This is a genomic window from Halomonas sp. C10-5 (assembly GCF_057169305.1).
This window is the reverse complement of sequence record NZ_CP175665.1, coordinates 1,406,677-1,462,837: the sequence shown is the minus strand read 5'-3', so window position 1 is coordinate 1,462,837 and position 56,161 is coordinate 1,406,677. Positions and strand designations below refer to the sequence as shown.

At 67.9% G+C, this 56,161-nt stretch carries 48 protein-coding genes, 4 tRNA genes and 1 riboswitch (2 of these 53 running past the window's edge); of the genes, 31 read left to right on the top strand and 21 right to left on the bottom strand.

The features are described 5' to 3' along the window. The 5 genes from ACJ7IV_RS06840 to ACJ7IV_RS06820 all read right to left on the bottom strand — a co-directional run. Positions 1 to 5,999, bottom strand: partial view of a retention module-containing protein gene (locus ACJ7IV_RS06840; RefSeq protein WP_483866338.1) — the 5' portion only. Its footprint begins 3,217 nt before the window's first position; the window shows 5,999 of its 9,216 coding nt (coding positions 1-5,999); its start codon is at positions 5,997 to 5,999; the stop codon falls past the left edge of the window. 198 nt (positions 6,000 to 6,197) lie between these two features. After that, complete coding sequence (locus tag ACJ7IV_RS06835) at positions 6,198 to 6,821, bottom strand: LuxR C-terminal-related transcriptional regulator (protein ID WP_483866337.1); 624 nt, start codon at positions 6,819 to 6,821, stop codon at positions 6,198 to 6,200. Further along, complete coding sequence (locus ACJ7IV_RS06830) at positions 6,822 to 8,252, bottom strand: HlyD family type I secretion periplasmic adaptor subunit (protein WP_483866336.1); 1,431 nt, start codon at positions 8,250 to 8,252, stop codon at positions 6,822 to 6,824. Next, a complete protein-coding gene (locus ACJ7IV_RS06825; RefSeq protein ID WP_483866335.1) occupies positions 8,252 to 10,423 on the bottom strand; it encodes a type I secretion system permease/ATPase in 2,172 nt (723 codons plus the stop codon). Before ACJ7IV_RS06825 ends, ACJ7IV_RS06830 begins: the two co-directional genes overlap by 1 nt. 101 nt (positions 10,424 to 10,524) lie before the next feature. Then, on the bottom strand, positions 10,525 to 12,591 hold the full coding sequence (locus ACJ7IV_RS06820) for a TolC family outer membrane protein (protein ID WP_483866334.1): 2,067 nt from the start codon (positions 12,589 to 12,591) through the stop codon (positions 10,525 to 10,527). A gap of 409 nt (positions 12,592 to 13,000) precedes the next feature. Between ACJ7IV_RS06820 and ACJ7IV_RS06815 the strand changes: the two genes are divergently transcribed. The 7 genes from ACJ7IV_RS06815 (at position 13,001) to ACJ7IV_RS06785 (ending at position 22,860) form a co-directional block, all read left to right on the top strand. Continuing rightward, positions 13,001 to 13,282: a hypothetical protein gene (locus tag ACJ7IV_RS06815; RefSeq protein ID WP_483866333.1), complete on the top strand. Its 282-nt coding sequence runs from the start codon at positions 13,001 to 13,003 to the stop codon at positions 13,280 to 13,282. 127 nt (positions 13,283 to 13,409) lie between these two features. After that, positions 13,410 to 14,891: a tRNA uracil 4-sulfurtransferase ThiI gene (thiI, locus tag ACJ7IV_RS06810; protein ID WP_483866332.1), complete on the top strand. Its 1,482-nt coding sequence runs from the start codon at positions 13,410 to 13,412 to the stop codon at positions 14,889 to 14,891. An 87-nt stretch (positions 14,892 to 14,978) separates the two neighbouring features. Continuing rightward, on the top strand, positions 14,979 to 18,131 hold the full coding sequence (locus ACJ7IV_RS06805; protein ID WP_483866331.1) for a transglycosylase domain-containing protein: 3,153 nt from the start codon (positions 14,979 to 14,981) through the stop codon (positions 18,129 to 18,131). Positions 18,132 to 18,393: 262 nt separating this feature from the next. Next, complete coding sequence (gene metG, locus ACJ7IV_RS06800) at positions 18,394 to 20,430, top strand: methionine--tRNA ligase (protein ID WP_483866330.1); 2,037 nt, start codon at positions 18,394 to 18,396, stop codon at positions 20,428 to 20,430. Between the two features lie 6 nt (positions 20,431 to 20,436). Next, on the top strand, positions 20,437 to 21,231 hold the full coding sequence (locus tag ACJ7IV_RS06795) for an RnfABCDGE type electron transport complex subunit B (protein ID WP_483866329.1): 795 nt from the start codon (positions 20,437 to 20,439) through the stop codon (positions 21,229 to 21,231). Between the two features lie 161 nt (positions 21,232 to 21,392). After that, positions 21,393 to 22,028 (top strand): endonuclease III, encoded by a 636-nt coding sequence (nth, locus tag ACJ7IV_RS06790; RefSeq protein ID WP_483866328.1) that lies wholly within the window; start codon positions 21,393 to 21,395, stop codon positions 22,026 to 22,028. 82 nt (positions 22,029 to 22,110) lie between these two features. Beyond that, positions 22,111 to 22,860, top strand: a complete 750-nt coding sequence (locus ACJ7IV_RS06785; protein WP_483866327.1) for a YdcF family protein — start codon at positions 22,111 to 22,113, stop codon at positions 22,858 to 22,860. Here ACJ7IV_RS06785 and ACJ7IV_RS06780 read toward each other — a convergent pair. The 4 genes from ACJ7IV_RS06780 to ACJ7IV_RS06765 form a co-directional block, all read right to left on the bottom strand. Beyond that, positions 22,857 to 23,864, bottom strand: a complete 1,008-nt coding sequence (locus ACJ7IV_RS06780; RefSeq protein WP_483866326.1) for an ArsA family ATPase — start codon at positions 23,862 to 23,864, stop codon at positions 22,857 to 22,859. The genes ACJ7IV_RS06785 and ACJ7IV_RS06780 overlap by 4 nt on opposite strands. 181 nt (positions 23,865 to 24,045) lie before the next feature. After that, entirely contained in the window at positions 24,046 to 24,348 is a 303-nt protein-coding gene (locus ACJ7IV_RS06775; protein ID WP_023004431.1) for a cory-CC-star protein, read from the bottom strand. Between the two features lie 16 nt (positions 24,349 to 24,364). Further along, on the bottom strand, positions 24,365 to 26,041 hold the full coding sequence (locus ACJ7IV_RS06770) for a carbon starvation CstA family protein (RefSeq protein WP_483866325.1): 1,677 nt from the start codon (positions 26,039 to 26,041) through the stop codon (positions 24,365 to 24,367). A 161-nt stretch (positions 26,042 to 26,202) separates the two neighbouring features. Continuing rightward, positions 26,203 to 26,886, bottom strand: a complete 684-nt coding sequence (locus tag ACJ7IV_RS06765; RefSeq protein WP_483866324.1) for a glutathione S-transferase — start codon at positions 26,884 to 26,886, stop codon at positions 26,203 to 26,205. A gap of 134 nt (positions 26,887 to 27,020) precedes the next feature. Between ACJ7IV_RS06765 and ACJ7IV_RS06760 the strand changes: the two genes are divergently transcribed. From ACJ7IV_RS06760 to ACJ7IV_RS06745, 4 genes are read left to right on the top strand one after another with little or no spacing between them, the layout of a single operon-like run. After that, positions 27,021 to 27,392, top strand: coding sequence for a response regulator transcription factor (locus ACJ7IV_RS06760; RefSeq protein WP_161432925.1), 372 nt, complete (start codon positions 27,021 to 27,023; stop codon positions 27,390 to 27,392). After that, positions 27,392 to 29,452, top strand: a complete 2,061-nt coding sequence (locus tag ACJ7IV_RS06755; RefSeq protein ID WP_483866323.1) for a 3'-5' exonuclease — start codon at positions 27,392 to 27,394, stop codon at positions 29,450 to 29,452. The genes ACJ7IV_RS06760 and ACJ7IV_RS06755 overlap by 1 nt, the downstream gene beginning before the upstream one ends. Positions 29,453 to 29,480: 28 nt before the next feature. Beyond that, complete coding sequence (locus ACJ7IV_RS06750) at positions 29,481 to 29,699, top strand: hypothetical protein (protein ID WP_483866322.1); 219 nt, start codon at positions 29,481 to 29,483, stop codon at positions 29,697 to 29,699. Between the two features lie 3 nt (positions 29,700 to 29,702). Next, a complete protein-coding gene (locus ACJ7IV_RS06745; protein ID WP_483866321.1) occupies positions 29,703 to 32,468 on the top strand; it encodes an ATP-binding protein in 2,766 nt (921 codons plus the stop codon). Here ACJ7IV_RS06745 and ACJ7IV_RS06740 read toward each other — a convergent pair. The 3 genes from ACJ7IV_RS06740 to ACJ7IV_RS06730 are packed head-to-tail and all read right to left on the bottom strand — an operon-like array spanning position 32,434 to position 35,169. Then, the gene (locus ACJ7IV_RS06740) at positions 32,434 to 33,561 is read right to left on the bottom strand and encodes a DUF294 nucleotidyltransferase-like domain-containing protein (protein WP_483866320.1); all 1,128 of its coding nucleotides are present in this window, start codon (positions 33,559 to 33,561) and stop codon (positions 32,434 to 32,436) included. The two genes, ACJ7IV_RS06745 and ACJ7IV_RS06740, sit on opposite strands and share 35 nt — an antisense overlap. A 15-nt stretch (positions 33,562 to 33,576) precedes the next feature. Continuing rightward, a complete protein-coding gene (locus ACJ7IV_RS06735) occupies positions 33,577 to 33,897 on the bottom strand; it encodes an HlyU family transcriptional regulator (protein WP_483866319.1) in 321 nt (106 codons plus the stop codon). A 51-nt stretch (positions 33,898 to 33,948) separates the two neighbouring features. Continuing rightward, on the bottom strand, positions 33,949 to 35,169 hold the full coding sequence (locus tag ACJ7IV_RS06730) for an argininosuccinate synthase (RefSeq protein ID WP_483866318.1): 1,221 nt from the start codon (positions 35,167 to 35,169) through the stop codon (positions 33,949 to 33,951). A gap of 172 nt (positions 35,170 to 35,341) precedes the next feature. Between ACJ7IV_RS06730 and rnt the strand changes: the two genes are divergently transcribed. Next, positions 35,342 to 36,010: a ribonuclease T gene (gene rnt / locus ACJ7IV_RS06725; protein WP_483866317.1), complete on the top strand. Its 669-nt coding sequence runs from the start codon at positions 35,342 to 35,344 to the stop codon at positions 36,008 to 36,010. Positions 36,011 to 36,193: 183 nt separating this feature from the next. Here rnt and ACJ7IV_RS06720 read toward each other — a convergent pair whose 3' ends face one another. After that, positions 36,194 to 36,529: a Grx4 family monothiol glutaredoxin gene (locus tag ACJ7IV_RS06720; RefSeq protein WP_161432917.1), complete on the bottom strand. Its 336-nt coding sequence runs from the start codon at positions 36,527 to 36,529 to the stop codon at positions 36,194 to 36,196. Positions 36,530 to 36,693: 164 nt separating this feature from the next. Between ACJ7IV_RS06720 and argF the strand changes: the two genes are divergently transcribed. From argF to ACJ7IV_RS06695, 5 genes are all read left to right on the top strand, one after another. Continuing rightward, positions 36,694 to 37,614 carry an ornithine carbamoyltransferase gene (argF, locus tag ACJ7IV_RS06715; RefSeq protein WP_213311079.1) on the top strand — a complete coding sequence of 307 codons (921 nt, stop codon included), beginning with the start codon at positions 36,694 to 36,696 and terminating at the stop codon, positions 37,612 to 37,614. Positions 37,615 to 37,698: 84 nt separating this feature from the next. Beyond that, a complete protein-coding gene (locus tag ACJ7IV_RS06710) occupies positions 37,699 to 38,004 on the top strand; it encodes a hypothetical protein (protein ID WP_213311080.1) in 306 nt (101 codons plus the stop codon). Positions 38,005 to 38,076: 72 nt separating this feature from the next. Beyond that, a riboswitch (TPP riboswitch) is annotated at positions 38,077 to 38,199 on the top strand. Positions 38,200 to 38,259: 60 nt separating this feature from the next. Next, a complete protein-coding gene (gene thiO / locus ACJ7IV_RS06705; RefSeq protein ID WP_483866316.1) occupies positions 38,260 to 39,357 on the top strand; it encodes a glycine oxidase ThiO in 1,098 nt (365 codons plus the stop codon). Between the two features lie 33 nt (positions 39,358 to 39,390). Beyond that, on the top strand, positions 39,391 to 39,600 hold the full coding sequence (gene thiS / locus ACJ7IV_RS06700) for a sulfur carrier protein ThiS (RefSeq protein ID WP_213313265.1): 210 nt from the start codon (positions 39,391 to 39,393) through the stop codon (positions 39,598 to 39,600). Next, on the top strand, positions 39,600 to 40,409 hold the full coding sequence (locus tag ACJ7IV_RS06695; RefSeq protein ID WP_483866315.1) for a thiazole synthase: 810 nt from the start codon (positions 39,600 to 39,602) through the stop codon (positions 40,407 to 40,409). Before thiS ends, ACJ7IV_RS06695 begins: the two co-directional genes overlap by 1 nt. Positions 40,410 to 40,416: 7 nt before the next feature. On the opposite strand, the gene ACJ7IV_RS06690 is transcribed toward ACJ7IV_RS06695, so the two are convergent. From ACJ7IV_RS06690 to ACJ7IV_RS06675, 4 genes are all read right to left on the bottom strand, one after another. Continuing rightward, complete coding sequence (locus tag ACJ7IV_RS06690) at positions 40,417 to 41,625, bottom strand: ABC transporter permease (RefSeq protein ID WP_213313264.1); 1,209 nt, start codon at positions 41,623 to 41,625, stop codon at positions 40,417 to 40,419. Further along, positions 41,622 to 42,356: an ABC transporter ATP-binding protein gene (locus ACJ7IV_RS06685; protein ID WP_483866314.1), complete on the bottom strand. Its 735-nt coding sequence runs from the start codon at positions 42,354 to 42,356 to the stop codon at positions 41,622 to 41,624. The genes ACJ7IV_RS06690 and ACJ7IV_RS06685 overlap by 4 nt, the downstream gene beginning before the upstream one ends. Continuing rightward, entirely contained in the window at positions 42,346 to 43,590 is a 1,245-nt protein-coding gene (locus ACJ7IV_RS06680) for an efflux RND transporter periplasmic adaptor subunit (RefSeq protein WP_483866313.1), read from the bottom strand. The genes ACJ7IV_RS06685 and ACJ7IV_RS06680 overlap by 11 nt, the downstream gene beginning before the upstream one ends. A gap of 231 nt (positions 43,591 to 43,821) precedes the next feature. Further along, positions 43,822 to 43,897, bottom strand: a tRNA-Ala gene (locus ACJ7IV_RS06675). Positions 43,898 to 44,092: 195 nt separating this feature from the next. Between ACJ7IV_RS06675 and ACJ7IV_RS06670 the strand changes: the two genes are divergently transcribed. The 8 genes from ACJ7IV_RS06670 (at position 44,093) to nadB (ending at position 50,285) form a co-directional block, all read left to right on the top strand. Next, complete coding sequence (locus ACJ7IV_RS06670; RefSeq protein WP_483866312.1) at positions 44,093 to 44,740, top strand: response regulator; 648 nt, start codon at positions 44,093 to 44,095, stop codon at positions 44,738 to 44,740. 10 nt (positions 44,741 to 44,750) lie between these two features. Further along, positions 44,751 to 46,565, top strand: a complete 1,815-nt coding sequence (gene uvrC, locus ACJ7IV_RS06665; protein WP_483866311.1) for an excinuclease ABC subunit UvrC — start codon at positions 44,751 to 44,753, stop codon at positions 46,563 to 46,565. 70 nt (positions 46,566 to 46,635) lie between these two features. Further along, complete coding sequence (gene pgsA, locus ACJ7IV_RS06660; protein WP_483866310.1) at positions 46,636 to 47,184, top strand: CDP-diacylglycerol--glycerol-3-phosphate 3-phosphatidyltransferase; 549 nt, start codon at positions 46,636 to 46,638, stop codon at positions 47,182 to 47,184. Positions 47,185 to 47,244: 60 nt separating this feature from the next. Further along, positions 47,245 to 47,319 (top strand) — tRNA-Gly (locus ACJ7IV_RS06655). A gap of 26 nt (positions 47,320 to 47,345) precedes the next feature. Then, positions 47,346 to 47,419 (top strand) — tRNA-Cys (locus ACJ7IV_RS06650). A 34-nt stretch (positions 47,420 to 47,453) separates the two neighbouring features. Next, a tRNA-Leu gene (locus tag ACJ7IV_RS06645) sits at positions 47,454 to 47,540 on the top strand. A gap of 47 nt (positions 47,541 to 47,587) precedes the next feature. Beyond that, complete coding sequence (locus ACJ7IV_RS06640; protein WP_483866309.1) at positions 47,588 to 48,733, top strand: FUSC family protein; 1,146 nt, start codon at positions 47,588 to 47,590, stop codon at positions 48,731 to 48,733. Further along, positions 48,714 to 50,285 (top strand): L-aspartate oxidase, encoded by a 1,572-nt coding sequence (gene nadB, locus ACJ7IV_RS06635; RefSeq protein ID WP_483866308.1) that lies wholly within the window; start codon positions 48,714 to 48,716, stop codon positions 50,283 to 50,285. Before ACJ7IV_RS06640 ends, nadB begins: the two co-directional genes overlap by 20 nt. A gap of 46 nt (positions 50,286 to 50,331) precedes the next feature. On the opposite strand, the gene ACJ7IV_RS06630 is transcribed toward nadB, so the two are convergent. Together ACJ7IV_RS06630 and ACJ7IV_RS06625 are read right to left on the bottom strand one after the other, a co-directional pair. Continuing rightward, the gene (locus ACJ7IV_RS06630; protein WP_483866307.1) at positions 50,332 to 50,727 is read right to left on the bottom strand and encodes a protein YgfX; all 396 of its coding nucleotides are present in this window, start codon (positions 50,725 to 50,727) and stop codon (positions 50,332 to 50,334) included. Then, positions 50,687 to 50,980 carry an FAD assembly factor SdhE gene (locus tag ACJ7IV_RS06625; protein WP_483866306.1) on the bottom strand — a complete coding sequence of 98 codons (294 nt, stop codon included), beginning with the start codon at positions 50,978 to 50,980 and terminating at the stop codon, positions 50,687 to 50,689. Before ACJ7IV_RS06625 ends, ACJ7IV_RS06630 begins: the two co-directional genes overlap by 41 nt. A gap of 133 nt (positions 50,981 to 51,113) precedes the next feature. Between ACJ7IV_RS06625 and ACJ7IV_RS06620 the strand changes: the two genes are divergently transcribed. Genes ACJ7IV_RS06620 through lapB form a run of 3 tightly spaced genes read left to right on the top strand, consistent with a single transcriptional unit; the run spans position 51,114 to position 52,998 of the window. Then, positions 51,114 to 51,455: an integration host factor subunit beta gene (locus tag ACJ7IV_RS06620; RefSeq protein ID WP_483866305.1), complete on the top strand. Its 342-nt coding sequence runs from the start codon at positions 51,114 to 51,116 to the stop codon at positions 51,453 to 51,455. Between the two features lie 54 nt (positions 51,456 to 51,509). Beyond that, positions 51,510 to 51,815, top strand: a complete 306-nt coding sequence (locus ACJ7IV_RS06615; protein ID WP_483866304.1) for a LapA family protein — start codon at positions 51,510 to 51,512, stop codon at positions 51,813 to 51,815. Position 51,816: 1 nt separating this feature from the next. Next, positions 51,817 to 52,998, top strand: a complete 1,182-nt coding sequence (gene lapB, locus ACJ7IV_RS06610; protein ID WP_483866303.1) for a lipopolysaccharide assembly protein LapB — start codon at positions 51,817 to 51,819, stop codon at positions 52,996 to 52,998. A gap of 3 nt (positions 52,999 to 53,001) precedes the next feature. On the opposite strand, the gene pyrF is transcribed toward lapB, so the two are convergent. Then, positions 53,002 to 53,697, bottom strand: a complete 696-nt coding sequence (gene pyrF, locus ACJ7IV_RS06605; RefSeq protein WP_483866302.1) for an orotidine-5'-phosphate decarboxylase — start codon at positions 53,695 to 53,697, stop codon at positions 53,002 to 53,004. Between the two features lie 240 nt (positions 53,698 to 53,937). Here pyrF and ACJ7IV_RS06600 point away from each other — a divergent pair, with 240 nt between their 5' ends. Further along, the gene (locus tag ACJ7IV_RS06600; RefSeq protein ID WP_483866301.1) at positions 53,938 to 54,219 is read left to right on the top strand and encodes a ComEA family DNA-binding protein; all 282 of its coding nucleotides are present in this window, start codon (positions 53,938 to 53,940) and stop codon (positions 54,217 to 54,219) included. Positions 54,220 to 54,281: 62 nt separating this feature from the next. Here the strand turns inward: ACJ7IV_RS06600 and ACJ7IV_RS06595 are convergent, their stop codons facing one another. Then, positions 54,282 to 55,043, bottom strand: a complete 762-nt coding sequence (locus ACJ7IV_RS06595) for an SDR family oxidoreductase (protein ID WP_483866300.1) — start codon at positions 55,041 to 55,043, stop codon at positions 54,282 to 54,284. A gap of 193 nt (positions 55,044 to 55,236) precedes the next feature. On the opposite strand from ACJ7IV_RS06595, the gene ACJ7IV_RS06590 reads away from it, so the two are divergent. Further along, complete coding sequence (locus ACJ7IV_RS06590) at positions 55,237 to 55,776, top strand: FxsA family protein (RefSeq protein WP_161432895.1); 540 nt, start codon at positions 55,237 to 55,239, stop codon at positions 55,774 to 55,776. A 205-nt stretch (positions 55,777 to 55,981) separates the two neighbouring features. Then, positions 55,982 to 56,161 carry the 5' portion of a co-chaperone GroES gene (locus ACJ7IV_RS06585; protein ID WP_161432894.1) on the top strand. It continues 114 nt past the right edge of the window, so 180 of the gene's 294 nt are visible here — the first part of the coding sequence; its start codon is at positions 55,982 to 55,984; its stop codon lies beyond the right edge, outside the window.

Genomic DNA, 56,161 nt, shown 5'->3' with positions numbered 1-56,161 from the left:
ATCGTCTCGGCGGTGCTGGTCGGGTCGCTGCCTTCCACCGTACCCGCCGCCAGGTCGGCGCCGTCCTGAACGAGATCCAGCGCCGCTTCGTTGACGATCACATCGGCCGTCGGGGCCGTCGGCGAGCCGTCGGTCACGCTGAGGGTCAGCGTGGCGGTCGCTGTGTCGCCGTCACCATCGGTGATGGTGTAGGTGAACACGTCGCTGTAGGTGGCGTTGGGCAGCGCCGTGTAGGTGTAGCTGCCGTCGGAATTCCAGGTCAACGTGCCTTGGGCGGTACTGTCGTCCACGGCGGTGACCGTGGCACCGTCGGCACCCAGGGTGTCGTTGGCCAGCAGGCCAGCGGCGGCCGCGACCGTCAGGGTGCCGCCGGACTGCACGCTGCCGGTGTCGGCCACGGCTGTCGGCACATCGTCGATGATGTCGACGGTCAGCGTGCCGGTGCTGCTGTTGCCGTTGGCGTCGGTCACCGTGTAGCTGAAGCTCTCGGCGTTATCGATGGTATCGGTGCTGTTGTCGGCCGTCGGACCCTCGACCGGTGCGGTCAGCGTGTAGGTGTAGTTGCCCGCGGTATCAATCGTCAGCGTGCCGTAGCTGCCAGTGAAGGTACCGGCGGTATAGGTCAGCGCATCCCCGTTGGGATCGCTGGCCGCCAGCGTGCCGCTGATCGTCTCGGCGGTGCTGGTCGGGTCGCTGCCTTCCACCGTACCCGCCGCCAGGTCGGCGCCGTCCTGAACGAGATCCAGCGCCGCTTCGTTGACGATCACATCGGCCGTCGGGGCCGTCGGCGAGCCGTCGGTCACGCTGAGGGTCAGCGTGGCGGTCGCTGTGTCGCCGTCACCATCGGTGATGGTGTAGGTGAACACGTCGCTGTAGGTGGCGTTGGGCAGCGCCGTGTAGGTGTAGCTGCCGTCGGAATTCCAGGTCAACGTGCCTTGGGCGGTACTGTCGTCCACGGCGGTGACCGTGGCACCGTCGGCACCCAGGGTGTCGTTGGCCAGCAGGCCAGCGGCGGCCGCGACCGTCAGGGTGCCGCCGGACTGCACGCTGCCGGTGTCGGCCACGGCTGTCGGCACATCGTCGATGATGTCGACGGTCAGCGTGCCGGTGCTGCTGTTGCCGTTGGCGTCGGTCACCGTGTAGCTGAAGCTCTCGGCGTTATCGATGGTATCGGTGCTGTTGTCGGCCGTCGGACCCTCGACCGGTGCGGTCAGCGTGTAGGTGTAGTTGCCCGCGGTATCAATCGTCAGCGTGCCGTAGCTGCCAGTGAAGGTACCGGCGGTATAGGTCAGCGCATCCCCGTTGGGATCGCTGGCCGCCAGCGTGCCGCTGATCGTCTCGGCGGTGCTGGTCGGGTCGCTGCCTTCCACCGTACCCGCCGCCAGGTCGGCGCCGTCCTGAACGAGATCCAGCGCCGCTTCGTTGACGATCACATCGGCCGTCGGGGCCGTCGGCGAGCCGTCGGTCACGCTGAGGGTCAGCGTGGCGGTCGCTGTGTCGCCGTCACCATCGGTGATGGTGTAGGTGAACACGTCGCTGTAGGTGGCGTTGGGCAGCGCCGTGTAGGTGTAGCTGCCGTCGGAATTCCAGGTCAACGTGCCTTGGGCGGTACTGTCGTCCACGGCGGTGACCGTGGCACCGTCGGCACCCAGGGTGTCGTTGGCCAGCAGGCCAGCGGCGGCCGCGACCGTCAGGGTGCCGCCGGACTGCACGCTGCCGGTGTCGGCCACGGCTGTCGGCACATCGTCGATGATGTCGACGGTCAGCGTGCCGGTGCTGCTGTTGCCGTTGGCGTCGGTCACCGTGTAGCTGAAGCTCTCGGCGTTATCGATGGTATCGGTGCTGTTGTCGGCCGTCGGACCCTCGACCGGTGCGGTCAGCGTGTAGGTGTAGTTGCCCGCGGTATCAATCGTCAGCGTGCCGTAGCTGCCAGTGAAGGTACCGGCGGTATAGGTCAGCGCATCCCCGTTGGGATCGCTGGCCGCCAGCGTGCCGCTGATCGTCTCGGCGGTGCTGGTCGGGTCGCTGCCTTCCACCGTACCCGCCGCCAGGTCGGCGCCGTCCTGAACGAGATCCAGCGCCGCTTCGTTGACGATCACATCGGCCGTCGGGGCCGTCGGCGAGCCGTCGGTCACGCTGAGGGTCAGCGTGGCGGTCGCTGTGTCGCCGTCACCATCGGTGATGGTGTAGGTGAACACGTCGCTGTAGGTGGCGTTGGGCAGCGCCGTGTAGGTGTAGCTGCCGTCGGAATTCCAGGTCAACGTGCCTTGGGCGGTACTGTCGTCCACGGCGGTGACCGTGGCACCGTCGGCACCCAGGGTGTCGTTGGCCAGCAGGCCAGCGGCGGCCGCGACCGTCAGGGTGCCGCCGGACTGCACGCTGCCGGTGTCGGCCACGGCTGTCGGCACATCGTCGATGATGTCGACGGTCAGCGTGCCGGTGCTGCTGTTGCCGTTGGCGTCGGTCACCGTGTAGCTGAAGCTCTCGGCGTTATCGATGGTATCGGTGCTGTTGTCGGCCGTCGGACCCTCGACCGGTGCGGTCAGCGTGTAGGTGTAGTTGCCCGCGGTATCAATCGTCAGCGTGCCGTAGCTGCCAGTGAAGGTACCGGCGGTATAGGTCAGCGCATCCCCGTTGGGATCGCTGGCCGCCAGCGTGCCGCTGATCGTCTCGGCGGTGCTGGTCGGGTCGCTGCCTTCCACCGTACCCGCCGCCAGGTCGGCGCCGTCCTGAACGAGATCCAGCGCCGCTTCGTTGACGATCACATCGGCCGTCGGGGCCGTCGGCGAGCCGTCGGTCACGCTGAGGGTCAGCGTGGCGGTCGCTGTGTCGCCGTCACCATCGGTGATGGTGTAGGTGAACACGTCGCTGTAGGTGGCGTTGGGCAGCGCCGTGTAGGTGTAGCTGCCGTCGGAATTCCAGGTCAACGTGCCTTGGGCGGTACTGTCGTCCACGGCGGTGACCGTGGCACCGTCGGCACCCAGGGTGTCGTTGGCCAGCAGGCCAGCGGCGGCCGCGACCGTCAGGGTGCCGCCGGACTGCACGCTGCCGGTGTCGGCCACGGCTGTCGGCACATCGTCGATGATGTCGACGGTCAGCGTGCCGGTGCTGCTGTTGCCGTTGGCGTCGGTCACCGTGTAGCTGAAGCTCTCGGCGTTATCGATGGTATCGGTGCTGTTGTCGGCCGTCGGACCCTCGACCGGTGCGGTCAGCGTGTAGGTGTAGTTGCCCGCGGTATCAATCGTCAGCGTGCCGTAGCTGCCAGTGAAGGTACCGGCGGTATAGGTCAGCGCATCCCCGTTGGGATCGCTGGCCGCCAGCGTGCCGCTGATCGTCTCGGCGGTGCTGGTCGGGTCGCTGCCTTCCACCGTACCCGCCGCCAGGTCGGCGCCGTCCTGAACGAGATCCAGCGCCGCTTCGTTGACGATCACATCGGCCGTCGGGGCCGTCGGCGAGCCGTCGGTCACGCTGAGGGTCAGCGTGGCGGTCGCTGTGTCGCCGTCACCATCGGTGATGGTGTAGGTGAACACGTCGCTGTAGGTGGCGTTGGGCAGCGCCGTGTAGGTGTAGCTGCCGTCGGAATTCCAGGTCAACGTGCCTTGGGCGGTACTGTCGTCCACGGCGGTGACCGTGGCACCGTCGGCACCCAGGGTGTCGTTGGCCAGCAGGCCAGCGGCGGCCGCGACCGTCAGGGTGCCGCCGGACTGCACGCTGCCGGTGTCGGCCACGGCTGTCGGCACATCGTCGATGATGTCGACGGTCAGCGTGCCGGTGCTGCTGTTGCCGTTGGCGTCGGTCACCGTGTAGCTGAAGCTCTCGGCGTTATCGATGGTATCGGTGCTGTTGTCGGCCGTCGGACCCTCGACCGGTGCGGTCAGCGTGTAGGTGTAGTTGCCCGCGGTATCAATCGTCAGCGTGCCGTAGCTGCCAGTGAAGGTACCGGCGGTATAGGTCAGCGCATCCCCGTTGGGATCGCTGGCCGCCAGCGTGCCGCTGATCGTCTCGGCGGTGCTGGTCGGGTCGCTGCCTTCCACCGTACCCGCCGCCAGGTCGGCGCCGTCCTGAACGAGATCCAGCGCCGCTTCGTTGACGATCACATCGGCCGTCGGGGCCGTCGGCGAGCCGTCGGTCACGCTGAGGGTCAGCGTGGCGGTCGCTGTGTCGCCGTCACCATCGGTGATGGTGTAGGTGAACACGTCGCTGTAGGTGGCGTTGGGCAGCGCCGTGTAGGTGTAGCTGCCGTCGGAATTCCAGGTCAACGTGCCTTGGGCGGTACTGTCGTCCACGGCGGTGACCGTGGCACCGTCGGCACCCAGGGTGTCGTTGGCCAGCAGGCCAGCGGCGGCCGCGACCGTCAGGGTGCCGCCGGACTGCACGCTGCCGGTGTCAGATACGGCCAAAGCTCCATCATCATTTATGTCGATTGTCAGCGTCGCCGGGTCGGAGACGTCACCGTCACTGTCGGTGACGCGCACATCGAACAGGTCCTGCACCTGGTCGGCACCCAGAATGGCGTCGGCGGTGTCGTGATCCAGGGTGTTATCGCTGAGCGTGTAGCTCCAGCTGCCGTCGGTGTCGACGGTCAGGGTGCCGTAGTCACCGTTGACCACGGTGCCGTCCGCGGCAATCACGACCCAGCTGCCAGACGCGTCCTGTACCTCGATCTGGTCGAGGGTGTCGGCGCCGGTGGTGATCTGGAAGGTGCCGGTCACGGTGGTGGTGATCGCTGCCCCGCCCTGGCCACTGCCGTCGGTCAGCGCGGACTCCCATACGGTATCGCCGTCCTCGTTGAGATCCGGGGTGGTGACCGTGGGGGTGGAGTCCTCGGCGATGCTCAGCGTCACTGTGGCGGTACTGGTGTCGCCATCGGCGTCGGTGATGGTGTAGGTGAAGCTGTCGTCACCTTCGGCACCGGGATTGGCGGTGTAGGTGAAGGTGCCATCGTTGTTGTAGACCACGCTGCCCTTGGTGGGCGCGGTGGCCACGGCAACGCCCGTGGTCAGGTCAACACCATCGGCACCGGCGGTGTCGTTGGCGAACACGTCGATGTTGACGCTGCTGTCTTCGGCAATCTCGCCCACGGCGTCGGCGACAGCCGCAGGCCCATCATCAGTGATGGTGATAGCGAGCGTTGCCGGGTCGGAGACGTCACCATCGTCATCGGTAACACGCACCGCAAAGGCGTCACCGGGTACCTGATCGCTGGCTCCGGTCTCGCCGGCCAGCGGATGATCCAGGGGCTCGGTCAGGGTGTAGGTCCAGCTGCCATCCGGGTTGACGCTCAGCACACCGTAGGTGCCCTGCACATCGGCACCGCTGGCGGAGATCGCCACCCAGTTGCCAGCGGCATCCTGGACCTCGATCAGGGCCAGCTCGTCGCTGCCGGTATCGATCTGGAAGGCCCCGGAAGTGGTAGCTACGCCACCGCCGCTGCCCTGCTCGAGAGCAGACTCCCACACGGTATCGCCATCACCATTGAGATCCAGCGTGGTGACGGTCGGGATGGAATCCTCTTCGGCCTGATCCAGGAAGGTATCTTCCGGGAACTCGACCTGGTCGAACTGACCGAGGCCATACTCGTAGCTGAGCGGAGTGAGCGGCTCGGTGATGCGGGCCAGCATCACGAAGCTGTGGCCACCTTCCGCGCCGCCACCGGGGCCGGCCCCCGCGGCGGTGGGATCCAGCTCGGCGAGCAGGTCGCCCTCGCCTTCGTCGATGGCGGTGAGCAGCGCCTCGAGATCCTCATCCAGGGCGCTTGCTTCCTCCTCGGCCACCGCTTCCTCACCGCTGAGCTGCGGGGTCATGGCCACTTCCTGGCCGCCCTGGATCACGGTGGGGTCGAGGTTGTCGCCGAAGTCGAGCTCGACACGGGCGCCATCCGCGGTGACGAGAACCTCTCCTTCCTGCAGTGTGTCACCGATGCTGAGTTCGCGAAGGTTGCCGTCGGCGTCGCGCGCCCAGGCCTGACCGGTGATGGCGGTAACGGTAGCGATGGTCATGGTGTGACTCCTGCAGGGTGTTCTGGCGAGAGAGCGCGCACCTACGCACGCCCGGTCAATAGCTTGAAGCTAGGCAAGAATGGTGAGGCGGGATATTGGACCGAAGGACAGTAAGCGGCGACAGTTGATCTACGTCACAAAATCGGGTCAACCGGCAGGAGACAAGCGAGAGGGTGAACACCTATGTAAGCGTACTGTTCAATGGCTGGAATCCGCTACCACTTCGCGGGTAGGCGACAGCCGCAGCACCAGCTGCATGCGGTCGCGCACACCCAGCTTGCGGAACACCGACCCCAGATGCGCCTTGACGGTGCGCTCGGTGATATCGAGGCGGCGGGCGACCTCCTTGTTGCTGTAGCCCTCCACCACCGCCAGCGCCACGGCACGCTCGCGTTCGGTCAGCCCTGCCAGGGCATCGCTACGCATCCGCCCGGCACCGCCCAACGCCTGGAAGGCGCCGCCTACGACCCGCGCCATCAGCTCCGGCGGCACCCAGATCCCCTGGTTCATGATCACCAGCCGCGCCTGACGCAGCAGCTCCGGCGGCGACAGGGCATGCACATAGCCCCGGGCACCGCTCTTCAGCGCCTGGAACGCCTCGGCGGCGCTCGGCGAGTAGGTCATCACTCCCACCTGGGCCCCACGCCGATGGAGTTCGGCGACCTGCTCCGGCCAGCTCTCGCTGTCCACCATCACCCACACACAGTCGCCACGCACCAGCCTGGCCTTGATGTCATCGGCGTGAATCAAGCGTGCATCACTGAAGGCCTCGCGCCAGCGCGGTATCTCGTCGCTCCCCTGACTGACGAAGTAGGTCGCCATCTATCGCTCTCCCATCGAATTGCTCCACGCCCGCAACACGGGCTTGAGCATGAACTGCATCACGGTGCGCTTGCCGGTCATGATATCGATCTGGGCGGTCATGCCGGGGATCACCTCCATCTCGGGATTGGCATTGGCATCTTCGGTCGAACGTACGCGCACCAGGTAGAAGGTGTTGTCGTTGTCGTCGGTGATGGTGTCGGCGCTGATGCGCTCCAGCTCTGCCTCGAGGCCGCCATAGATGGCGAAGTCGTAGGCGGTGAGCTTGATGGTGGCGGGCTGCCCGGGGCGCAGGAAGGCGATGTCCTGAGGGGCGATGCGCGCCTCCACCACCAGCTGGTCATCCGAGGGCACGATCTCGACCACCTCCTGGCCGGGCTGAGCCACACCGCCCAGGGTATTGATGGTGAGCCGCTGCACCACGCCGTCGACCGGCGAGCGAATCTCAGCCAGGCGTACGCGATCCTGCAGCCCGGTGCCGGACTCCTCCAGGGCGCTGAGGTCGCCGATGGTCTGGGTCAGGTCATTGCGCCAGTCGTTACGACGCTCGGCCCCCAGCTCGCGAAGCTGGGTCTCGGCCTCTTCCACGGCGGCCTGCAGGCGTGACACCGCCGCCGCCGCCTGGTCGCGCTCGCCGGTGGCGCGAGACACCTCGCGACGCAGCCTGAGCACCTCTACCTCGGAGACCGCCCCGGACTGGAGCAGCGGCCGGGTCAGGTTGAGCTCCTGGCTGGCCATGTTGGCCTCGCGCTGCGCGGTGTCACGCCGCGCCCGGGCCTCCCGGAGCTCCTCCTCGCGCTGGCGGATACGGTCACCCAGCACATTCTCCTGCTCGCGTAGCTCCTCGCGGGCGCTCTCGTAGGCCTCGCGCTCCTGGGCGACGATATCCGGCGCCTGGGCACGCAGTTCCTCGGAGGGCGCGAAGGGAGTATCGGTGACCAGCGCCCGCAGCCGCTCGGCCCGGGCCTGCAGTGACTGGATCTGGGAGCGATTCTCGCGGAAGTTGGCCAGGTAGCGGGTCGGGTCGATGCGCATCAGTACCTGCCCCTGCTCCACCCGTTCCCCCTCGCGCACCAGGATCTCCTGCACCACCCCGCCGTCGTAGGTCTGGACGCGCTGCAGCTGACTGGTGGGAATCACCCGGCCGGCCCCGCGAGTCACCTCGTCGATGGGCGCAAAATAGGCCCACACCAGCAGGGCGATGATGGCCAGCAGCACCACATAGAGGAACCAGCGGGCGCGGATCGGATCCTGCTGCAGACGGGCCCAGTCGGCATCGCTGGCCCAGTCGCGGTTGAGGTGCGCGGCAGTGACCCGCTTGGCGAACAGGCGATCCATGAAGGGGCGAAACGGCCTGCCGCCCACCTCGGAGAAGCGCCCGATCGCCTCGAAGCCACGCTGCTCGGCAGTGGGACCCTGCTTCCTGGCCATCAGCGTGCCCTCCCGATCTGTCCCTTGCGAAGCGCCTCGACCACCTTGTCGCGGGGACCGTCGGCCATGACCCGGCCGGCGTCGATGACGATGATGCGGTCTACCAGCGAGAGCAGCGAGGTGCGGTGGGTCACCACGATCATGGTCTTGGCCCGCGCGTAGCTCTTGAGGTTGGCCTTGAAGGCCTCTTCACTGGTGTGGTCCATGGAGCTCGTTGGCTCGTCGAGCAACAGGATCTGCGGGTCATTGACCAGCGCCCGGGCCACCGCCACCGACTGGCGCTGGCCGCCGGAGAGGGCCTGGCCGCGCTCGCCCACCGGCAGGTCGACACCCTGGGGGTGGCCGTTGACCAGGCCCTCCAGCCCGCTGAGCTTGATCGCCCGCAGCAGCGCCTCGTCATCCACCCCCTCGCTACCGCCGCCGGCAACGATGTTGTCGCGCAGGGTGCCGTAGAACAGGCTCACGTCCTGAGGCACATAGCCGATCTGGCGGCGCAGCTGGATGGGATCGAACTGGCGCAGGTCCACGCCATCGATCATCACCGCCCCAGCAGTAGGTTCATAGAGACCCAGCACCAGCTTGTTGAGGGTGGTCTTGCCACAGCCGATACGGCCCAGCAGCGCCACCTTCTCGCCGGCCTGGATGGTCAGCGAGACATCACGCAGCGCCTCGTTCTCCTGCTCGGGATAACGCAGCGAGACCTTGTCGAAGCGAATCTCGCCGCGGATCACCGGGCGGCTGACGAAGGCCTTGCCCTCGGGGCGCTCCACCGGGCGCTCCATCACGCCGTTGAGCGACTGCAGCGCGGTGGCGGACTGGTGATACTGGGCCAGCAGCGCCGCGGCCTGGCTGACCGGCGCCATGGCCCGGGAGGAGAGCAGGTAGGCGGCGATCAGGCCGCCCTGGGTGAGGTTGCCCTCGATGATCTGGTAGACACCGATGATGATCACGCACACCGCCACGCTGTGCTGGGCCCACAGCGCCACGCTGGAGACCGAGGAGCTGACCAGGCGTAGCTGAGCCGCGGTGCGTGACAGGTAGGCCGAGGCCTTCTCCCAGGTGTTCTGGATGCGGCTCTCGGCGCGCAGCGTCTTGACGGTCTCCAGCTGGGAGACCGACTCCACCAGGGTGGCGTTACGCTGGGCGCTGACCCGCCAGGTGGTCTCGGAGAGCTCGTGCAGCTTTCCCTGGGCGGCCATGGCATAGAGCAAGACGAAGGCGATGCCCACCAGCACCGGGATCACCAGCGGTGGCCCGATCAGGGCGATGATGGCGGCGAACATCAGCACGAAGGGCAGGTCCACCAGCGCCACCACCGTGGCCGAGCCGATGAAGGCGCGCACCGACTCGAAGGACTGCAGGGTGGCCGCGAAGGAGCCGGTGGAAGCGGGTCTCGCCTCCATGCGCAACCCCAGTACCCGGGCCATGATCGACGATGACAGCTTGACGTCGGCCCGGCTCGCCGCCAGGTCGACGAAGGCATTGCGCATCAGGCGCAGCGCCAGGTCGAAGCAGAGCACCACGAAGATACCCACCGCCAGCACCCACAGCGTCTCGGTGGCGTGGTTGGGCACCACCCGGTCGTAGACGTTGAGCACGAACAGCGGCATGGCCACCGCGAACAGGTTGATCATCACCGAGCCGGCGATGACATCGCGGTAGAGCTTGCGATTCTCGCGGATCACGCCCCAGAACCAGTGCCGGGAATGCTGGCGGTTCACCTCGGGGCCGCGGGCATCGAAATGGAAGCGCGGGCGCACGTAGATGGCCTGCCCGCTGTAGCTGGACTCCAGGCCATCCAGCGCCACCTCGCTCTCGGCATCGCCCAGCTCGGGAAAGATGACCCTGGCCTTGCGCGCCTTGAGATCCAGCCCCAGCAGCACACAGGCGCGGCCCGGCTCGAGCAGCAGCACCACCGGGAAGAGCGCCGGATTGAGCTGCACCAGGCGGCTCTTGACCAGGCGCGCAGAGAGGCCGGCACGGCTGGCGGCGCGCGGGAAGACGCCGGGGGTGAGACGCCCCTGTTCGAGGGGCAGTCCGGCGGTCAGGGATTCGGCGGTGGTCGACCTGTCGTGACAGGTAGCCACCGTCTGCAGGCATTCGAGCAGTTCATCCTGAACCGCGGAACGCGATGAACCTTCGGATGACTCCAGCGGCTCTCTCTGCGTCACACACACCTCTTTCATCGAATGGCCCCACCGGCACTAGGGCGATGGGGCCAGAGTAGCACCGGGGAAGAGTCCGTCTCCCCCGGCAAAAGGCCGCAGGCAGATCAGCCGCGGGAAGCGACTTCCGGGGCCAGTTGCGCGTAGCTCGCCGGCTCCGCCGCCACCAGCGCATCGATCTCGGCGTAGAGGCCGCCGGCCACGGGGGCGAAGTCGGCCGCCACTGGCGCCGGCTCGGCCCGGGACTGGCCAGCGGCGGAACGCGATGCCAGGGAGTCGATGGCCGCCGGGCGGAAGTCGGTCATGTCGAGGTTCTCGCCGACCCGCTCCAGGGTCACCTCGACGCGACGGTTCTGGCGCCGCCCCTCCACGGTGGCATTGGTGGCCACCGGCTCGCGGGAGCCGTAGCCGCGGGTCTGGAGTAGGTCGCGATCCACTCCCTGGCTTGCCAGGTAGCTGGCCACGCTGTCGGCACGCCGCTGGGAGAGCGGATCATTGATGGCATCGTTGCCGGTGGTATCGGCATGGCCGGCGATGAAGATCCGCGCCAGGTCGGTGCGACCGCGGATCTGCTCGGCCAGGTCAGAGAGCTCGCTGCGCGCCTCGGCGGAGAGTTCCGCGCTGTTGATCTGGAACAGGGCGTCCGCCGAAAGGGTGATGTCCGGTGCCCGGGTGGGTGCCTCGATGCCACCGGTGAAGTCCGCCAGGGTGAAGCCCATGGGTCCATCCGCCGGACAGATGGTCTCGGGGTCCAGGGCCACGCCGTCGCTGCCCATCTCGGCCAGGGTCGGCATGTCGTCGCGCACCACGCCCAGGGTCTGCATCAGCTGCCCCATGGCCGCCAGGGTGCGGGCATCCGCCAGGGCCACGTCGTACTGGGCATTGACGAAGGCGCGGCTGGCCTCGAAGTACTCGTTCTCGCTGTCCAGCACGTCGAGCAGGGTGCGCTGGCCGATATCGAACTGCTGCTGATAGGCACCGCGCACGCGGTCGATGGAGAGCCGGTGCTGGTTGAGGTACTGCAGCTGCTCGCGCAGGCGCTGGGTATCGTTGTAGGCGATTTGGGTGGTCTGGCGTACGTCCACACAGGCCTTCTCGCGCAGGTTGATCGACTGCTCGACCCGGTCGCTTGCCGCGCGGAACGAGGCCAGGTCGCTGCCGCCGCGGTAGAGGTTCATGCTCGCCACCAGCTCGATGCTCTGGCGCTCGCGGTCTTCGGAACCGTAGATGTCATAGCCGCTGTCGTTGCGGTAGGTGCCAGCCCGCCCGCGCAGGTCGAGGCGCGGATGGAAGGCGGCCTTGGTGCCCTCACGCTCGGCACGGCTCGCCTCGATGTTCTCGATGGCGGCATGGAACTCCGGGTTACCCTGGAAGGCCATGTCCAGCGCCGCGGCCACGTTGGGCGGCAGGCGGTCGTCGAGTTCCGGTGCCGGTGCCAGCTGGGCGGCGGGCAGCTCGCCGACGATGCGCTGGAAGCGCGCGGTGACGTCATGCAGGTTGGAGGCCTCGGTCATCAGATTGGACTCGGCCAGGGCCAGGCGGCCACTGATCTGCTCCAGGTCCACCCCGCGGCCGGCGCCCGACTGCACACGCTCCTCGATCTGGCTGAACACCCGCAGGTGGTCGGCGTAGTTCTCCTGGGCCAGGCTCACCAGCTCGCGGTAGCGACGCACGTCCAGGTAGGCACGGGTGGCCTCCAGGGTGACGTTCTCGCTGGCCCCGATCAGCTCGTAGTAGCGCACCAGCTTGGCGCGGTCGAGGCGCTCCACCTCACTGGCGGTGGCGAAGCCGTCGTAGATCATCTGGGTCAGGGTGATCTCGGCGAAACGGGTCTCGTAGCTACCGCTGCGATCGAAGATCGGAGACTGCGGTTCGCCTTCACGATACTCGCGGCCGATACCGGCATTGGCATCGACGCTGGGCAGGTAGTTGCCGAAGGCAACATCCACGTCGCTTTCGGCGGCGCGCAGGCCGTTCCAGGCGGCATGCACCTCGGGATTGGTAGTCAGCGCCTGGCGCACCACGCTGGTCAGGTCCGCCGAGCCCGGTGCGGCGAGCCCCGGCGGCAGGCTCTGGGCCACCGCCGCGGCAATGGGCATGAGGGTCAGGGCGGCACCCAGCGTGGCGGCACCGGCCAGACGACGAGAGGAGGACGTTGCGAGTGTGCGATTCATGACGATTCCCTTGCGATGATGATCCGGGGCTCGCTATGGAGGCCCGCGGAACACGAGCTTGCTGTTGTCGGGCCGCAGTCGACGCATCTTTACGCGCGACCGGCGCTTCCTTTCCCGCCTGATGATTCCCCTGAAGCTTCGCTACGCCATTCACGCCCACCTCTCGCAAGGCGGCTGATCTCGGCCCACCCCAAGTGACCAGATCACTCAGTCCAGCGTCATGACGTATTTGTAACTTAGCGTAACGCAGGGCGTGGCGTTGTCCAGCACAATTGCACGGTATCTGTTAGGAGATTGTGCTTTTCTGATGTAGGAAAAAGATTACAGGTACCACGGGGCCTCTCCCCGTGCGGGCAAACGTGCTATCGTCTCGGCCATCGACACGGTCGGTCATCACAAGGAGCTCGCCATGTCCTCATCGGAAATCCAGAAGACGCGCGTCATCAACGAGTTACGGGGCTTCATCAAGAAGCTCCTGCAGGACCCCAAGATTCTCGAGCAGTCGCTGGAGATCGCTCGCCGCCACCTGCCGGAGGGCCATTCCGAAGCGGTCATGGCGCAAATCGCCAACGAGATCTCCGACACCACCAGCGTGCATATCCCGGAGGACCCCGCCGAGCACTCCGAGGCGGACAAGCTGTTCCTCGAGCTGCTGCGCGAGGTGGTTGGCGAGGAGCAGGCGCTCTACTGAGCCCTCCCCGCTCGACAGCGGCACCCACGACGCCCGGCTCCGTCCGGGCGTCGTCGTGTCCGGGCACTGCGGCTCTGGTAGAATGGTAAAACCTTGTTTTTACTGGAGCTGTACAGCCCTCACCACCATGTACTACCTGCTCAAGCTATTTCCCGAGATCACCATCAAGTCGCGCTCCGTGCGCCGACACATGACCCGCTGCCTCGCCGCCAACGTGCGTAATACCCTGAAGCCGCTGGACCGGCGCATCGCGGTACGCGATGGCTGGGACCTGCTGCGGGTCTCGCTGCCCGCAAGTGCCGGCGCGGCGCTGGTCGACGAGGTGGAGGCTCGCCTTACGCGGATGCCGGGCGTTCAGGAAGTACAGGAGGTGCGCGAGGTCGATTTCAACGACCTGGACGAGATCACCGCCCAGGTCGTGCCGCGCTGGCAGGCTCACATCGCCGGGCGGCGCTTCCGCGTCTCGGCCAAGCGGCGGGGCTCCCATGACTTCACCTCGGCGGACCTGGAGCGCCATCTCGGCGCGGCACTGCTGGCCGCCGCCCCCGATGCCCGCGTCGATCTGACGCACCCCGAGGTGAAGGTGACGGTGGAGGTCGTGGATCAACGGCTGCGCCTGATCGACCGTCGCCTGGCGGGCCTCGGCGGCTACCCCCTCGGCCTGCAGGGCCAGGCCATGGCACTGATCTCCGGCGGCTACGATTCGCCGGTGGCCGCCTGGCGGATGATCCGCCGCGGCATCAAGACCCACTTCCTGTTCTTCAACCTCGGCGGTCCCGAGCATGAGCGCGGCGTGCGCGAGGTGACCCACCACCTCTGGCAGCGCTACAGCGCCTCCCACCGGGTCAACTTCATCTCGGTGCCCTTCGAGCCGGTGGTCGGCGAGATCCTGCGCCAGGTGCCGGACGGCATGATGGGCGTGGTGCTCAAGCGCATGATGGTGCGCGCCGCCTCGCGCCTTGCCCGGCGTGCCAGGGTGCCGGCGCTGGTCACCGGCGACGCCATCGCCCAGGTCTCCAGCCAGACCCTCACCAATCTGGCGCTGATCGACGATGCCAGCGAACTTCCACTGCTGCGCCCGTTGCTGACCGATGACAAGCAGACCATCATCACCCAGGCCCGCGAGATCGACACCGCGCGCTTCGCCGAGAGCATGCCGGAGTACTGCGGGGTGATCTCGCGCCGTCCCCACACCCGCGCTCGCCGTGACCAGATCGCCGCGGCCGAGGCCGGCTTCGACTTCGCGGTGCTCGATGCCGCCATCGACGCCGCCGAGATCACCCGCATCGACCGTCTCGCCGAGTCCCCTGGCGCCGCAGCTGCTGCCCAGGCCAAAGACGAGCTGCTCGAGGCCCGGGAGGGTGAAGACGTCAGTGTCATCGACATTCGCGCCCCCGGGGAGCGTGAAGCGGCCCCGCTCCCCCTGGCGGCGGGCCGGCGCCTGGAGATCCCCTTCTATGAGCTCCAGCAGCGCGCTCCGCAACTGCCGGATGACCGTCGCTACTTCCTCTACTGCGATCAGGGGGTGATGAGTCGCATGCAGGCCCTGCATCTGCAGGATCGCGGCCTCACCCATTTCGGGGTCTACCTCGCGTCCTCGGCGCGTTGAAATCGTTGCGCCGCGTGGCCTGGGAACGTCTACGCTGGAGGGAAAGATACCTTTCGTTACACGAAGGGACACCCCGGGAGCGAGACGATGGTCAGGCGCAGGCGTCAGGCCCCATGCAGAGACGCCGGAAATGGCGAGATACTGCTCGACGATGGCTGGCCGCGGCCGCCGCGACTGGCCGAGCCTCGCGAGATCCGGCGGCGCCGGCTATGGCCCTGGCTTCTGCTCGTCCTCGCCTTGGTCGGTACCGCCGTGGCCGGCTTGGTGGTGGCCGAGGTGCGCTCCTCGGAGTGGCAGGCCCGCGAACTCTCCCGCTATGCCGGCCAGCTCACCTATGCACTGGCCCCCGGGCCCAGCGAGCGCTGGCAACCACCGGTACACGGCCCCTTCGACGCACGCCTCGGCTACACCCGCCTGGCCGATTTCCAGCGCCGGCTGCTGCAGAGTGACTTTCGCATCGAGCAGCAGGCGCGCTTCTCGCCGGCGCTGATGCGCTACGCTGCACGCGGCTTCTTCCCACCCTACCGCGAGAAGACCTCGGCCGGGCTCGACGTCGCCACCTGCAGCGGCGAACCGCTCTACCGCTTTCGCCATCCAGAGCGCCACTATCCCGACTTCGAGTCCATCCCGCCCGTGGCACTGGCGATGCTGCTGTTTATCGAGAATCGTGGCCTGCTCGACAGCGAGAGCCCCCACGCCAACCCCGCGGTGGACTGGCCGCGCTTCGCCCGCGCGGCCCTCTCCCAAGTGGGCGAGGCGCTGTCGCTGCCCGGTCAGTCTGCCGGCGGCAGCACCCTGGCCACCCAGATCGAGAAGTACCGCCACTCCCCCGGGGGGCTCACCCACTCGCCCACGGAAAAGCTCCGCCAGATGCTCTCGGCCAGCGTGCGCAGCTACCGCAATGGCCCCGAGACCCTGAGCACGCGTCGCGATATCGCCCTGGACTACCTCAATACGGTACCGCTTGCCGCCGTACCCGGCAGCGGTGAGGTGCACGGCCTGGGCGATGCTCTCTGGGCGTGGTTCGGTGCCGACTTCGCCGCCACCAACCGCCTGCTGCACAAGGCGCCCGGCGCCACGCCGCCCACCGCGGCCCACGGCCAGGCCCTGCGCCGCACCCTGGCGCTGATGATCGCCCAGCGCCGCCCCAGCGGCTATCTCAATTCCGGGCGGGAGTCCCTCGAGACACTGACCGACGGCTACCTCGGGCTGCTGGCCGAGCATGGCGTGATCTCCCCCGCCCTGCGGGATGTCGCCCGGGCCCAGCGGCTGGAGTTCCGCGACTTCGCCCTGGACCCCATTCGCCCGCGTGTCGAGGCCGGCAAGACCCTGCAGGTCGCTCGCACCCGCCTGGCGGGGCTGCTGGGCGTCTCGCTGCAGGAGCTGGACCGCCTCGATCTCGCGGCCACCACCACCCTCAACGCCGAGCTGCAGGCGGCCGTCACCGAGCACCTCCACAGGCTCGCCGACCCCGAGTTCGCCGCCGCCCAGGGGCTTGTCGGCGAGCGCCTGCTGGATGCCGACAGCGCCGCCGCCGTGCGCTACAGCTTCACCCTGCTGGAGCGCGGCGAGGCGGGCTTCGATGTTCGCGTGCAGACCGACAATGACGACCAGCCCTTCGATCTCAACCAGGGCAGCAAGCTCGAGCTCGGCTCCACCGCCAAGCTGCGCGTGCTGGCCAGCTACCTGGAGATCGTCGCCGAGCTCCATGCCCAGTACGCCGGCCAGCCGGCCGAGACCCTGCGCGCCCTGCCGGTGGATCGCCAGGATGCCATCCGCCGCTTCGTGATCGACAGCCTGGTCGCCCGAGCGGAGATCAGCCTGGCCGAGCTGCTCGAAACCGCCATGCAGCGCCGCTACTCCGCCAGCCCCCACGAGGCCTTCTTCACCGGCGGCGGACGCCACACCTTCAGCAACTTCAGCCGCCAGGACGACCGCCGCCGACCGACCCTCGAGGAGGCGCTGCGCGAGTCGCTGAACCTGCCCTTCGTGCGCCTGATGCGAGACCTGGTGCAGTTCACCATTCATCAGGAAGCGGATCGCCGGCGCCTTCTGGAGGACGACGACGATCCGCGCCGCCTCGACTACCTGGCGAGCTTCGCCGACCGCGAGGGGCGCGTCTTCCTGCAGCGCTTCTGGCGCAAGTATCGCCACCTCGACACCGCGGCACGTCAGGAGGCCCTGCTGGGCGGCCTCAAGCCCGATGCGCGCCGCCTGGCCGCTGTCTTCCGCTACCTCTACCCCGAAGGCGACTCCATCGCCCTGACCTCCTTCCTCGCCGAGCGCCTGGACGACCGGCGGCTCGACCTCGACCTTACCGCCCTGCACGAGCGCAGCGACCCCAGCAACCTCAGCCTCTCCGACCAGGGCTATATCGCCGGGGTGCACCCGCTGGAACTGTGGCTGGTGGGCTTCCTGATCGACCGCCCCGACGCCGACTACGCCGATGCCGAGCGGGCCAGCCGCGAAGCGCGCCAGGAGGTCTACGGCTGGCTGTTCCGCACCCGTCACCGCGGGGCCCGGGATTCCCGCATCCGCACCATGCTGGAGACGGAGGCCTTCACCGAGATCCAGCGCCGTTGGGAGCGGCTGGGCTATCCCTTCGCCCACCTGGTGCCCTCGCTGGCCACGGCGCTGGGCAGCTCAGGCGACCGTCCCGCCGCCCTGGCCGAGCTGGTCGGCATCATCCTCAACGACGGCATACGCCTGCCCACCCGGCGAATCGACACGCTGCACTTCGCCACCGACACCCCCTACGAGACCCGCTTCGTGGCCGACGCCTCCCGCGCCCAGCGGGTGATGGCGCCGGAGGTGGCCGCCACCCTGCGCCGCGCCCTGGGCCAGGTAGTCGAGGGCGGCACCGCGCGGCGCCTGCAGGGTAGCTTTGCCCTGGAAGACGGCACTCCGCTCGCCCTGGGCGGCAAGACCGGTACCGGCGACAATCGCTTCCAGACCGTCACCGCCTCGGGCCAGGTGATCCACTCCGAGGCGCGCAGCCGCACCGCCACCTTCGTCTTCCACCTCGGCGACAACCACTTCGGTACCCTCACCGCCTATGTCCCCGGCAGCAACGCCGCAAACTTTGCTTTCACCTCGGCACTGCCGGTACAGGTACTCAAGGGCATGGGCCCCCTGCTCACCCCCTACCTCACCCAGGGAGAACAGAGCCGCTGCCGCCCCGGCTCGCCATCCGAACCGCTGATGGCCGACGACACCCGCCAGCCAAAGGACGCCTCCTGAACCCGCAGGACGATCGCAGCTAGCTATGCTGCGATAGCGAAAGGCGCCGGGTACAGGTCGGAGAGGGGGTCCGAGGACCAGGGACGGCCGAGGTAGCGTACAGGGAGGTATTTACAGCGCCCCCTCGCAGGCCTGTCGCCGGAGAAACCTGGAGCGGTGTTGCCATCTGCGGTAGCCCTGACTGACCCAGCCTGTCGGGTGCAGTCAGCCGCCATCCCGGCTACAATCGAGCGTCTGATTTTCCTGGGATTCAAGAGCCGATATGTCGACGAACGCCACGCGCAAGATCCTGGTCACCAGCGCCCTGCCCTACGCCAACGGCGCCATCCACCTCGGCCACCTGCTCGAGTACATCCAGACCGACATCTGGGTGCGTTTCCAGAAGAGCCGCGGCCAGCAGTGCCACTACGTCTGTGCCGATGACGCCCACGGCACCGCCATCATGCTGCGCGCCGAACAGGAGGGCATCACCTCCGAGGCGCTGATCGACCGCGTCAGCCGCGAGCACCAGGCTGACTTCGCCACCTTCGGCGTGGCCTTCGACAACTATCACTCGACCCACTCGGAAGAGAATCGCTATTTCAGCGAACTGATCTACACCCGCCTGCGCGACAAGGGGCATATCGCCACCCGTGACATCGAGCAGATGTACGATCCGGTGAAGGGGCTGTTCCTGGCCGACCGCTTCATCAAGGGCACCTGCCCCAAGTGCAAGGCCGACGACCAGTATGGCGACAACTGCGAGGCGTGCGGCGCCACCTATACCCCGGCCGACCTGATCGACCCGGTGTCGGCGATCTCCGGCGCCACCCCCGAGGTCCGCGGCTCCACCCACTACTTCTTCAAGCTGCCCGACTTCGCCGACTTCATGCACCGCTGGATCAACGACGGCCACGTCCAGCCGCAGATCCGCAACAAGCTGATGGAGTGGTTCGAGGCCGGCTTCAACGAGTGGGACATCTCCCGCGACGCCCCCTACTTCGGCTTCGAGATCCCCGACGCCCCGGGCAAGTACTTCTACGTCTGGCTCGACGCACCGATCGGCTACCTGGCCAGCTTCAGGAACCTCTGCGATCGCGAAGGCATCGACTTCGATAGCTACTGGGCCAATGACAGCGACGCCGAGGTCTACCACTTCATCGGCAAGGACATCGTCTACTTCCACGCCCTGTTCTGGCCGGCGATGCTGCATGGCGCCGACTTCCGCACCCCCACTGCGGTCAACTGCCACGGCTTCGTCACCGTCAACGGCGCCAAGATGTCCAAGTCCCGGGGCACCTTCATCAAGGCCGCCACCTACGCGGACTACCTGAACCCGGAGTACCTGCGCTACTACTTCGCCGCCAAGCTCACCTCCCGGGTCGACGACCTGGACCTCAACCTCGAGGACTTCGCCGCTCGGGTAAACAGCGACCTGGTCGGCAAGGTGGTCAACATCGCCAGCCGCTGTGCCGGCTTCGTCAAGAAGCTGGGTGGCGGCAAGCTCTCGGCTCACTGCGCCGAACCGGAGCTGGTAGCCCGCTTCATTAGTGCCGGCGACGAGATCGCCGAGCAGTTCGAGATTCGCGAGTTTGGCCGCGCCATGCGCCTGGTGATGGAGCTGGCCGACGAGGCCAACACCTATATCGCCGAGGCCGAGCCCTGGGTGCTGGCCAAGCAGGAGGGGCGCGAGCAGGAGGTGCTGGATATCTGTTCGGTGGGCATCAATTTGTTCCGCCAGCTGATGGTCTACTTGGCCCCGGTGGTACCGGCCATGGCCGAGGGCGCCCGCGAGTTCCTCAAGCTCGAGTCACTGGACTGGCATAGCCGCCACGAGGTGCTGCTGAACCACGAGATCGCCAAGTTCAAGCCGCTGATGACCCGCGTGGAGCGGGAGAAGATCGACGCCATGATCGAGGCGTCCAAGGAGGACCTGGTGGAAGAACAGAAACTCAAGGAGACCCCCAAGGGGCCCCTGGCCGACGAGCCGATCGCCCCCGAGATCTCCTTCGACGACTTTATCAAGGTGGACCTGCGCATCGCCCGCATCGCCAAGGCGGAATACGTCGAGGGCGCCGACAAGCTGCTCAAGCTGACCCTCGATCTGGGCGGCGAGAGCCGTACGGTCTTCTCGGGCATCCGCGCGGCCTACGCCCCCGAGGCGCTGGAGGGCCGACTCACCGTGATGGTCGCCAACCTGGCGCCGCGCAAGATGCGCTTCGGTGTCTCCGAAGGCATGGTGCTGGCCTCGGCCAACGACGAGGGTATCTACCTGCTCTCGCCGGACACCGGCGCCGAGCCCGGCCAGCGGGTGACCTGAGCCACCGTGAGTCGCCGTGACCTGATCGAGGCCATCGATGCCCTGCTGCCCCAGACCCAGTGCGGCAAGTGCGGCTTCGATGGCTGCCTGCCCTATGCCGAGGCGATCGCCGAGGGCGAGCCCATCAACCGCTGCCCGCCCGGTGGCGAGCCCACCCTCGCGCAGCTGGCCGAGCTGACCGGCCAGCCCGCACAGCCCCTGGCGGAGCCCACCCAGCTGCCGCTGGCCGCGGTGATCCGCGAGGACGAATGCATCGGCTGCACCAAGTGCATCCAGGCCTGTCCGGTGGACGCCATCCTGGGGGCGGCCAAGCGCATGCATACGGTGATCGTTGATGAGTGCACCGGCTGCGAGCTGTGCGTGGCGCCCTGCCCTGTCGACTGCATCGACCTGGTGCCCCATCCCGCCTGGCAGGCCGCCGAGACCGACGCCAAGCGCGACGCCTACCTGGCACGGCGCGCCGAACTGGGTCGCCGTCGCCATCGCGCCCGCCAGGCGCGCCTGGCACGGGAGGCCCGCGACAAGCGCCTGGAGCGCCAGAAGCGCCTGTTGCAGCAGCGCCGGAGCGCCGACAGCACTGGCGCTGCCGCCACTCCGGGGAACACGGTCGTGAAGCGCCAGCGTCAGATGGCCCTCAAGGCCGCCGAACAGGCCGTCAAGCGCGTGCAGCAGCAGCTGGAGAGCGCCCGGCGTCGCGGTGACGCCGAGGCAGAAGCCACCGCCCGCGCCCAGCTCCCCGAGGCTGAGCGGCTGCTCGCCGAGGCCAGAGGCGCGCTGGAGCAAGCAGGCACGGCTGAATGATCCGATGACACTTTCCCGACTTCACCGCTTGGGGCTGATCCGGCGACAGGCCTGCGAGGAGGCGCTGTGAATACATCCCTGTACGCTACCGACGCCATCCCTGGCGTAGGACCTCCTCTTCGGCCTGTCCCCGGCGCCTCGCGCTCTTGCCAGGGACTGAAATGAACGCCCAGAAACGCTACGAGATCTTCGCGCGGCTGCGCGAGCACAACCCCGAGCCCACCACCGAGCTCAACTGGGAGACCCCCTTCGAGCTGCTCGCCGCGGTGCTGCTCTCCGCCCAGGCCACCGACGTCGGCGTCAACAAGGCCACGGCCCGGCTCTTCCCCGTCGCCAACACCCCCCAGGCGATCATCGAGCTCGGCCTCGACGGGCTCAAGGAGCACATCAAGACCATCGGCCTCTACAACACCAAGGCCGAGAACCTGATGAAGACCTGCCACCTGCTGGTGGAGAAGCATGGCGGCGAGGTGCCCGAGACCCGGGCCGCCCTCGAGGCATTGCCTGGCGTGGGGCGCAAGACCGCCAATGTCATCCTCAACACCGCCTTCGGCCAACCCACCATCGCCGTGGACACCCATATCTTCCGGGTCTCCAACCGCACCGGCATCGCCCGCGGCAAGGATGTGGTCGAGGTGGAGAAGAAGCTGCTGCGCCATGTGCCAAAGGAGTTTCGCCAGGATGCCCACCACTGGCTGATCCTGCATGGCCGCTACACCTGCGTGGCACGCAAGCCCCGCTGCGGCAGCTGCGTGATCGAGGATCTCTGCGAATTCAAGGAGAAGACCGAGCTGTAGCCGGGCAGGCGTTGACCACTGAAGGCTGGCATCGACCGTCACAGCCTGCTTGACTGGCGGCAGGCCCCGACGAGTTCACTCCATGGAAGCGCTGAAATACCTCCTGCTGCCGCCGGTCATCAACGCCCTGCTGATCCTCGCTGGCCTCGCCGCCGGCGCCCGACGACTGACGGGCGGGCTGCTCATCGCCCTGGGACTGGCCAGCCTGCTGGTGCTCGCCACCCCGATAGCGAGCCACGCCCTGCGCCAGGGGCTGGAACCGCCGCCGCTCTCCGGCCCAGCAGCCCTGCGTGGCGAAGGGGCCATCGTCATCCTCGGCGGCGGCCGCGACTACCAGAGCCCCGAGTTCGGCTGGGGCGACGCCCCCAGCAATCCCACCTGGCGACGCCTGGCCTATGGCGCCTGGCTGCAACGTGGCAGCGACTGGCCGATCCTGGTAACCGGCGGTCGCGTCCATGACGAACACAGCGCCGAGGCCAGCCTGATGGCCGCGGCACTGCGTGAGGTGTTCGGGGTGCCGGTACGCTGGCTGGAGGGCGAGAGCCGCAACACCGCGGAGAATGCGCGCTTCAGCGCCGCCATGCTGGAAGCGGCGGGGATCGAGCGCGTCGCCCTGGTCTCCCAGGCCTGGCACCTGCCCCGGGCAAGCGCGGAGTTCAAACGGGCGGGCCTGGAGGTGATAGCGGCACCCACCGAATTCGCGAGTGCCCCGCCGCCGGGCCTGCATGCCTGGATCCCGCGCGCCTACCACCTCAACCAGAGCACTCGCGCCCTGCACGAGTGGCTGGGTCGCGGAGTCAGCTGGATCAAGACCCAGCTGCCGAACCACTAAAAGCCCTCGGCCTCAAGGCGCTCCGCCAGCTGCTCGAGGATCTCGATGCCCTGCACGTCGGTGGGCAGCCAGGGTAGCCGCGGGCGCGGCAGGTGACCCAGCTCCTCGTCGATGCGTGCCAGGTAGGTAGCTTCCTGTTCGCGGCGAGCGTTGAGGAAGTCGCCATCGGCCTCCGGGGGAATGACCCGGTTGACCAGGGTTCCGGCTACCGGGACATGGGCCTCCTCCAAGGTCGCCACGGCCCGGGCGGTCTCGAGGATCGGCAGCCGTTCCGGCGTCAGCACGAACAGGAAGCCGCTCTCGTCGACGTTCTCGATGCGTCGCCGCGCCTGGTGGAAGAGGCGCCGACGATCGATCAGGGTCTTCGCCACGTCGCGGGTCTTGTCGTCCAGGTCGGCCAGCTCGTTCTCCTTGGGATCGTCGAAGGGGCTCGCCACGTCGCGGCCGCGCTTGGGCGTCAGGTGGGAGAGCACCTTGCCCAGCTCCTCGGACTTGCGGTTATGCGCCAGTAGGCCATCGGTCCAGGCCGCCATGGCTTCGGGCAGGGTCAGCAGCCTCAGGGTATGGCCGGTGGGCGCGGTATCGAAGATGATCAGGTCCCAGTCGGCCTCGTCATCGGTGATGATCCGCGCCAGCCGCTCGAGCAACGCCGCCTCCTGGGTGCCCGGCGACTGCCGCGTCAGGCGCATCTGGCGCTCCAGCTCGGCCATCATCTCCGGCGCCGCATAGCGCCGCATCTGGGCGGTGACCCGGGCCAGGTGGGCCTCCACCTCGGCGTCGGGGTCGATCTCCATGGCATCGAGGTTGGGCAGCAACCGCCGGGGCGTGTCGGCCAGTTCGCGGTCGAACACATCGCCGAGGCTATGGGCGGGGTCAGTGGAGACCACCAGCACGCGCTTACCGCGTCGGGCGGCGAGCACCGCCAAGGCCGCGGCCACGGTGGTCTTGCCGACACCGCCCTTGCCGCCTACCCACAGCAGGCGCTTTTCCAGTAACTGTTTCATATAACTCCCAAGACGGATCAACACAGACTATGGGAGTGACCCTCGGAGCTATTCCGGTGACATCTCTTCGGGGAGGCGCTGTGAACCCCTCCCTGGGCGCTACCGACGCCATCCCTGGCGTAGGACCTCCCCTTCGAAATATCCCCGGCGCTCCTCGGCCACTCCCGCCTGCCAATTTTCATCAGCAACACTTGAAGTGATCCAGGGGCGAACGCTCCATGCCCATGCGGCGGTGCCAATCATGGAAACGCTCCAGCAGCAGGGGCTGCAGCTCCAAGGTGTAGTAGGCCGCCGGGTTGGGAACTCCCATCATCTCGGAGAACACCAGCAGCATGAAGAGGTCGTCCTCGTCTCGCCGGGCGCGGGCAATCGCGCCCCGGTAAGGGGAGGAGTAGACCTCCTCCGCGAAGAAACGGGCCTGGCTAAGCCAGGCCCGAATCCGTTCGAGACGAGCCTCACGACCCTCGTGTCGGTCGTCGCTCATCCTTCTCTCCTTACGTTCACTCCTGCTTGGCAGGCGCCTCGTTGCGCAGCCGCTTGAGCGCAGAGACACACTCCAGCGCCACCAGGATCGCGGCCACCAGCACCACGATATCCAGGCCCAGCAGGAAGTAGTTGCCCTGGTCGAAGAAGGTGCGCAGCTGGATCAACAGCGCGGCGATGGTCATCACCAGCAGGAAGGCCAGCGGAGCCAGGGTGTACCACATCGGGCGACCCAGGCGCACCAGCATCACCGTGACCACGAGCAGGGTCAGGCCCGCCAGCAGCTGGTTGGTGGTACCGAACAGCGGCCAGATGATCAGGCCACCGGAACCATCCGCGCCGCCGGCGCCGAAGGCCAGCAGCAGGCAGCTGCCCACCGCCAGCAGGGTGGCCACCGCGGGCTTCTTCATCCACTGCTGATTATAGATCTCGCCCCACTCCTGGAAGATGTAGCGCTGCAGGCGCAGGCCGGTATCCATGGTGGTGCCGGCGAACAGTGCCGCCATCACGGTGAGCAGGGTCGCCGCGGTGGCTTCGGGCAGGCCCAGGCCGTTGTGGATGATGAAGGCGCCGCCCTCGACGAAGGCGTTGACGCCGCCCTGACCGAAGGCGGTGTACATCGCCTCCCAGTCGGCGAGGCTGGCGAAGCCGGCGGTCGCGGCGAGGATGGCGGCCAGCGCCAGCATGCCCTCACCCACGGCACCGAAGTAGCCGACGAAGCGGGCGTCGGTTTCCTTGTTGAGCTGCTTGGAGGTGGTGCCGGAGGAGACCAGGCCATGGAAGCCGGAAATCGCACCGCAGGCGATGGTCACGAACAGCAACGGCAGCAGCGATGGGGTGCCGGCCGGCACATTGTCGTTGAAGGCCGGGGCGACCATGCTCGGGTTGAGCAGCAGGATGGCGCCGTAGAGGATGATCAGGCCGACGAACAGCTGCAGGCCGTTGATATAGTCGCGGGGCTGCAGCAGCACCCACACCGGCAGCAGCGAGGCGATGGCGGCATAGCCGAACAGCAGCAGGATCCAGATGGCGTTACCCGAGACACCCGCGACTTCCGCCGGCATCTGCAGGGGCACCGAGGGCCCGATGCCGATCAACGCGTAGAGGGCCACGACGCCGACGATGGAGACCATCGGCAGGCTCATCTTGCGGCGATAGATCATCTGGCCGATCACCAGGGCCACCAGGATGGCACCCCACACCGGGACCACGGCGCTTGAGAAGTTCATCATCAGGCCGGCGATCACCACGGCGAACACCGCGTTGACCATCAGCAGCACCAGGAAGATGACGATCATGAAGATGCTGCGCGCTCGCTTGCCGACCACGTCGCCGGTCAGGGCACCGACCGACTTGGCCTTGTTGCGCACGCTGGCCCAGATGGCACCGAAGTCATGCACCCCGGCGAAGAACACGGTGCCCAGCACCACCCACAGGAAGGCCGGGACCCAGCCCCAGATCACGGCGATGGCGGGCCCGACGATGGGAGCGGCGCCGGCCACGGAGGTGAAGTGGTGGCCCCACAGCACATAGCGGTTGGTGGGCACGAAGTCGACGCCGTCTTCATACTCGTGGGCGGGCGTCTTGAAGTCGGGGTCCAGTCGGTAGATCTTCTCGGCGATGAACTTCGAGTACAGGAAGTACCCGGCCGCCATCGCGGCAAGACCCAGGACCAGGACGAGAATGGCACTCATGGCTCACTCCTAGCAGGTGGGTGTGGGTTGAACAGGATGCAAGGCCTCGGTATGGGACCCTGCAGACAATGGTCTAACCTTGTTACCTTCGCGTCCATGCGCTTCGCCGGCTAATCACCACTTTCGCGACGAAAGTATTAGAGCCATCGAGTCAGAGGGCATCACGCGGCGTGAAGGCCGAACTCGCCGATACGCGCCACCGTGCGTTGATAAGCCTCGCGCTCGCGGCACGCCGCGAGGAAGGCCTGCAGGTTCGGGTAGCCCTCCAGGCCGCCCCGGCTGGCCAGGGCCAGCACCGGGAAGCTCATCTGGATATCGGCGACACTGAACGCCTCGCCGGCAAACCAGGGCCCGCGGGCCAGCTCATCCTCCCAGAATGCCACCAGGCGGTGGATGTCCGGTCCCAGGTACTGCTGCTCCACCCCGCGCGCAAACATCCTGCCCAGCGGCCGCGCCAGGGCCGGCACCGGTGGCTGACCGAGTCTCGAGAACACCAGCCGCATCACCAGTGGTGGCATCGCCGAGCCCTCGGCGTGGTGCATCCAGAAGCGGTAGCGCTCGAAGGCTTCGCTGCCGCTGGGCGGCACCAGCCGACGCTCGGGGTCGTGATGCTCGACCAGGTAGTCAAGGATCGCCCCCGACTCGGCCAGCACACGCTCACTGCGACTGCGATCCCGGATCAGCGGCGACTTGCCCAGCGGGTGCAGCTCGCGCAGGGTGTCGGGCGCCAGCAGGGTCTGGGGGTCGCGCCGATGGGTCACGACCTCGAACTCGGCACCCAGCTCCTCGAGTAGCCACACGACCCGCTGCGAGCGGGAATTCTCCAGATGGTGAACCTCGATCATCGCGCTCTCCCGGTTGTCCATGGGGTCACCCTAGCACGGCAGCAAGCGCGCCTCCTGCCAAGGTCGTCTTTGCCCGGCCATCGACGGCCACTTAGACTGACGCCAACAACGACGATAAATAACAGGAGGGCGTCATGGCCAAGGTGCTGGTGGTGGACGATGAACCCAATATCGTCCTGTCGCTGGAGTTCCTGATGCAGCAGGCCGGCTTCGAGGTGGTCACCGCCGAGGATGGCGAGAGCGCCCTGGCGCGCGTGGAGGAGGGCCCACCGGACCTGGTGCTGCTGGATATCAGCCTGCCCGGCATCAGTGGATTCGATGTCCTCGAGCGCCTGCGCGGCGACCCGACCCACGCGCGCCTGCCGATCATCATGCTCACCGCCCACGGCCGTGAGGTGGAGCGTGAGAAGGGCCTGGCGCTGGGCGCCGACGACTACGTCACCAAGCCCTTCTCCACCCAGGCGCTGGTGGAGAAGGTCAAGTCTCTGCTCGCCGAGGTGTCCTGATGGCGCGTCGTCCCTCCGGCCTGCCCCGCCGCCAGCGCCTCATCGGCCTGTGGCTGCTGCTCAGCGGCATCAGCATCTTCGGCGGTGCCACCTTTGCCCTGTGGCTCGACACCCTCTTCCAGCCCCAGGGCCTCGCCCGGCTGGTGCTGTGGGCGGGTTGCTTCTCCGGCGGCGGTACCATCTTCCTGGTCGGCCTGCTACTGGAGCGCCAGCTGTTCACCCCGCTGCGCCACCTGCAGGTGCAACTGGCGCGGCTGGTGGCCAACCCCGATGCCCGCGACGACTACCCGCCCGAGGGCTGGTTGCGAGCCCTCGGGCCCGACCTGGTACGGGTGCGCGAGGCGTGGCGCAGCGATCGCTCGCGCCTGGCCACCGCCCACGCCGAGGGGGCCCGCAGCGCCGCACGTATCCGCCAGGAGCTCGAGACGCTGCTGCAGGTGCTCGACACCCCGCTGCTGCTGTGCGACCACCATCGTCGCATCCTGCTTTTCAACCAGGCCGCCGAGGCGCTGTTCGAGGACCACGCCAGCCTGGGACTGGGCAAGCGACTCGAGACCCTGTTGTCGGCCGCAAGCCTGCAGGACGCCCTGCGCCAGCTGCCCGCCAATGGCGCCCCGCGCGAGGTGCTGGTCCCCAGCGGCGAGCGCTGGCTGCGGGCCATGCTGCGCCGGGTGCCCGGCAGCCATGGCGAGACCCTGCTCACGCTCACCGACACCACCGCCGCCTGGACCAGCGAGATGGGCGCCCGGGCCGAGCTGCTCGATGGCCTGCCACGCCTGCGCCGCCACGGTGCCAGCCTGACCAGCGCCGCCGATGCCCTCTCCGCCCTGCCCGAGGGGGCCGGGGAGATGCGCCGCCGGCTGGAGCGGGTGATCCATGAGGAGAGCCAGGGCCTGGGCGAGGACATCGAGGGCCTCGCCTCGCTGGTCGAGCGCATGCAGCAGGAGGGCGAGCGCTTGATCCCGCTGTGGTCCAACGACCTCTGGGCCAGCCTCAATGAACGTCGCCCCGCCGAGCGCCAGGTTACCGCCGTGGGCATGCCGGCCTGGCTCAAGGGCGACGCCAGCGCCCTGCTGGTGCTGCTCGGCTCGCTGCTCGACACCCTGGAAGCGAAGCTTGGCGAGACGCCCCTGGAGGGCGAGGTGTGCCTGGGCAACAAGCGGGTCTACCTCGACCTGATCTGGCAGGGGGCGCCGCTCTCCGAGCGCTGCCTCGGCGAGTGGCAGCAGCAGCACCTGGAGTCACTGCCCCTCAATCCGCGGGTGGCCGACGTGCTGCGTCAGCACGCCAGCGACGCCTGGAGCCTCGCCGATGACGACGGCGAGCATGCCCGCCTGCGCCTGCCCCTGCCGGCCACCGAACGCGTCGGGGCGCCGCTCCCGGCGACCCCGCCACGCCCCGAGTTCCACGACTTCGGCATCGCCGACCTGCCGGCCCCCGATGCGGAGCTGGCCGCGCGCCCGCTGCGCGCCCTGGAGGTCGTCGCCTTCGACACCGAGACCACCGGCCTGGAGCTGCGACGCGGCGACACCGTGATCAGCATCGGCGCCTGTCGCATCGTCAACGCCCGCCTGCTGGCCAGCGAGACCTTCGATCTCTACGTCGATCCGGGCAAGCCGATCCCGCCGGCCAGCACCGCCATCCACGGCATCACCGACGATGCGGTGGCCGGCGCGCCGCCCCTCTCGGTGGCCCTGCCGCGCTTCCGCGACTACGTGGGGGATGCGGTGATCCTGGCCCACAACGCCGCCTTCGACCTGCTGGCCCTGCAGCCGCCGGGGGCCGGCATCGAGCTGGACATGCCGGTGCTCGACACCCTGCTGATCTCCCGGGCGCTCGATGCCAGCCTCGACGGCCACGACCTCGACACCCTGGCCGAGCGCTACGACCTCGCCTTCCCGCCCGGCACCCGGCACACCGCCCTGGGCGACGCCCGGGTCACCGCCGAGTTGTGGCTCTCGCTGCTGCCGCGGCTCGAGGCCCGCGGCATCGATACCCTGGAGAAGGCGCTGGCCCTGCAGAACAGCGCCCTCAACAAGGAGGACGCCTGCGCCTCATGACCGCCACCACTGACCCCAGGAGCGGGCCATGCTGAGCGCCCCGCGCCGCCGCGAACGGCTGCTGGCACTGATCGTGCTGGCCGCACTGCTGTTCACGCCGCCACTGGTGCTGGTGCCCGACCGCGCCGCGGCGATCTCCTGGCTGCCACTCTACCTGTTCGTCGCCTGGGGCCTGGTGATCGGCCTGGCCGCCTGGCTGATGGAGCACCCGGCGGCACCCACGCATCGCACGCCACCCGAGGAGTAGGCCATGCGCAGCGATCTCGTGGTGCTCGGCGTCGCCTTCGGCTACCTGGCACTGCTGTTCCTGATCGCCGCCTGGGGCGACCGCCGCGCCGAGCTGGGCCGCTCGCTGATCGGCTCGCCCAACGTCTATGCGCTCTCCATCGCCGTCTACTGCACCGCCTGGACCTTCTATGGCAGCGTGGGGCGCGCCGCACAGTTCGGCCCCAGCTTCCTGCTGATCTACCTGGGCCCGACCCTGGCGATGCTGATGGCCCCCTTCCTGATCCGCAAGATGGTGCGCATCGCTGGCGCCCAGCGCATCACCTCCATCGCCGACTTCATCAGCGCCCGCTACGGCAAGAGCTCGAGCCTGGGCGCGCTGGTGGCGCTGATCGCGCTGATCGGCATCACGCCCTATATCGCCCTGCAGCTCAAGGCGATCACCGTCAGCCACGCCGTGCTGGTCAACTACCCCCAGGCCGCCGACCTGCGTCTGGCCGACGAGCCCTTCTGGCTCGACAAGTCGTTCTGGGTGGCGCTGGTGCTGGCGGTGTTCATCATCCTCTTCGGCACCCGCCATCTGGACGCCAGCGAGCGCCACGAGGGCATGGTGGCGGCCATCGCCTTCGAGTCGCTGGTCAAGCTGGTGGCCTTCCTCTCGGTAGGGGTGTTTACCGTCTTCGTGCTCTTCCAGGGTCCCGGCGATCTCTTCGCCCAGGTCGCCGCCACGCCGGAGCTGGCCGAGCGACTGGGGCTGGATGCCGTGCCCGGAGGCGCCACCGGCTGGGTGGGCATGCTGGTGCTCGCCTTCCTCGCCTTCCTCACCCTGCCCCGCCAGTTCCAGGTCCTGGTGGTGGAGAACGTCGACGAGCGCCACCTGGCCCGCGCCAGCTGGCTCTTCCCGCTCTACCTGCTGGCCATCAACCTGTTCGTGATCCCCATCGCCATGGCCGGGCTGCTGCTGATGGGCGATGCCGACCCCGACAGCTTCGTGCTCACCCTGCCGCTCTCGGCGGACCTCCAGGGCCTGCCGCTGCTGGTCTTCATCGGCGGGCTCTCGGCGGCCACCAGCATGGTGATCGTCGAGACCATTGCCCTCTCCACCATGGTCAGCAACCAGCTGATCATGCCCCTGCTGCTGCGCACCCGGCGCCTGCACCGCAGCGCCAGCGGCGAGCTGGCCGGCTGGCTGCTGGGCATACGCCGCGTGGCTATCGTGCTGATCCTGCTGATGGGCTACCTCTATCACGCCCTGGTCGGTGACGCCTACAGCCTGGTGACCATCGGCCTGGTCTCCTTCGCCGCCGCCTGCCAGTTCGCCCCGGCCATGCTGGTCGGCATGTACTGGCGCGGCGCCCATCGTCGCGGCGCCGCCCTGGGGCTGATCGCCGGCACCCTGGTATGGGCCTGGACGCTGCTGATACCCGGTTTCGCCCAGTCCGGCTGGCTGGACGCCGGCTTCCTCGAGCAGGGCCCCTTCGGCATCGCCTGGCTGCGCCCCTACGCGCTGTTCGGCCTGGAGGGCTGGGACATCTACACCCACTCGCTGCTGTGGAGCCTGACCGCCAACCTCGGCCTGCTGGTGGGAGTCTCGCTGTTCAGCCGCCAGTCGCCGCTGGAGCAGACCCAGGCGGCGCTGTTCGCCGAGGCGATGCACCCCCATCTGCTGCAGACCTCGCTATGGCACGGTCAGACCACCCGCGGCGAGCTGCGCGCGCTGCTCGACCGCTATCTGGGGACCGGAGCTACTGCCCGAGTCTTCGCCGACGCCGAGGCCAGGGAGAGCGATGCCGAACAGCCGGCCACCCCGACCCAGATCGCGCGGGCCGAACAGGCGCTCTCCGGGGCGCTGGGCAACGCCTCGGCGCGGGTGCTGATCAACTCGGTGGTGCGCGGCGAGGCGCTGGACCTGGAGTCGATCCTCAGTATCCTCGACACCACCTCCGAGACCCTGGAGATCAACCGCCGCCTGGAGCAGAAGTCCAGCGAACTGGCCCAGGCCAGCGAGGAGCTGCGCGCCGCCAACGAACGCCTGCGTGAGCTCGACCGGCTCAAGGACGAGTTCGTGGCCATGGTCAGCCACGAGCTGCGTACCCCGCTCACCTCGATCCGCGCCTTCGCCGAGATCCTGCGCGACAGTGGCGAGCTGCCCGAGGAGAAGCGCATCCACTTCCTCGACGTGGTCGTCAAGGAGAGCCAGCGCCTGTCGCGGCTGATCGAGGAGATCCTCGACCTGGCGCGCCTGGAGAGCGGGCGTCTGACCCTCAACCCCCAACGCCTGGACCTGGTGGCGCTGGCCCGCCATAGCGTGGATGCAGTGCACCATATGCAGGAGGATCGTGGCGTGGCGCTGGATGTGGCGATCGAGCTGGAGGAGGCGCCGGTGATAGGCGACCCGGATCGGCTGGAGCAGGTGATCATCAACCTGCTCGACAACGCCGGCAAGTTCGCCGACGAGGCAAGGCCCCGGGTGCGCCTGAGCCTGATACGCCACAAGACCCACTACCGCCTGGCGGTGGAGGACAACGGCCCCGGCATCGATGCGCAGGAGCGCGAGCGGGTGTTCGAGAAGTTCCACCAGATCCAGCGCCCGGAGGAGTCGCCCGACAAGCGCCGCGGGCGCCCCCGCGGCAGCGGCCTGGGCCTGCCCATCAGCCGCGGGATCGTGGCCCATCTCGGCGGCCGGCTATGGGTGGAAGAGGCGCCCCACCTGGGCGGCGCCTGCCTGATCATGGAGCTCCCGGAGGCACCCCCGGCTACGCCCGGCGTGCCCGCCGCTGCAGTGCCCTGATCTGCTGCAGGTCGTGGCGCAGCAGCAGGTGTTGGTCCTCGCCCAGGTGGGCGACATCCACCCAGCCGTCCGCGGCGCGACCAGCGGCCAGGTTACGGCGCTGCTCGCTCAGCAGCAGCTCCTGCAAACGACCATGGGCGGCGGTGAGTGCCCGGCAGGTCGCGGTGTCGATGGCCTGCCGAGCAACCAGGGCGGCGAGACGCCGCCGGGTGTCGGTCTCGCGCACGCCGTGGCGCAGCGCCAGCAGGCGCACCGCGGCGACCAGCGGCAGCAGCGCCTGGTGCTTGAGGTTGAGGGCCCGCTCGTGGGGCGCCCCCTCCAGCGACCCGGCCAGCCTGCCAAAGCGATCCAGGGCCACCGGCTGCTCGTCGAGCAGCGCGGCCATCTCGTCGAGGAAGAGCCCCGCGGCGGGCAACCTCTCGGCTACCCAGTCACGCAGCCCTTCGGCGAGGGCCTCGTCACCGTGCACCGGGGTGAAGTCGAGCAGGATATTGGCCTGCTGCACCCGCTTCACCCGCCGCTCGGCGCTCCATATATCGAGCTGGCACTGCCACTCCGAGAGGCGCTTGCGCCACATCGGCCAACGCGCCATGACATGGCCGCTGCACAGGGGGATGCCCGCCGCATCGAGCCGTGCGGTAAAGCGCTCGCCCAGCGACTGGAAGTAACCGTCGATCTCGACGTGCCGGGCATCCGGATAGTCGTCGATGATCATGGCATTGTCCTGGTCCGGGGCCAGCAGGCTCTCGTGGCGCCCTCCGGAGCCCAGCACCAGCACGCAATAGCCTACCGGCGGCGCCCCCCAGCCCTGGCCGCGCATCTCGATCTCGGCGAGGCGGATGGCACGCCGATAGAGCCAGGCGTTGTGATCACTGATCAGCTGGGCGATGCGCCAGCCGGGCAGGTCGAGACGCACCAGGGCCTCCACCAGGCGGGACTGCCAGGCGTGGGCATCGGCGAGATCGGGATGGGGCCCCAGGCTTGCCAGGGCCTCGCGCAGCGGCGCGAGCAGGTCAGGCAGGGTGGCGGGATCCGGCGGGGTCTCCCCGGCGAACAGCTCCCGCCATGGTGAGGCACGATGCAGGAAGCGCACGGCTGGCGACGGCCTCTAACGGGCGAACATGTCGTCGCCCATCTCGTCGATGAAGCGTCGCGCCTTGCTGATCATCAGCTCGTCGCAGGCCTCGCGGCCGGGCACCATGTCCGAGCGCTCGAAGCGATGCTCGAGCACCTCGTCTTCCTCCTCCTCGCCGTCACCGGTCAGTGGCCGGCGGATCCAGCCGCTGACACGGTACTGACCGCCCTGCTTGGCCGGCTCGGAGATGATCAGGTAGCCGTTGTACTCCACCGGCTCGGCGGGCGGCGCGTTGCCCGGAGTGGCATCGTCATCGCCGGCGCCGAACAGTCCGGAGAGAAGCTTCTTGAACATGGTGAGGCTCCTTGTGCCAGCGGGGCACCCACCGGGTGCCCCGCAACGGCATCAATCCTGCTGACGGCCCTTGCCGGCGGCGATACGCAGGCGCAGGGCATTGAGCTTGATGAAGCCCTCGGCATCCTTCTGGTCGTAGGCACCGGCATCATCCTCGAAGGTCGCGATGGACTCGTCGAAGAGCGACTGCTTGGACTGGCGGCCGGCGACGATGACGTTGCCCTTGTAGAGCTTGAGACGCACCACGCCGGAGACGTTGTGCTGGGTCTCGTCGATGGCGGCCTGCAGCATGCGACGCTCCGGGCTCCACCAGTAGCCGTTGTAGATCACCTCGGCATACTTGGGCATCAACTGGTCCTTGAGGTGGGCCTCCTCGCGGTCCAGGGTCAGCGATTCGATGGCGCGGTGGGCCTTGAGCATGATGGTGCCCCCCGGGGTCTCGTAGCAGCCGCGGGACTTCATGCCCACGTAGCGGTTCTCGACGATGTCGAGGCGCCCGATGCCATTGTCGCCGCCCAGCTTGTTGAGCTTCTCCAGCACCTCGTGGGGCTTCATGGGCACGCCGTCGAGGGCCACGACGTCACCCTTCTCATAGGTGAGCTCGACATAGGTGGGCTCGTCGGGTGCCGCCTCGGGCGAGACGCTCCAGCGCCACATGTCCTCCTCGGCCTCGGCCCAGGGATCCTCGAGGATGCCGCCCTCGTAGGAGATATGCAGCAGGTTGGCGTCCATGGAGTAGGGAGACTTCTTCTTCTGACCCGTGAAGTCCACCGGGATATCGTGCTGCTGGCAGTAGGCCATCAGCTTCTCACGAGAGGTCAGGTCCCACTCGCGCCACGGGGCGATGACCTTGACGCCCGGCTTCAGCGCGTAGGCACCCAGTTCGAAGCGCACCTGGTCGTTGCCCTTGCCGGTGGCGCCGTGGGAGATGGCGTCGGCGCCGGTCTGGTTGGCGATCTCGATCAGGCGGCGGGCGATCAGCGGACGTGCGATGGAGGTGCCGAGCAGGTACTCGCCCTCGTAGATGGTGTTGGCGCGGAACATCGGGTAGACGTAGTCACGCACGAACTCCTCGCGCAGGTCCTCGATGTAGATCTCCTTGACGCCCAGCGCCTGCGCCTTGGCACGCGCCGGCTCCACCTCCTCGCCCTGGCCGATGTCGGCGGTGAAGGTCACCACCTCGCAGTTGTAGGTTTCCTGCAACCACTTGACGATTACGGAGGTGTCCAGGCCGCCGGAATAGGCCAGCACAACCTTCTTGACATCGGACATTCGAGGAGCTCCTTTCTGATGAACGCTAGAGCCCGTCAGTATAGCGCGCCAGCCGGGCCTCGAATACCGCCCCGCGGGACGTCTCCGGAGCGAGCTGCTAGACTGCGCGAATTCTGACCGGGCCATGGCCGACCTGCCCGCGACACGAAGGCCAAACACGAAGGAGAGGTGCATGAGCGAGGCGATCGCCCGCGACCTGATGGCACAGCGATTCCGCAGCTACCTGCCGGTGGTGGTGGACCTGGAAACCGGCGGCTTCAACCCGGAGCGCAACGCGATCCTCGAGATCGCCGCGGTCACCCTGACCATGGACGCCGAGGGCAACCTGATTCCCGAGTCCACCTACGCCTTCCACGTGGAGCCCTTTGCGGGCGCCAGCGTCGAGCAGTCGGCGCTGGATTTCACCGGCATCAATCTCGACGACCCGCTGCGCCGCCAGGTGGCGGTCTCCGAGTCCGAGGCACTAGGCGAGATCTTTCGTCCGGTGCGCAAGTCGATCAAGGCCCATGGCTGCACCCGCGCCATTCTGGTCGGCCACAACTCGGCCTTCGACCACGGCTTCCTCAACGCCGCGGTGAATCGCTGCGGCATCAAGCGCAACCCCTTCCACCCCTTCTCGAGCTTCGACACCGCCTCGCTGGCCGGTCTGATGTACGGCCAGACCGTGCTGGCCCGCGCCTGCCGCGCCGCCGGCATCGAGTTCAGCAACCAGGAGGCGCACTCGGCGCGCTATGACACCGAGCGTACCGCCGAGCTGTTCTGTGCCATGGTCAATCGCTACAAGGAGATCGGCGGTTGGGCCCAGGCCCAGCGCGAACAGGGGATGGAGGAGCAGCCGTAAGCCGTAAGCCGTAAGCCGTAAGCCGTAAGCCGTAAGCCGTAAGCCGTAAGCCGTAAGCCGTAAGCCGGCCTCAGTTTGCCTTAGTTCCAGTGCCATACAAAACGAAGCAGGCCCGCCAGATATCTGGCGGGCCTGCTTCTTAAAGCTTATGGCTTACAGCTGAAAGCTCCGGGCGAAGCCCGGTCAGGCGTCATCCTTGTGCTTGGCGGCGGTTTCCTTGATCAGCGTCTCGAGCTCACCGTTCTGGTGCATCTCCAGCACGATGTCGCAGCCACCGACCAGCTCGCCCTCGACCCACAGCTGCGGGAAGGTGGGCCAGTTGGCGTACTTGGGCAGCTCGGCACGGATGTCCGGGTTGTCCAGGATGTTGACGAAGGCGAAACGCTCGCCGCAGGACATCAGCGCCTGCACGGTCTGGGCGGAGAAGCCGCACTGGGGCAGCTGCGGGGTGCCCTTCATGTAGATCAGGATCGGATTCTCGCCGATCTGGCGCTGGATGTTCTCGAGGGTGGTGCTCATGGCGTCTCCCTATGAATGCAATGGACAACAGAGGTCGCGAATGCCGGCTCGGGCAATACCCGACTCCGGCAGTAGGTCTTGATGGAGGCCATTCTACTGATCCATGGCGCGTTGCGCATCCCCCGGCGGCTGGCTAGGATGTGCGTTTTTACGAGGAGCACCCCATGGCCACTCGGCACTTCCTGACCCTGATGGATGCCAGCCCCGAAGAGCTGAGCAACCTGATCCAGCGCGCCATCACCATCAAGAACGCGCTCAAGGTGGAGGGGCCCACCTATACCCCCTTCCCGAACCACACCATGGCGATGATCTTCGAGAAGTCATCGACCCGCACCCGGGTCTCCTTCGAGACCGCCATGGCCCATTTCGGTGGTCATGCGCTGTTCCTCTCGCCCCGCGACACCCAGCTCGGCCGCGGCGAGCCCATCGGCGACACCGCCCGGGTGCTCTCGGAGATGGTCGACATCGTGATGATCCGCACCTTCTCCCACGCCGGGCTCGAGGAGTATGCGGCGGCCAGCAGCGTGCCGGTGATCAACGCCCTCACCGACGACTACCACCCCTGCCAGCTGCTCGCCGACGTGATGACCTGGACCGAGCTGCGCGGCAGCGTGCGGGGCAAGACGGCGGTGTGGATCGGCGATGGCAACAACATGTGCCACTCCTGGATCAATGCCGCCCGCCAGTTCGACTTCCGGCTGCGCATCTGCTGCCCCGAGGGCTATGAGCCGCGCCAGGATATCCTCGCGGCCGCCGGCGACCGTGTCACCATCCTGCGCGATCCCGCCGAGGCGGTCAGCGGTGCGGACCTGGTGACCACCGACGTCTGGGCCTCCATGGGCCAGGAGGAGGAGCAGGCCAAGCGGGCGGCGGCCTTCGCCGGTTTCCAGGTCAGCGAGGCGCTGCTCGACCGCGCCGCCGACGATGTCCTCTTCCTGCACTGCCTGCCCGCCCACCGCGGCGAGGAGATCAGCGAGACCCTGCTCGACGACCCGCGCGCCGTGGTCTGGCAGGAGGCCGGCAACCGCCTACATGCCCAGAAGGCCTTGATCGAGTTCCTGCTGCTGGGCCAGGTAGACGACTGAGACCGGCCCTCATTAGACCTTGGTCTTGTGCGACCAAGGTTGTATAATGCGCCGCAGCACATTCCACCTGGGAAGACGCGGCGCATGACTACACAGACGATCGATACCTTCGGCATGCAGCGCAGCCTGCGCCAGTGCCTCTCCAACATGGCCGCCCTGCTCTACCGCCAGGGCCATGTCCTTGAGACCGTCACCGTGCCCCATCGCGGCCTCGACCCCGATGCCCTGGAGACGCTGGAAAGCGACAGCCGCGAGTGGTCGGCCTGCCAGCGCATCCTCGAGTCCAGCGAGGCGGCGACCTGGAATGACCAGCGGCGCTTCGTGCTTACCGGCATGGGCCGCGAGCTGCTGTTCGACATGTTCGGCGAGGGTGCCGCCGACTGCGCCTGACCGGCCCACCGCCGAAGGAGTCCTGAGGCCCGCCGACGCGATTGCGTCGGCGGGCCTCCTTGGTTATGTTGGACACGCTTGTCGGGGAGCCCCGGTAGCCGCACTGCGGTGGACACGGGGGCTGAGATCGGTACGGCCGAACCCGTTGAACCTGATCAGGTTGATGCCTGCGGAGGGAACAAGATCGTGCATCGCTGCCCGCCCCTGCCCCGCATCCGGCCTGCTCGTCACCGCCAACCGCCGGATACCAGACCCATGACCACGCCTTCCCAACGCCGCATTGCCGTGGCCGGCGCCGGCCTGCTCGGCCGTCTTCTCGCCTGGCAGCTGCTGCGCGACGGCCACGCCGTCACCCTGTATGACGCCGGCGATCTCGACACCCCGCCGGCGGCGGCCTGGACCGCCGCCGGCATGGTCGCCCCGCTGGCCGAAACCGTGGTCGGCGAACGCTGCATCTTCGACATGGGTCGGGTCGCCCTCGAGCGCTGGCCGCAGTGGCTCGCCGAACTCGAGGCGCCGGGACTGTGGCACCAGCACGGCAGCCTGGTGGTGGCCCACCCCCAGGACGAGAACGAGCTGACCCAGTTCCGCCGTGACCTGGATGACGCCCTGGGCGACCCCCCAGGCTACCGGATGCTGGATGCCGCCGGCGTCCATGCCCTGGAACCCGATCTGGCGGGCTTTCGCCACGGCCTGTTTCTCGCCGCTGAGGCCCATCTGGACAACCGTGAGCTGCTCACCCGACTGCTCGAGGCGATCCATGCCCTGGGCGGCGAGTGCCATGCCCGCACCCCGGTGGCGCCCCATCCCGGCGAGGTCGTCACCCCCACCGGCCGACGCGCCTTCGACCTGGTGATCGACTGCCGCGGCCACGGCGCCAAGCCGAGGCACCCAACCCTGCGCGGCGTACGCGGCGAGACCCTGCACGTGCATACCGACGAGGTGACGCTGTCCCGGCCGGTACGCCTGATGCACCCGCGCTACCAGCTCTACGTGGTCCCCAAGCCCGGCGGGCGCTTCGTGATCGGCGCCACCTCCATCGAGAGCGAGGACCGCTCGCCGATCTCGCTGCAGTCATCGCTGGAGCTATCCACGGCCCTCTACACCCTGTCGCCGGCCTTCGCCGAGGCACGCATCCTCGAGCAGGGCGTCAACCTGCGGCCGGCGTTTCGCGACAACCTGCCCCACGTCACCCGAGAGGACGGCCTGATCGGCGCCAACGGCCTGTTCCGCCATGGCTACCTGCTGGCCCCGGCGGTGGTCGAGCATGTGCTGGCCGAGATCCGTGGCCAGGACGAACGTCCCTTCGCCGCGGTGCTCGCCGATGCCGTACCCCGGGAGTCGCTGGCTTGACCCGGCGTCGAATTCCTTGAAGAGGAGAGCCCCATGAACGAGATCACCCTGAGCCTCAACGGGGAACCCACCCGGCTACCCGAGGGCATCGCCCTGGCCCAGGCCCTGCAGCGCTGGGGGTACGGCGAGCGCCGTGTCGCCGTGGCCATCAACGACGCCTTCGCTCCGCGCTCCACCTGGCCCGAGCGCACCCTCGACGACGGCGACCGCATCGATATCGTGGCCCCGGTAGGAGGTGGCTGATGAACACGCCCCACGACGCTCAAGACGACACCCTGGTGCTCTACGGCGAGGATTTCACCAGCCGCCTCCTGCTCGGCACCGCCCTCTACCCCTCGCCGGCGGTGATGCAGGAGGCGATCGCCGCCGCCGGCTGCGACATGCTCACCCTGGGGCTGCGCCGCCAGAACCCCGCCGGCGGCGACGGCGACGCCTTCTGGCAGATCCTGCGCGAGAGCGGCTGCCGGCTGCTGCCCAATACCGCCGGCTGCCGCTCCGCCGGGGAGGCGATCACCCTGGCCGAGATGTCCCGGGAGCTGTTCGACACCCCCTGGATCAAGCTCGAGGTGATTGGCGACGACTACAACCTGCAGCCCGACCCCTTCGGCCTGCTGGAGGCCGCCCGGGTGCTGGTCGACCAGGGCTTCAAGGTGCTGCCCTACTGCACCGACGACCTGGTGCTCTGTCAGCGGCTGCGCGAGGCAGGCTGCCAGGCGCTGATGCCCTGGGGCGCGCCCATCGGCACCGGACGCGGTCTGATGAACCGCTACGCCCTGCGCACCCTGCGCGAACGCCTCGACGTGCCGCTGATCATCGATGCCGGCCTCGGCGCCCCCTCCCAGGCCGCCGAGGCCATGGAGATGGGCTTCGACGGCGTGCTGCTCAACACCGCCGTGGCCAGGGCACGTCGACCGGCACAGATGGCGGGAGCCTTCGCCCGCGCCATCGAGGCGGGGCGTGAGGCCTTCCGCGCCGGGCTGATGGAGCAGCGCCAGACGGCGAGTCCCAGCACGCCGACCCTGGGTCAGCCCTTCTGGCATACCAAGCCCTGAGGCTGGGCTACTCGTGGCGCAGCGCCTCGATAGGGTTGAGGCGCGCCGCCTTGCGGGCCGGGAAGTAGCCGAAGGCCACCCCGATGGCCACCGAGAACGAGAAGCCCAGCGCCATCACCGCGGGCGAAAGCACGAAGGGCATCGCCAGCCTCTCGGTCACCAGCCAGGTGCCGCCCACCCCGAGCAGCAGCCCGACCAGACCGCCCAGTGTGGCCAGCAGCACCGACTCCACCAGGAACTGGGTCTGTACATCGCCGCTGCGCGCACCGATGGCCAGGCGGATGCCGATTTCCCGGGTCCGCTCGGTCACCGACACCAGCATGATGTTCATGATCCCGATGCCGCCCACCAGCAGGCTCACCGCGGCGATGGCACCGAGCAGGATGGTCAGGGTGGCGGTGGTCTGCTCCAGGGCGTCGGCGATGTCCTGGGTATCGCGCACGTAGAAGTCGTCCGGCTCCCCCTCGGCCAGGCGGCGGCGCTGGCGCAGCAGCGCCTCGATCTCCCCCTGCACGCGCTGGGTGGTACCGTCGACCAGGGCCGAGACGTAGACCACGCCGACATCCAGCTCGCCCACCAGGCGGCGCTGCACCGCCTTGATCGGCATCAGCACCGCCTTGTCGCGATCCTGGCCCATGGACTGCCCCTTGGCCTCCAGCACGCCCACCACCTGGCAGGCGGTGCGTCCCACCCGCAGGGTGCTGCCCAGGGGCTCCTGCAGGCCGTACATCTCGTCCACCACGGTCTGGCCGATCACGCACACCGCCGCCCCGGAACGCTGCTCCGCCGCCTCGAAGCCGCGACCCTGGGCCACCGCATGGTTGCGCACCGTGAAGTACTCGTTGCTGGTGCCCTCCACGCTCAGCGTCTCGTTGGCGTTGCCCAGCACCACGCTGGTTGAACGCGAGAGCCCCGGCGCCACCAGAATGCCGGCGATCTCGCGGCGCAGCGCCTCCACATCGTCCATCGCGAAGGGCTCGGCACTGGTACGCACCCCGCCGGGGCCGCGCTGGGCAGTGCCGGGCATCACGAACAGCAGGTTGGAGCCGATGCTGGCGATCTGCTCGGTGACGCTGCGCGTGGCCGACTGACCCAGGTGAACCATGGCCACCACGCTGGCCACGCCGATGATGATCCCCAGGGTGGTCAGGAAGGAGCGCAGCTTGTTGCGCACGATGGCCTGCACGGCCATGCCGAGGGTATCCGCAAGCCTCATGCCAGCACCTCCGCCGGGGTGCCGTCGCGGGTCAGCCGCCCGTCCACGAAGTAGAGCACCCGGTCGGCGTGGGCGGCGATATCCGGCTCATGGGTGACCATCACGATGGTGATGTCACGGTCGGCACGCAGCGCGGCGAGCAGCCCCATGATCTCCTCGGCCCGGGCGGTATCCAGGTTGCCCGTGGGCTCGTCGGCGAGCAGCAGCGGCGGTTCGGTGACCAGGGCCCTGGCGATGGCCACCCGCTGCTGCTGGCCGCCGGAGAGCTGGCTCGAGGTCGCCATGGCGCGCTCCGCCAGGCCTACCGATGTCAGTGCCGCCATGGCGCGGCGACGCCGGCGCTCGCGCTTCTCGCCGGCATAGACCAGCGGCAGCGCCACGTTGTCCAGCGCCGTGATGCGTGGCAGCAGGTTGAAGCTCTGGAACACGAAGCCCATGTAGTGACGGCGCAGCAACGCCAGGGCATCCCGGGTGAGCCCCGCCACCGGCACGCCGCAGAAGCGGTACTCCCCGGCGCTGGGCACGTCGAGACAGCCCAGCAGGTTCATGCAGGTGGACTTGCCGGAGCCGCTCGGCCCCATCACCGCCACGAACTCCCCGGCACGAATGGTCAGGTCGACCCCGGCCAGGGCATGCACCGCCGTGCCGCCGCTGCCGTAGACCTTGCGGATGCCGCGCATCTCGAGGATCGGCAGCCCCCTGGCCGGTGCCAGTCCGGCCTCAGCGGGCATCGGCCTGCACCCCCACCAGTACCTCGTCGCCCTCGGCCAGGTCGCCGCCCAGCAGTTCGGTGTGCTGCCCATCCGTGTAGCCGGTACGTACCGGTACCCGCAGCGGCGTGCCATCGCGCAGCACCCAGACGGCATTGCCGGCGGCGGCCTGGCCGCCGCCGCGCATGCCCGGCGGCCCCATCATCAGGCCTCCACCGCCCTCCCGTGCCGCCGGGGGAGAGAAACGCAGCGCCTGGTTGGGCAGGAGCAGCACGTCGTGACGCTCGCCGGTGGTGATGGTGGCGGTGGCGGTCATGCCCGGTCGCAGCAGCTCCTCGGTGTTGTCCACGCCGAGCACCGCGGTATAGGTCACCACGTTGTTCTCGATGGTGGGATAGAGGTAGACCGACAGTACCTCGGCCTCGAATTCGCGGTTGGGCCAAGCATCCACCCCGAACCGCGCGGGCTGACCCGCGGCCACCAGGCCCACATCGGCCTCGTCCACCGCCACATGCAGCTCCATCACCTGGAGATCCTCGGCGAGCAGGAACAGCTCCGGGGCCTGGAAGTTGGCCGCCACGGTATTGCCCGGCTCCACCTGGCGCTTCAGCACCACCCCGTCGATGGGTGAGGTGATCACGCTCTTGCCCAACCGGGTTCGCGCCTGGCTGACCGCCGCCTCGGCCTCCAGCACCGCCGCTCGACTGGTGATCACCCGGGCATCGGCGCGCTTGCGGGTGGCACGGGCGGTATCCAGCGCCTCCCGCGAGACGCTCTGCCGGGCCACCAGGGAGGCCAGGCGACGCTCGGCCAGCCCCGCCTCCTCCTGGGTGGCCAGGGCCTCGTCCACCGCCGCAACGGCCGAAGCGTGGCGGGCCTCGGCCTGGGTCAGCGCCACCTCCAGCTCCTCGGTGTCGAAGCGCGCCAGCACCTGGCCTTGTGCCACGGCATCGTTCTCGGCGACGTTCACCTCGGTGATCAACCCGGAGATCTCGGCGCCCACCGTCACCTCGCTCTTCGCCGCCAGGTTGCCGGTGGCCGTCGCAGTCAGGCGCATGTCGCCACGCTCCAGCGCCACCTGCTGCCAGCGGGTCGTCTCCTCCTCGGGCCACCACCACCATGCCGCCACCGCCACCAGCAGCAACAACAACAGGCCCCAGACCATGACTGCCAGGCGCCGTCGCCCTCTGCCCTGCTCCAGGGTCCGCGACACTTGATCGGCCAGTTCGTCCAGCGCCCGCGCCTCGTCAGCCATCTCGCCCACTTCCATACACTCGTGAATGTGCCAACAGAGTACGCAAGCGCGGTGGCCGGCACCAGACGGAACACAACAATGCTGCTGCGACATGTCGACGCCATGGCCTCCCTGCCATGCCCCCAGACACGAGAACGTCACCCCGGACGAGCAGAGGAAATGGCGGAATCCCGCGCACACGAAAAAGCCGCCTAGCGGTATGCGCTAAGCGGCTGATTCGTTGAAACTTGTTGGTGGAGCCTAGCGGGATCGAACCGCTGACCTCAACACTGCCAGTGTTGCGCTCTCCCAGCTGAGCTAAGGCCCCACAGCGTCTCGCCGTTGCGAGAACGGGGCAGATATTACGCAGCGACACCTTCAGCGTCAAGCGCTTTTTTCATTAGCCCAGTAACCTAAGTAGGCTTTCCTACCCGCTGCCAGTTGTGCGACTCTTTAATTTGTCAGGACCCGTTCCCTTGATGAGAAGTCTCGCTGCTGTCGAGCCGTTCAGGAGTCACCCGCGTTGATCAAGGTACTGATTGCAGATGACCATCACCTGGTAAGGACCAGTCTTGCGCACCTGCTGAATGCCGAGAAGGACCTGCGGGTCATCGGCGAGGCCTCGAATGGCGAGGAAGCGATCACCCAGACCCGCCGCCTCAAGCCGGACGTGGTGCTGATGGACGTGCGCATGCCGGGTATCGGTGGCCTCGAGGCCACCCGCAAGATCACCCGCACCCTGCCGGATGCCCGTGTGCTGGTACTGACCGCCTGGCTCGAGGATACCTTCGCCCAGCGCCTGCTGGACGCCGGCGCCTGGGGCCTGGTCAGCAAGGACTCCCAGCATGACGAGATGGTCTGCGCCATCCGCGAGGTATTTCACGGCCAGCGCTATGTCAGCCCCGATGTGGCGCAGCGGCTGGTGCTGTCGCGCATCGATGCGCCAGAGAACCCCTTCGATGAGCTCTCCTCCCGAGAGATGCAGGTGGCGATGATGATCATCAACTGCCAGAAGGTCGCGGACATCTCCGACCGACTGTTCCTCAGCCCCAAGACGGTGAACACCTACCGCTACCGCGTCTTCGAGAAGCTCGGGGTCAACTCCGACGTGGAGCTCACCCACCTGGGGCTGCGCCACGGGTTGGTGGAAGGCTTCTCCAGCGTCCAGTAACCTTCGCGCCATGACCTTCGACCATCGCCGCTTCCTGGCCAACGTCAGCGAAGCCCCCGGCGTCTACCGCATGTTCGACGCATGCGGTGACACCCTCTATATCGGCAAGGCGCGCCGCCTGCGGGCGCGCCTGGCCAGCTATTTCCGTGGTGCCCTGAACGCCAAGACCCAGGCGCTGGTGGCGCGCATCGCCGATATCCAGGTCACGGTGACCAACAGCGAGACCGAGGCCCTGCTGCTCGAACAAACCCTGATCAAGGAGCTGCGCCCGCCCTATAACATCCTGCTGCGTGACGACAAGTCCTACCCCTTCGTCTTCGTCACCGACCGCCATCCCTTCCCGGCCCTGGAGTACAAGCGCGCCCGCCAGCGGCGCGATGACGGCCGCTACCTGGGACCCTATCCCAGCAGCCATGCGGTGCGCGACAGCCTCTCGCTGATGCAGAAGATCTTTCGCATCCGCAACTGCGAGGACAGCGTCTTCGCACACCGCACGCGGCCCTGCCTGCAGTACCAGATCAATCGCTGCAGCGCGCCCTGCGTGGGCTATATCAGCGAGGCCGACTACCGCCGCGACCTGGAACACGCCGTACAGTGCCTGGAGGGCAAGAGCGAACAGGTCACCCGCGAGCTGAGCGACGCCATGGAGGCGGCCAGCCGCGAACTGGCCTTCGAGGAGGCTGCACGGCTGCGCGACCAGGTCCAGCAGCTGCGCCAGCTGCAGCAGCGCCAGTTCGTGGATACCGGAGACGGCGACGCCGACGCCTTTGCGCTGGCCAGCCGCCCCGGGGCGCTATGCATCTCGGTGCTGGCGATCCGCCAGGGGCGCCTGCTGGGGGCGCGCCACCACGCCCCTGCCAACGGCCTGGACCTGTCGGAGGAGGCGCTGCTCGGCGACTTCATCAGCCAGTACTACCTGGGTCAGGCCCGCGAGATTCCCCGCGAGGTGATCACCAGCCACGCCGTCCCCGATGCCGAGCTGATCGCCGGGGCGCTGGCCGAGAAGGCCGGCCGCCGCGTACGCCTGACCGACCAGGTGCGCGGCCACCGCGCCCAGTGGAAGGAGCTGGCGCGCACCAATGCCGAACAGCAGCTGGCCGGCCAGCTGGCCAGCCAGAACCAGCTTGCGCGGCGCTTCGAGGCGCTGCGCGAGGCCCTGGGCATGCAGGCTCCCCCGGCGCGGCTGGAGTGCTTCGATATCAGCCACAGTCACGGCGAGGCCACCGTCGCCTCCTGCGTGGTGTTCGACCAGAACGGGCCACGCAAGTCGGACTACCGTCGCTTCAATATCGAGGGAGTCGCGGCGGGCGACGACTACGCGGCCATGCAGCAGGCGCTGACCCGCCGCTTCCGACGCGTCAAGGAGGGCGAGGGCCAGGCGCCGGACGTGCTTGTCGTGGATGGCGGCAAGGGGCAGCTCAACATGGCCCGCGAGGTGCTCGAATCCCTCGGGGTCACCGGCGTTACCCTGCTCGGCGTGGCCAAGGGCACCACCCGCAAGGCGGGCCTGGAGACACTGTTCCTGGAGACCGTGGAGCGGACGCTGAACCTCGAGGCCTCCTCTCCGGCGCTGCACCTGATCCAGCACATCCGCGACGAGTCGCACCGCTTCGCCATCACCGGCCACCGCACCCGCCGCGACAAGGTACGCCGCACCTCTACCCTGGAGGGGATCGCCGGCGTGGGCCCCAAGCGCCGGCGCGAACTGCTGCGCTTCTTCGGTGGCCTGCAGGGGGTCAAGCAGGCCAGCCGCGACGAACTCGCCCGGGTGCCGGGCATCAGCGACAGCCTGGCCGAGACGATCCATCGCGCCCTGCATGGATGATGGCCGCCAAGGGGGATAGAATAAGCCCACGCTTAACGCTCCCCCTCACTGGCAAGGACAGCTTCGCGCGATGAACATCCCGAATATCCTCACCCTGGTCCGTATCGCCTTCATCCCGCTGCTGGTAGTGCTGTTCTATCTGCCCTTCACCTGGAGCATGCCACTGGCCGCCGCCTTCTTCGCCCTGGCCTCGGTCACCGACTGGCTCGACGGCTACCTGGCCCGGCGCTGGAACCAGACCACGCCGTTCGGCGCCTTCCTCGACCCGGTGGCCGACAAGCTGATGGTGGCGGTGGCGCTGGCGCTGATGATCGAGCGCTACGACGTGATCTGGCTGACCCTGCCGGCGCTGGTGATCATCGGCCGCGAGATCGTGATCTCGGCACTGCGCGAGTGGATGGCCGAGATGGGCAAGCGTGGCAGCGTGGCGGTGTCCTGGATCGGCAAGCTGAAGACCACCCTGCAGATGGTGGCGATCTTCCTGCTGCTGGCCTTCGCCCCCGGCACCCCCATCGCCATGCTGGCGGTAGCAACGCTCTACGTGGCCGCCGTACTCACGCTGTGGTCGATGTATCTCTACCTTCGCGCGGCCTGGCCCCACCTCCGGCGCTCGATGTAGGCGAGGCGCAAAAACGTTTGACAGTCACCGGCTTATCCGTATAATTCGCTCTCGAGTCAGGCGGGAATAGCTCAGTGGTAGAGCATCGCCTTGCCAAGGCGAGGGTCGCGAGTTCGAATCTCGTTTCCCGCTCCATTCCTTCGAATGGCCCGACTCGATGAGGCTGGATGGCAGAGTGGTTATGCAGCGGACTGCAACTCCGTGTACGCCGGTTCGATTCCGACTCCAGCCTCCACTCCCCGATTTCCTGTACTGCCCGACACCGTGCCGCCCGGATGGCGAAATTGGTAGACGCAAGGGACTTAAAATCCCTCGGTGGCGACACCGTGCCGGTTCGAGCCCGGCTCCGGGCACCAGCCATCCGTCGATGAGCTAGTCGATACCTCTGCGGGGCAACCGCTTGATGAACCTGCCGCCCCTGCGCGATCCCTTCTTTACCTACCGCTATCGTCGCCGACTGCATGTCCTGCGCGTGCTGCTGGCGCTGACGACCACCTTTATCATCATCCGCCTGTTCGCGATCCCCCACTCCGGCTGGGCGCTGGTCAGCACCGTGATGGTGATGGGCAACCTGCCACATATCGGCGGCGTGCTCGACAAGGGCCGCCAGCGGCTGCTGGGCACCGTGCTCGGCGCGGGCTCCGGCCTGCTGCTGATCCTGCTGCCCATCGACCTGCCGCTGCTGATCCCCGTCGGCAGCCTGGTCGCCATCGGCATCGCCACCTGGCTCACCTTCGGCAACCGCCACGGCTACAGCGGCCTGATGTTCGCCATCAGCCTGCTGCTGGTGGTCGGCGACGGCAGCCACGCCCTGGATGTGGGGCTGTGGCGTGCCTTCGACGTGCTGCTGGGCACCCTGGTCGGCATCGTGATCACGGTGCTGGTGCTGCCCCAGAAGGCCACCGACATGATGCGCTTCATGCTGGCCGAGAACCTCGATCGCATGGCACGCCTGTTCCATGTGCACACCACCGCCTCGACGGCCCTGGATATCGATACCCGCGCCCTGCTCAAGGCCACCAGCTCGGCACTGGTCAAGCAGCGCGGCCTGGTCGATGCCATCCATCGTGAACGCCGCCTGAGCCGAGACGAGCTGGATGACATCATCTCCCTGCAGCGGCGCATGCTCTCGACCATCGAGCTGCTGCTGGAGACCCACTGGAACACCCGTGCCGGCCATGATCGCATCGAGGCGATGGAAGGCCTGCGCGACGAACAGCACCGCCTCGCCCGGGAGCTGGGCACCCTGGCCTACCAGGTACGTACCGGCCAGCCCATCGCGGTCGAGATCAGCCAGTTCGACCTCCAGCGTTACGCCCCGCTCGCCACCACCGCGGTCAGTGCGCAGGGACGGGCGCTGTTCAGCCCCAGCGGCTATCTGTGGCTCAACCGCGAGCTGGCACGCCTCACCGAGGCCCTGGTCACCCGCCTGGGTGGCCTGACCCGCCTGCCCAGCCGCCGCCTGCGTCGCGCCTCGGGGCGCAAGTGGGCGCGCCGCCATACCGCCACGCCCGATAGAGGAGCGCAAGATGTCCCACGCCAACCATGACGTGCTTATCATCGGCGGCGGTGTCGCCGGCCTGGTACTCGCCCTGGAGGTGGCCGATCAGCGTGGCGTGACCCTGCTGCGCCCCGCCAGCGACGACCGGGGCGCCAGCCGCTGGGCCCAGGGCGGCATCGCCGCGGTGCTCTCCCCCAGCGATGATATCGAGGCACATATCCAGGACACCCTGGTGGCGGGCGACGGCCTGTGCGACGAGGCCGCGGTGCGCTTCACCGTGGAGCAGGGGCCGGCGGCCATCGAATGGCTGCTTGGCCTGGGCGTCCCCTTCACGCGGGATGCCAGCCCCGGGGCCGACTACCCCTACCACCTCACCCGCGAGGGCGGACACGGCGCGCGACGCATCATCCACGCCGCCGACGCCACCGGGCGTGCGCTGATGGATACCCTCAAGGCCCATGTCGCGGCACACCCGGCGATCCACATCCGCGACGACCTCACCGCCATCGGCCTGCTCCAGGACGATGCCGGCCGCTGCCGCGGCGCACGCTGCCTCGACGCTGCCGGACGACGGATCGACCTGCCGGCCCACGACACCGTGCTGGCCACCGGCGGGGCCAGCGGCCTCTATCGCCACACCACCAGCCCCCAGCCGGCCAGTGGCGAGGGCATGCTGATGGCCGCCGAGCTCGGCGCCACGCTGATGAACCTGGAGTTCCAGCAGTTCCATCCGACCTGCCTCTACGATCCCCAGGGCACCCCCTTCCTGATCAGCGAGGCGGTACGCGGCGAGGGCGGGCGACTGCTCAATATCCGCGGCGAACGCTTCATGCCGGCCATCGACCCGCGTGCCGAACTGGCGCCGCGTGACGTGGTCGCGCGCGCCATCGACGCCGAGATGCAGCGCACCGGAAGCGACTATGTCTTCCTCGACGTGCGCCATCTGGGCGAGGCGGCGATCCGCGAGCACTTCCCCACCATCCACGCCCACTGCGCCGGCCGCGGCATCGATATCGTCAAGGCCGCGATCCCGGTGGTGCCGGCGGCCCACTACAGCTGTGGCGGGGTAGCCACCGACCAGCGCGGCGCCACCGACGTGGCCCACCTCTTCGCCGTGGGCGAGGTGGCCTGCACCGGCCTGCACGGTGCCAACCGCATGGCCAGCAACTCGCTGCTGGAGTGCCTGGTGTTTGCGCGCAGCTGCGCCGCCGTGCTGCGGGATGCCTCGCGGGTGCCGCTCGTCGGCGGCCCCGCTACCCAGGCCAGGGCCGAGGCGGCACCCGCGGCACTCGTCGAGTGGCGCGAGCGCATGCGCGGCGTGATGAGCACTCGGGTGGCCATCGTGCGCCGTGACGTCGGGCTGGCTGAGGCCGGCGCAACGCTGGCCGAGCTGCAGGAAGAGGTCGCCGTGGTCGCTCAGCGTGGCCAGCCACCCGCCGAGCTGATGAGCCTGTGGCATTCGCTGCGCCTGGCGCGACTGACCGTGGCCAGCGCCCGGGCGCGTCGCGAGTCCCGCGGCCTGCACTACAATCCGGACTGCCCGCAGCATGGCGACGCCCTTCCCCGGCCCTCCCGGATTCGGCTGGACGAGCTCGACTGAGCGGAGCTTGACCAGATCGGTGGACGACTCCGGAACGGGAGTCGGCCTAGCGGCGAACCAGGTAGCGACGCAGTTCCCGATGGGCTGACGGCGAACAGCTATCGGGCCACAGCCACAGCCGACTGCCATTCAGATGCAGCCCGATCAGCCAGGGCCCCAGGTAGTCACAGCGCAGGCTGATCGGTCGCGGGGTCGCATCCCTTGCACCCCGCCACTTCCACTGCAGCTCTCCGCCGGGCAGGGCCTCGGCACTCAGTTCCCCCTGGGGCTGGTCACGCACGCACCAGAAGGTAATGGCCCCCAGGCCGAGTGCCACGGGGAGCCACCACCAGAGAGGAAGGACAGTCGCGAGGAGGCCGGCCACCGCAGCGGCCGGCAGGAGATGTGCCAGCAGAGCCAGCCTAGACCGGCCGATGCGAAACGCTGTCGGCGCTCTCGGCATGCTCGATGATCATCTGGACGATGCGCCGACGTACCGGCTCCGCGGGGAGCTCGCGACGCATCAGCCACATGAAGAGGTCCTGGTCCTCCTCGTCGATCAGGTCGCGGAATGCGGCCTGGTCGGCTGGCTCCAGGGCGTCATAGCGCTGTTCGAGGAAGGGCACCAGCAGCAGGTCCAGCTCCCACATGCCGCGGCGGGAGTGCCAGTAGAGCCGCTTGCGCAGTGCCGTCTCCGGGCTTGATGGTTCGTTCAAGGTCGACCTCGCCTTTGCCTTGGGGTGTGGCGCCAGTATAACCGAGGCGGCGCGGCGACACAGCTGACGCCGGTCACGGATCGAGGTCTCTGCCTATGGTCGTAGTGCGTTGTTTTGTCTCGTTTTGCCGAGTATGCTTGGAATAAAACAACAGCCGCGCCGCCAACGGAGACCCGAGATGACCAAGTCCGAGCTGATCGAACAGATCGCCATGCGACAGCCCGAGCTGTCGCTCAAGGAAGTGGAATCGGCGGTTCGGCTGATTCTCGACGACATCACCGAGACCCTGGCCGCCGGGGGACGCGTCGAGATACGCGGCTTCGGCAGCTTCTCGCTGCACTACCGCGAGCCGCGCATCGGGCGCAATCCCAAGACCGGCGAACCGGTCGCGCTGGACGGCAAGTTCGTGCCACACTTCAAACCCGGCAAGGAGCTGCGCGAGCAGGTGGACGCCAGCCGCGTTCTGGGCTATTGAGCCCGACGCTCCGCTTTCCCGGCCCAACTCTTACATCAACAGGGGACACTTCGCATGCGTTGGCTCAAAGGCCTGATCCTGGCCATCATCCTGCTGGCGGTTCTACTGGTCGGCATCCTGTTCGCGGTGAACAATCGCGAGGCCCTGCCGCTCAACCTGATCTGGATCGAGCTGCCTCCCGCCTCGCTGTCGGTATGGCTGCTGGCCTCGCTGACGGTTGGCGTGCTGCTGGGCATGCTGGCCATGAGCGGCGTCTACCTGCGCCTGCGCGCCCTGTTGACCCGTGCCCAGCGCCACAACCAGCAGCAGCGCAAGGAGCTCGACAAGCTGCGCGTCCAGGAGCTCAAGGAACTCCCCTGATATGCCCGATGCCCTGCTGCTGACCACCCTGGTGGCAGCCGTCGCCATCGGCTGGTGGCTGGGCCGCCGCGAACGCAGCAAGCCGACCGATCCCGCGCCTCCGCAAGGACTGGCGCGGGATTATTTCGTGGGCCTCAATTACCTGCTCAACGACGAGCAGGACCGCGCCATCGAGACCTTCGTCGGGGCGCTGGAGGTCAACAGCGAAACCATCGATACCCATATCACCCTGGGCAACCTCTTCCGCAGCCGCGGCGAGGCCGACCGGGCAATGAAGATCCACCAGAACCTGCTGGCCCGCCCCAGCCTGACCGCCGCCCAGGGCGAGCGCGTGCAGCTGGAGCTGGCCCGTGACTTCCTCTCCCTGGGGCTGCTGGATCGCGCCGAACGGCTGCTCAAGGGGTTGCTGCGCGACAGCCATGACGAGGAGCTGCGGCGCTTGGCACGCCGGCTGCTGGCCGACCTCTTCGAGCGCGAAGGCGACTGGTCGGAAGCCTTCGCAGTGGCCAACCCCCAGCTGATCCGCGAGGATCGGGAACTGCGACGTGCCGCGGCCCACTGGCTCTGCCAACTGGCCGAGGAGGAGCGCGGCAACGCCACACCGGTGCTGGCCCGGCGCCACCTCAAGCAGGCCCTCAACGTCGACCCGCACTGCGTGCGCGCCAACCTGCTGCTGGCCGCACTCGAGCACGACACCGGTCACTACCGCCAGGAAATCAACCTGCTGGCGCGGATTCCCGCCCAGGATCCGGCCTTCACCCCGACCCTGCTGGCGCCCCTGGCCAACGCCTACCGACTGCTCGACGACGAGGATGGCCTGATCCGCCACCTCCATGATCTGCTCGAGAAGACCCCCTACACCAGCGTGATCATCCTGCTGGCCGAGACCCTTCGCCATCGCCAGGGCATCGAGCCTGCCATCGCCCTGGTCAGCGAGCAGCTCAATCGCGAGGCGAGCCTGGGGGCCCTCGACTACCTGATCGACCTCTATCGCCAGCGCGCCGACGGCACGGCGCCGGAACAGCTGGCGCTGCTGCAACGCCACACCGCCACCCTGCTCGAGCAGCTGCCTCGCCACCGCTGCCGCCGTTGCGGCTTCACCGGCGACCAGTTGCACTGGCAGTGCCCCCGCTGCCGCAGCTGGGGCACCACCCGTCCGATCACCGGGATCGAGGGCGAATAGCGACTAGCTGAGCTCGGCCTCGATGGCGGCGAGCGCTTCCATGGGCTCCTCGGCCTCGGTGATCGGGCGCCCCACCACCAGGTGGGTACTGCCCGCAGCCATGGCATCCCCCGGGGTCATGATGCGCTTCTGGTCGCCGACCTGGGCGAAGGCGGGGCGAATGCCCGGGGTCACCTTGAGGAAGTCATCGCCACACAGCTCACGCAGGCGGGCCGACTCATGGGCCGAACACACCACGCCATGCATTCCGCTGTCGCGCGCCAGGGACGCCAGGCGTTCCACCTGCTCGGCGGGTGAGACACCCACCCCTACCTCGGCCAGGTCCTCGGTCGTCATGCTGGTCAGCACGGTCACCGCGATCAGTCGGGTGCTCAGGCCATGGCGCTCCAGGCGCTCCCGGGCCGTCTCCATCATGCGCCGCCCCCCCCCGGCGTGGACGTTGACCATCCACACCCCCTGCTCCGCCGCGGCCTGGACGGCGCCGGCCACGGTGTTGGGAATGTCATGGAACTTGAGGTCGAGGAACACCTCGAAGCCGCGCCCGTGCAGGGCCTCCACGACGTCGGGGCCGCTGCGGGTGAACAGCTCCTTGCCCACCTTGAGACGGCAGCGCGCCGGATCGAGGCGGTCGGCCATGCACAGGGCGGCATCCAGGGAAGGGTAGTCGAGGGCAATGATCAGAGGGGAATCGGTAGACACGCCGGGCTCCTGGCAAGCGGAAAACGACGCCAGAGTATAGCAGTCATGACCGAAGTGAGCGGTCAGAGTTAACCGACCCGAGCGCGACGTTATCTCCTACTTCCTGTCGTCATGTCGTCGAATGAGTGACGTCCTGGCGGACAAGAGTTTCGGCAAAAGTGACTCAGAGCTATTCCGCCACCATGGCTAGCTTGAAGAGGCACCCATCCGGATGCGATTCCAACGCGGGAGGAAGTGACAATGAAAAACAGGATTCACGCCCTCTTCGGGGCCTGCCTGATCGCGCTCATGCTGGGGCTCGCGCCGCTCGGCGCCATGGCCCAGGAGGTCGAACCGATCAACGTCAATACAGCCGGGGCTGAACTGCTCGCCGAATTGCCCGGCATCGGGCCGAGCAAGGCCGCCGCCATCATCGAGGACCGCGAGGCCAACGGTCCCTATGCGAGCGCCGAGGACCTGACGCGCGTCAGCGGCATCGGCGACGGTACGGTAGCCAACCTGGAGGACCAGGTAACCTTCTGATCCTGCGCTCCATGGGCGGCCAGCGGACGGCCGCCACCGAACCCCACCTTGCTAGTCGTGGATCACAGGCGCAGGCCGCCGTCACACTCGATCACGCGGCCGGTGAAGTAGTCATTCTCGAAGATGAACAGGGCGCTCTGGGCGATGTTTTCCGGTTGGCCGAGCCGCTTGAGCGGGACACCGGCGGTCAGCTTGTCGAGCATGTCCTGACGCATCGAGGCCGTCATCTCGGTTTCGATGAAGCCCGGGGCCACGGCACCTACACGGATGCCATAGCGTGCCAGCTCCTTGGCCCAGGTGGTGGTGAGGGCCACCACGCCGGCCTTGCAGGCCGCATAGTTGCTCTGCCCCATGTTGCCGGCCCGCGAGATGCTGGAGATATTGACGATCACCCCCTCGTTGCCCGCCTCGACCATCTGCGCCGCCGCCTCGCGCCCACACAGGAACACGCCGGTCAGGTTGACGTCGATCACCGACTGCCACTGCTCGAGGGACATGGTCTTCTCGACCTTGCCGTCACGTGCCTTGACCAGCAGGGCGTCACGCAGGATACCGGCATTGTTGACCAGGCCGCTGACCGGCCCCATGGAGGCCGAGATATCGGCGAAGGCCTGCTTCACGGAGGCCTCGTCGGCCACGTTGGTGACGAAGGCACGCGCCTCGACACCCGACGCGTGCAACCCGGAGATGGCTTCGTCGAGAGTCGCGGCATCGGTATCGAGCAGGGCCAGCCGGGCCCCCTGGCGGCCCAGCATGGCGGCCATGGCCAGACCCAGGCCACGGGCGCCACCGGTAATGGCGATAACAGAGTTCTGCAGTTGCATCGTGGTTTCTCCGGGAGGTGGTTGCTCAGCGGTTGATGGTTGGCACTGTAGCAGACTTTTGTGCAGTGCATCATCACACCATGACTAAGCTTATATTCCCGTCTTTATCTCCCGCTGGCCAGCGCCGCCGACCAACGCTTGATTTCCCTGCCTTCGCCCCCATCTCCCCGTGAACGTCACCACGGGAGGCCACATGCCCTTTCTCCTCATCTTCACGCTGTTCGCCCTGCTCGACTTCGTCATCCTCTTTTCGGTGGGCAGCCAGATCGGCCTGCTCACCACCCTGCTGCTGGTGCTGGCCACCGGCTTCATCGGCCTGCACCTGATCCGCCGCGAGGGTGCCGCCACCTTCGCCCGGGCCCGGGAGCGTCTGGAGCGCGGCGAGGTGCCCTCCGGCGAACTGCTGACCGGGGCGGCCCTGATCTTCGGTGGCGCCCTGCTGATGGCCCCGGGCTTCGTCTCCGACGCCCTGGGCTTTCTGTGCCTGATCCCCGATGCCCGACGCCTGATGGGCAAGTTGCTGGCGTGGCTGGGCATTCGCACCCAGGGCTTTCATGTCCACAGCGAGGGCTTTACCAGCGCCTCCGGTAACGGCGCCGGCAAGCCCCGGGACGACTGGGCACAGGCCGACGAGGGCCGTCACCGCCGCGGCGCCGACGAGCCGGCGTCAGGAGACGCCGACGACGGCGTCATAGAGGGGGAGTTCATCTCTCGGGACGAGCGCCGCGGCTGATCCGGCCAGATCGGCAAAAAAATTTCCGGGTGGGCCTTGAAAGGCCATGGGCTAGCCCCACTTACACGTCAGCAACAGGTTTCGGCGCGACTCTCGCGCCATTGACACGGAAGGCGTCCGACGCCTCCCCTCGCTGCCTCGGTGGCGAGGTCGTGATACAAACCGCCGGATCATCGGCACATGAACCATCAGGAGAACGTGAGCAATGAACATCCGTCCCTTGCACGATCGCGTCATCATTCGTCGCGTTGAGGAAGAACAGAAAACCGCTGGCGGCATCGTGCTCCCGGGCAGCGCCCAGGAAAAGCCGACTCGTGGCGAAGTGCTCGCCGTCGGTAACGGCCGGATCCTCGACAACGGCGACGTCCGCGCTCTCGACGTGAAG

What these genes read in the sequence shown, in the direction of transcription:
- ACJ7IV_RS06835 (WP_483866337.1), bottom strand. Translation starts at nt 6,821, where the DNA reads ATGGCGACCTACTTCGTCAGTCAGGGGAGCGACGAGATACCGCGCTGG.
- ACJ7IV_RS06830 (WP_483866336.1), bottom strand. Translation starts at nt 8,252, where the DNA reads ATGGCCAGGAAGCAGGGTCCCACTGCCGAGCAGCGTGGCTTCGAGGCG.
- ACJ7IV_RS06820 (WP_483866334.1), bottom strand. Translation starts at nt 12,591, where the DNA reads ATGAATCGCACACTCGCAACGTCCTCCTCTCGTCGTCTGGCCGGTGCC.
- ACJ7IV_RS06815 (WP_483866333.1), top strand. Translation starts at nt 13,001, where the DNA reads ATGTCCTCATCGGAAATCCAGAAGACGCGCGTCATCAACGAGTTACGG.
- thiI (WP_483866332.1), top strand. Translation starts at nt 13,410, where the DNA reads ATGTACTACCTGCTCAAGCTATTTCCCGAGATCACCATCAAGTCGCGC.
- ACJ7IV_RS06805 (WP_483866331.1), top strand. Translation starts at nt 14,979, where the DNA reads ATGGTCAGGCGCAGGCGTCAGGCCCCATGCAGAGACGCCGGAAATGGC.
- metG (WP_483866330.1), top strand. Translation starts at nt 18,394, where the DNA reads ATGTCGACGAACGCCACGCGCAAGATCCTGGTCACCAGCGCCCTGCCC.
- nth (WP_483866328.1), top strand. Translation starts at nt 21,393, where the DNA reads ATGAACGCCCAGAAACGCTACGAGATCTTCGCGCGGCTGCGCGAGCAC.
- ACJ7IV_RS06785 (WP_483866327.1), top strand. Translation starts at nt 22,111, where the DNA reads ATGGAAGCGCTGAAATACCTCCTGCTGCCGCCGGTCATCAACGCCCTG.
- ACJ7IV_RS06780 (WP_483866326.1), bottom strand. Translation starts at nt 23,864, where the DNA reads ATGAAACAGTTACTGGAAAAGCGCCTGCTGTGGGTAGGCGGCAAGGGC.
- ACJ7IV_RS06775 (WP_023004431.1), bottom strand. Translation starts at nt 24,348, where the DNA reads ATGAGCGACGACCGACACGAGGGTCGTGAGGCTCGTCTCGAACGGATT.
- ACJ7IV_RS06770 (WP_483866325.1), bottom strand. Translation starts at nt 26,041, where the DNA reads ATGAGTGCCATTCTCGTCCTGGTCCTGGGTCTTGCCGCGATGGCGGCC.
- ACJ7IV_RS06765 (WP_483866324.1), bottom strand. Translation starts at nt 26,886, where the DNA reads ATGATCGAGGTTCACCATCTGGAGAATTCCCGCTCGCAGCGGGTCGTG.
- ACJ7IV_RS06760 (WP_161432925.1), top strand. Translation starts at nt 27,021, where the DNA reads ATGGCCAAGGTGCTGGTGGTGGACGATGAACCCAATATCGTCCTGTCG.
- ACJ7IV_RS06755 (WP_483866323.1), top strand. Translation starts at nt 27,392, where the DNA reads ATGGCGCGTCGTCCCTCCGGCCTGCCCCGCCGCCAGCGCCTCATCGGC.
- ACJ7IV_RS06750 (WP_483866322.1), top strand. Translation starts at nt 29,481, where the DNA reads ATGCTGAGCGCCCCGCGCCGCCGCGAACGGCTGCTGGCACTGATCGTG.
- ACJ7IV_RS06745 (WP_483866321.1), top strand. Translation starts at nt 29,703, where the DNA reads ATGCGCAGCGATCTCGTGGTGCTCGGCGTCGCCTTCGGCTACCTGGCA.
- ACJ7IV_RS06735 (WP_483866319.1), bottom strand. Translation starts at nt 33,897, where the DNA reads ATGTTCAAGAAGCTTCTCTCCGGACTGTTCGGCGCCGGCGATGACGAT.
- ACJ7IV_RS06730 (WP_483866318.1), bottom strand. Translation starts at nt 35,169, where the DNA reads ATGTCCGATGTCAAGAAGGTTGTGCTGGCCTATTCCGGCGGCCTGGAC.
- rnt (WP_483866317.1), top strand. Translation starts at nt 35,342, where the DNA reads ATGAGCGAGGCGATCGCCCGCGACCTGATGGCACAGCGATTCCGCAGC.
- ACJ7IV_RS06720 (WP_161432917.1), bottom strand. Translation starts at nt 36,529, where the DNA reads ATGAGCACCACCCTCGAGAACATCCAGCGCCAGATCGGCGAGAATCCG.
- argF (WP_213311079.1), top strand. Translation starts at nt 36,694, where the DNA reads ATGGCCACTCGGCACTTCCTGACCCTGATGGATGCCAGCCCCGAAGAG.
- ACJ7IV_RS06710 (WP_213311080.1), top strand. Translation starts at nt 37,699, where the DNA reads ATGACTACACAGACGATCGATACCTTCGGCATGCAGCGCAGCCTGCGC.
- thiO (WP_483866316.1), top strand. Translation starts at nt 38,260, where the DNA reads ATGACCACGCCTTCCCAACGCCGCATTGCCGTGGCCGGCGCCGGCCTG.
- thiS (WP_213313265.1), top strand. Translation starts at nt 39,391, where the DNA reads ATGAACGAGATCACCCTGAGCCTCAACGGGGAACCCACCCGGCTACCC.
- ACJ7IV_RS06695 (WP_483866315.1), top strand. Translation starts at nt 39,600, where the DNA reads ATGAACACGCCCCACGACGCTCAAGACGACACCCTGGTGCTCTACGGC.
- ACJ7IV_RS06690 (WP_213313264.1), bottom strand. Translation starts at nt 41,625, where the DNA reads ATGAGGCTTGCGGATACCCTCGGCATGGCCGTGCAGGCCATCGTGCGC.
- ACJ7IV_RS06685 (WP_483866314.1), bottom strand. Translation starts at nt 42,356, where the DNA reads ATGCCCGCTGAGGCCGGACTGGCACCGGCCAGGGGGCTGCCGATCCTC.
- ACJ7IV_RS06680 (WP_483866313.1), bottom strand. Translation starts at nt 43,590, where the DNA reads ATGGCTGACGAGGCGCGGGCGCTGGACGAACTGGCCGATCAAGTGTCG.
- uvrC (WP_483866311.1), top strand. Translation starts at nt 44,751, where the DNA reads ATGACCTTCGACCATCGCCGCTTCCTGGCCAACGTCAGCGAAGCCCCC.
- pgsA (WP_483866310.1), top strand. Translation starts at nt 46,636, where the DNA reads ATGAACATCCCGAATATCCTCACCCTGGTCCGTATCGCCTTCATCCCG.
- ACJ7IV_RS06640 (WP_483866309.1), top strand. Translation starts at nt 47,588, where the DNA reads ATGAACCTGCCGCCCCTGCGCGATCCCTTCTTTACCTACCGCTATCGT.
- nadB (WP_483866308.1), top strand. Translation starts at nt 48,714, where the DNA reads ATGTCCCACGCCAACCATGACGTGCTTATCATCGGCGGCGGTGTCGCC.
- ACJ7IV_RS06630 (WP_483866307.1), bottom strand. Translation starts at nt 50,727, where the DNA reads ATGCCGAGAGCGCCGACAGCGTTTCGCATCGGCCGGTCTAGGCTGGCT.
- ACJ7IV_RS06620 (WP_483866305.1), top strand. Translation starts at nt 51,114, where the DNA reads ATGCTTGGAATAAAACAACAGCCGCGCCGCCAACGGAGACCCGAGATG.
- ACJ7IV_RS06615 (WP_483866304.1), top strand. Translation starts at nt 51,510, where the DNA reads ATGCGTTGGCTCAAAGGCCTGATCCTGGCCATCATCCTGCTGGCGGTT.
- lapB (WP_483866303.1), top strand. Translation starts at nt 51,817, where the DNA reads ATGCCCGATGCCCTGCTGCTGACCACCCTGGTGGCAGCCGTCGCCATC.
- ACJ7IV_RS06600 (WP_483866301.1), top strand. Translation starts at nt 53,938, where the DNA reads ATGAAAAACAGGATTCACGCCCTCTTCGGGGCCTGCCTGATCGCGCTC.
- ACJ7IV_RS06595 (WP_483866300.1), bottom strand. Translation starts at nt 55,043, where the DNA reads ATGCAACTGCAGAACTCTGTTATCGCCATTACCGGTGGCGCCCGTGGC.
- ACJ7IV_RS06590 (WP_161432895.1), top strand. Translation starts at nt 55,237, where the DNA reads ATGCCCTTTCTCCTCATCTTCACGCTGTTCGCCCTGCTCGACTTCGTC.